This window comes from Rothia sp. HMSC071B01 (genome assembly GCF_001808945.1).
Lineage (GTDB): Bacteria > Actinomycetota > Actinomycetes > Actinomycetales > Micrococcaceae > Rothia.
Map to the genome: position 1 here is coordinate 1 of NZ_KV795073.1, position 45,081 is coordinate 45,081.

General features: G+C 58.9%; 43 protein-coding genes. 14 read left to right on the forward strand and 29 right to left on the reverse strand.

All coding sequences use genetic code 11. The features are described 5' to 3' along the window. A partial coding sequence (locus HMPREF2527_RS04910; RefSeq protein WP_141744449.1) for an LPXTG cell wall anchor domain-containing protein occupies positions 1-359 on the forward strand: 359 nt, incomplete at its 5' end. A gap of 137 nt (positions 360-496) precedes the next feature. Here HMPREF2527_RS04910 and HMPREF2527_RS04915 read toward each other — a convergent pair. Together HMPREF2527_RS04915 and HMPREF2527_RS04920 are read right to left on the reverse strand one after the other, a co-directional pair. Then, positions 497-1,990, reverse strand: a complete 1,494-nt coding sequence (locus tag HMPREF2527_RS04915; protein WP_070506841.1) for an amino acid permease — start codon at positions 1,988-1,990, stop codon at positions 497-499. A 308-nt stretch (positions 1,991-2,298) separates the two neighbouring features. Next, on the reverse strand, positions 2,299-2,811 hold the full coding sequence (locus HMPREF2527_RS04920) for an OsmC family protein (RefSeq protein WP_210390375.1): 513 nt from the start codon (positions 2,809-2,811) through the stop codon (positions 2,299-2,301). A 222-nt stretch (positions 2,812-3,033) separates the two neighbouring features. On the opposite strand from HMPREF2527_RS04920, the gene HMPREF2527_RS04925 reads away from it, so the two are divergent. The 3 genes from HMPREF2527_RS04925 to HMPREF2527_RS04935 all read left to right on the forward strand — a co-directional run bounded on the left by HMPREF2527_RS04925 (position 3,034) and on the right by HMPREF2527_RS04935 (position 5,633). Next, the gene (locus HMPREF2527_RS04925; protein WP_070506843.1) at positions 3,034-3,840 is read left to right on the forward strand and encodes an AzlC family ABC transporter permease; all 807 of its coding nucleotides are present in this window, start codon (positions 3,034-3,036) and stop codon (positions 3,838-3,840) included. Between the two features lie 493 nt (positions 3,841-4,333). Beyond that, the gene (locus HMPREF2527_RS04930; protein WP_070507515.1) at positions 4,334-4,669 is read left to right on the forward strand and encodes a branched-chain amino acid transporter permease; all 336 of its coding nucleotides are present in this window, start codon (positions 4,334-4,336) and stop codon (positions 4,667-4,669) included. 10 nt (positions 4,670-4,679) lie between these two features. Continuing rightward, positions 4,680-5,633 carry an AzlC family ABC transporter permease gene (locus tag HMPREF2527_RS04935; protein ID WP_070506845.1) on the forward strand — a complete coding sequence of 318 codons (954 nt, stop codon included), beginning with the start codon at positions 4,680-4,682 and terminating at the stop codon, positions 5,631-5,633. A gap of 195 nt (positions 5,634-5,828) precedes the next feature. Here HMPREF2527_RS04935 and tpx read toward each other — a convergent pair whose 3' ends face one another. Further along, positions 5,829-6,329, reverse strand: coding sequence for a thiol peroxidase (gene tpx, locus HMPREF2527_RS04940; protein ID WP_012903128.1), 501 nt, complete (start codon positions 6,327-6,329; stop codon positions 5,829-5,831). A 278-nt stretch (positions 6,330-6,607) separates the two neighbouring features. On the opposite strand from tpx, the gene HMPREF2527_RS04945 reads away from it, so the two are divergent. The 3 genes from HMPREF2527_RS04945 (at position 6,608) to HMPREF2527_RS04955 (ending at position 8,786) form a co-directional block, all read left to right on the forward strand. Further along, on the forward strand, positions 6,608-7,387 hold the full coding sequence (locus HMPREF2527_RS04945) for an LppP/LprE family lipoprotein (protein ID WP_049341836.1): 780 nt from the start codon (positions 6,608-6,610) through the stop codon (positions 7,385-7,387). A 549-nt stretch (positions 7,388-7,936) separates the two neighbouring features. Then, on the forward strand, positions 7,937-8,329 hold the full coding sequence (locus HMPREF2527_RS04950) for a DoxX family protein (RefSeq protein WP_070506847.1): 393 nt from the start codon (positions 7,937-7,939) through the stop codon (positions 8,327-8,329). Positions 8,330-8,528: 199 nt separating this feature from the next. Continuing rightward, positions 8,529-8,786 carry a GlsB/YeaQ/YmgE family stress response membrane protein gene (locus HMPREF2527_RS04955; RefSeq protein ID WP_044150247.1) on the forward strand — a complete coding sequence of 86 codons (258 nt, stop codon included), beginning with the start codon at positions 8,529-8,531 and terminating at the stop codon, positions 8,784-8,786. 150 nt (positions 8,787-8,936) lie between these two features. Here HMPREF2527_RS04955 and HMPREF2527_RS04960 read toward each other — a convergent pair whose 3' ends face one another. Next, on the reverse strand, positions 8,937-9,305 hold the full coding sequence (locus HMPREF2527_RS04960; protein WP_012903124.1) for a zinc ribbon domain-containing protein YjdM: 369 nt from the start codon (positions 9,303-9,305) through the stop codon (positions 8,937-8,939). Positions 9,306-9,659: 354 nt separating this feature from the next. On the opposite strand from HMPREF2527_RS04960, the gene HMPREF2527_RS04965 reads away from it, so the two are divergent. Then, entirely contained in the window at positions 9,660-9,872 is a 213-nt protein-coding gene (locus HMPREF2527_RS04965) for a TOBE domain-containing protein (protein ID WP_044150246.1), read from the forward strand. Between the two features lie 1,010 nt (positions 9,873-10,882). On the opposite strand, the gene HMPREF2527_RS04975 is transcribed toward HMPREF2527_RS04965, so the two are convergent. The 13 genes from HMPREF2527_RS04975 to HMPREF2527_RS05035 form a co-directional block, all read right to left on the reverse strand. After that, positions 10,883-11,566 (reverse strand): RNA polymerase sigma factor, encoded by a 684-nt coding sequence (locus HMPREF2527_RS04975; RefSeq protein ID WP_172855768.1) that lies wholly within the window; start codon positions 11,564-11,566, stop codon positions 10,883-10,885. Beyond that, positions 11,529-12,008 (reverse strand): hypothetical protein, encoded by a 480-nt coding sequence (locus HMPREF2527_RS04980; protein ID WP_239668321.1) that lies wholly within the window; start codon positions 12,006-12,008, stop codon positions 11,529-11,531. Before HMPREF2527_RS04980 ends, HMPREF2527_RS04975 begins: the two co-directional genes overlap by 38 nt. A 187-nt stretch (positions 12,009-12,195) precedes the next feature. Beyond that, positions 12,196-12,744 carry a DUF6286 domain-containing protein gene (locus HMPREF2527_RS04985; RefSeq protein WP_049358627.1) on the reverse strand — a complete coding sequence of 183 codons (549 nt, stop codon included), beginning with the start codon at positions 12,742-12,744 and terminating at the stop codon, positions 12,196-12,198. Continuing rightward, positions 12,741-13,157 (reverse strand): Asp23/Gls24 family envelope stress response protein, encoded by a 417-nt coding sequence (locus HMPREF2527_RS04990; RefSeq protein ID WP_005508463.1) that lies wholly within the window; start codon positions 13,155-13,157, stop codon positions 12,741-12,743. Before HMPREF2527_RS04990 ends, HMPREF2527_RS04985 begins: the two co-directional genes overlap by 4 nt. Positions 13,158-13,369: 212 nt before the next feature. Continuing rightward, positions 13,370-13,849: an Asp23/Gls24 family envelope stress response protein gene (locus HMPREF2527_RS04995; RefSeq protein WP_005508462.1), complete on the reverse strand. Its 480-nt coding sequence runs from the start codon at positions 13,847-13,849 to the stop codon at positions 13,370-13,372. A gap of 479 nt (positions 13,850-14,328) precedes the next feature. Next, complete coding sequence (ychF, locus tag HMPREF2527_RS05000; RefSeq protein ID WP_005505132.1) at positions 14,329-15,414, reverse strand: redox-regulated ATPase YchF; 1,086 nt, start codon at positions 15,412-15,414, stop codon at positions 14,329-14,331. 318 nt (positions 15,415-15,732) lie between these two features. Beyond that, positions 15,733-16,365: a response regulator transcription factor gene (locus tag HMPREF2527_RS05005; protein WP_005505116.1), complete on the reverse strand. Its 633-nt coding sequence runs from the start codon at positions 16,363-16,365 to the stop codon at positions 15,733-15,735. A 138-nt stretch (positions 16,366-16,503) separates the two neighbouring features. Next, positions 16,504-17,766, reverse strand: a complete 1,263-nt coding sequence (locus tag HMPREF2527_RS05010; protein ID WP_070506850.1) for a sensor histidine kinase — start codon at positions 17,764-17,766, stop codon at positions 16,504-16,506. 155 nt (positions 17,767-17,921) lie between these two features. After that, positions 17,922-18,683 carry an ABC transporter permease gene (locus tag HMPREF2527_RS05015; protein WP_070506852.1) on the reverse strand — a complete coding sequence of 254 codons (762 nt, stop codon included), beginning with the start codon at positions 18,681-18,683 and terminating at the stop codon, positions 17,922-17,924. A gap of 55 nt (positions 18,684-18,738) precedes the next feature. Next, positions 18,739-19,692: an ABC transporter ATP-binding protein gene (locus tag HMPREF2527_RS05020; protein ID WP_070506855.1), complete on the reverse strand. Its 954-nt coding sequence runs from the start codon at positions 19,690-19,692 to the stop codon at positions 18,739-18,741. Between the two features lie 810 nt (positions 19,693-20,502). Next, positions 20,503-21,648 carry a low temperature requirement protein A gene (locus tag HMPREF2527_RS05025; protein ID WP_070506857.1) on the reverse strand — a complete coding sequence of 382 codons (1,146 nt, stop codon included), beginning with the start codon at positions 21,646-21,648 and terminating at the stop codon, positions 20,503-20,505. A gap of 253 nt (positions 21,649-21,901) precedes the next feature. Continuing rightward, entirely contained in the window at positions 21,902-22,987 is a 1,086-nt protein-coding gene (locus HMPREF2527_RS05030) for a 4-hydroxy-3-methylbut-2-enyl diphosphate reductase (protein WP_012903115.1), read from the reverse strand. A gap of 27 nt (positions 22,988-23,014) precedes the next feature. After that, positions 23,015-24,238, reverse strand: a complete 1,224-nt coding sequence (locus HMPREF2527_RS05035; RefSeq protein WP_070506860.1) for a dehydrogenase — start codon at positions 24,236-24,238, stop codon at positions 23,015-23,017. Positions 24,239-24,393: 155 nt separating this feature from the next. Here HMPREF2527_RS05035 and xseA point away from each other — a divergent pair, with 155 nt between their 5' ends. Both xseA and HMPREF2527_RS05045 read left to right on the forward strand, forming a co-directional pair. Continuing rightward, positions 24,394-25,695 (forward strand): exodeoxyribonuclease VII large subunit, encoded by a 1,302-nt coding sequence (gene xseA, locus HMPREF2527_RS05040; RefSeq protein WP_070506862.1) that lies wholly within the window; start codon positions 24,394-24,396, stop codon positions 25,693-25,695. Positions 25,696-25,759: 64 nt separating this feature from the next. Further along, a complete protein-coding gene (locus tag HMPREF2527_RS05045) occupies positions 25,760-26,020 on the forward strand; it encodes an exodeoxyribonuclease VII small subunit (protein ID WP_049341827.1) in 261 nt (86 codons plus the stop codon). A 121-nt stretch (positions 26,021-26,141) separates the two neighbouring features. Here the strand turns inward: HMPREF2527_RS05045 and HMPREF2527_RS05050 are convergent, their stop codons facing one another. The 7 genes from HMPREF2527_RS05050 to galU form a co-directional block, all read right to left on the reverse strand. Continuing rightward, positions 26,142-27,365 carry a pyridoxal phosphate-dependent aminotransferase gene (locus HMPREF2527_RS05050; RefSeq protein WP_012903111.1) on the reverse strand — a complete coding sequence of 408 codons (1,224 nt, stop codon included), beginning with the start codon at positions 27,363-27,365 and terminating at the stop codon, positions 26,142-26,144. A gap of 6 nt (positions 27,366-27,371) precedes the next feature. Continuing rightward, positions 27,372-28,550: a glycine betaine ABC transporter substrate-binding protein gene (locus HMPREF2527_RS05055; RefSeq protein WP_070506865.1), complete on the reverse strand. Its 1,179-nt coding sequence runs from the start codon at positions 28,548-28,550 to the stop codon at positions 27,372-27,374. After that, positions 28,550-29,047 carry an NUDIX domain-containing protein gene (locus tag HMPREF2527_RS05060; RefSeq protein ID WP_005505097.1) on the reverse strand — a complete coding sequence of 166 codons (498 nt, stop codon included), beginning with the start codon at positions 29,045-29,047 and terminating at the stop codon, positions 28,550-28,552. Before HMPREF2527_RS05060 ends, HMPREF2527_RS05055 begins: the two co-directional genes overlap by 1 nt. Positions 29,048-29,085: 38 nt before the next feature. Beyond that, positions 29,086-30,258, reverse strand: coding sequence for a LysR substrate-binding domain-containing protein (locus tag HMPREF2527_RS05065; RefSeq protein ID WP_141744450.1), 1,173 nt, complete (start codon positions 30,256-30,258; stop codon positions 29,086-29,088). 96 nt (positions 30,259-30,354) lie between these two features. Then, positions 30,355-30,855, reverse strand: coding sequence for a DedA family protein (locus tag HMPREF2527_RS05070; RefSeq protein ID WP_070506867.1), 501 nt, complete (start codon positions 30,853-30,855; stop codon positions 30,355-30,357). 428 nt (positions 30,856-31,283) lie between these two features. Then, entirely contained in the window at positions 31,284-32,918 is a 1,635-nt protein-coding gene (locus HMPREF2527_RS05075) for a hypothetical protein (protein ID WP_070506870.1), read from the reverse strand. 319 nt (positions 32,919-33,237) lie between these two features. Then, complete coding sequence (galU, locus tag HMPREF2527_RS05080; protein WP_012903104.1) at positions 33,238-34,146, reverse strand: UTP--glucose-1-phosphate uridylyltransferase GalU; 909 nt, start codon at positions 34,144-34,146, stop codon at positions 33,238-33,240. A 351-nt stretch (positions 34,147-34,497) separates the two neighbouring features. Here galU and HMPREF2527_RS05085 point away from each other — a divergent pair, with 351 nt between their 5' ends. Both HMPREF2527_RS05085 and HMPREF2527_RS05090 read left to right on the forward strand, forming a co-directional pair. Next, positions 34,498-35,172 (forward strand): 5-formyltetrahydrofolate cyclo-ligase, encoded by a 675-nt coding sequence (locus HMPREF2527_RS05085; RefSeq protein WP_138187167.1) that lies wholly within the window; start codon positions 34,498-34,500, stop codon positions 35,170-35,172. Between the two features lie 227 nt (positions 35,173-35,399). Next, positions 35,400-35,585 carry an FmdB family zinc ribbon protein gene (locus HMPREF2527_RS05090; RefSeq protein WP_005505091.1) on the forward strand — a complete coding sequence of 62 codons (186 nt, stop codon included), beginning with the start codon at positions 35,400-35,402 and terminating at the stop codon, positions 35,583-35,585. Positions 35,586-35,674: 89 nt separating this feature from the next. On the opposite strand, the gene HMPREF2527_RS05095 is transcribed toward HMPREF2527_RS05090, so the two are convergent. From HMPREF2527_RS05095 to HMPREF2527_RS05115, 5 genes are all read right to left on the reverse strand, one after another. Beyond that, positions 35,675-35,977, reverse strand: a complete 303-nt coding sequence (locus tag HMPREF2527_RS05095; RefSeq protein WP_096741047.1) for a hypothetical protein — start codon at positions 35,975-35,977, stop codon at positions 35,675-35,677. Further along, positions 35,970-39,971: a DEAD/DEAH box helicase gene (locus HMPREF2527_RS05100; RefSeq protein WP_070506875.1), complete on the reverse strand. Its 4,002-nt coding sequence runs from the start codon at positions 39,969-39,971 to the stop codon at positions 35,970-35,972. The genes HMPREF2527_RS05095 and HMPREF2527_RS05100 overlap by 8 nt, the downstream gene beginning before the upstream one ends. A gap of 123 nt (positions 39,972-40,094) precedes the next feature. Next, a complete protein-coding gene (locus HMPREF2527_RS05105) occupies positions 40,095-40,553 on the reverse strand; it encodes a hypothetical protein (RefSeq protein WP_012903100.1) in 459 nt (152 codons plus the stop codon). An 87-nt stretch (positions 40,554-40,640) separates the two neighbouring features. Further along, positions 40,641-41,459, reverse strand: coding sequence for a MurR/RpiR family transcriptional regulator (locus HMPREF2527_RS05110; protein WP_005505083.1), 819 nt, complete (start codon positions 41,457-41,459; stop codon positions 40,641-40,643). A 235-nt stretch (positions 41,460-41,694) separates the two neighbouring features. After that, positions 41,695-43,332, reverse strand: coding sequence for an alpha-glucoside-specific PTS transporter subunit IIBC (locus tag HMPREF2527_RS05115; protein ID WP_070506878.1), 1,638 nt, complete (start codon positions 43,330-43,332; stop codon positions 41,695-41,697). A 417-nt stretch (positions 43,333-43,749) separates the two neighbouring features. On the opposite strand from HMPREF2527_RS05115, the gene HMPREF2527_RS05120 reads away from it, so the two are divergent. Together HMPREF2527_RS05120 and HMPREF2527_RS05125 are read left to right on the forward strand one after the other, a co-directional pair. Beyond that, on the forward strand, positions 43,750-44,628 hold the full coding sequence (locus HMPREF2527_RS05120; RefSeq protein WP_070506880.1) for an endonuclease/exonuclease/phosphatase family protein: 879 nt from the start codon (positions 43,750-43,752) through the stop codon (positions 44,626-44,628). A gap of 71 nt (positions 44,629-44,699) precedes the next feature. Continuing rightward, positions 44,700-45,081: alpha-amylase family glycosyl hydrolase (locus HMPREF2527_RS05125; RefSeq protein WP_246824778.1), on the forward strand; the 382-nt coding region annotated here is incomplete at its 3' end.

Genomic DNA, 45,081 nt, shown 5'->3' on the forward strand with positions numbered 1-45,081 from the left:
CAACCATTGGCGTAAACCCCACCGACGCACCAACGGTTCCCGCGCTGCCGGAAGCAACAGTCACTCCGGAGCCGGTTGCCGATAAGACCCCGAACGCTGACAAGCTGGAGGACGCAACCGTGGCGCATCCCAAGAATAAGCCTGCTCAGAGCAAGCCCGCCCAGGAGGCTCCGGTGACCGCCGCCCGCTCCGCAAAGGACAGCCTGGCACAGGACAGCCTCGCTAAGGAAAGCAGCCCCAAGAAGGCTACCCTGGCGAATACCGGTGCATCCAGCGTTGGTGTGATTGTTGGCATTGGTGTTGCTGCAATCTGTGCTGGTCTTGGTCTGAGCGTTCTGCGCTCGCGCCGCCACTCCTAAGAGCTGCAGGGCATACAGCCTAGCTCACCCGTCCGGAATTAACTGCGGATAGCAAAGAGCCGCCGGCTCCCCTGTTGAGGGGAACCGGCGGCTCTTCACGTATCAGCTCATTCAATCAGCAGACGCAAGTGTTCGTGTTACTTCGAAGCCGTAACCTCGATGCCGCTCACGTCAATCTGTTCCAGCGGAATCAGGCGGTCACGAGTGACCACGCGGTGCACCAGCCAGACCGCGATAATCACGGGCAGACCAATGTAGGAGCTGAGCACACCAGCCCAGTCACCGCTCAGGAACGCCTCGTAGTTCTGGCCACCAATAACGACCAGGCACATGAGGAAGGCGATAATCGGGCCTGCAGGGAAGAACGGCGCCACGTAGGGCAGGTCCTTCAGGCTGTTACCCTGCTTCAGGTATGCGCGGCGGAAACGGTAGTGCGCCACGGCGATACCCACCCAGGTGATGAAGCCAGCCAGACCGGAAACGTTCACCAGCCACAGGTACGCACCATCGGGCGAGAGCAGTGCGGCGATGAAGCCGACCGCGCCGATAGCTGCGGTTGCCAGCAGCGCATTCATGGGCACGCCGCCGGAGTTGATGCGGGTGAACATCTTCGGTGCCTTGCCCTCCTGGGCGAGCGCGAAGAGCATACGAGCCGAAACGTACAGGCCCGAGTTACCTGCAGAGAGCACTGCGGAGAGGATCACGGCGTTCATGATGGCTGCCGCGAAGGCGATGCCCGCACGCTCGAAGATGAGGGTGAACGGGGAGATGTTGATGTTACCGTCCGCTGCGGTGAGCAGGTTCGGGTCGGAGTAAGGAATCAGGAAGCCGATGACGACCATCGCACCGATGTAGAAGAGCATGATGCGCCAGAACACGCTGGTCAGCGCGCGGGGCACATCGCGGCGGGGATTCTCAGATTCGCCGGCAGCCACACCGATCATTTCGGTGCCCTGGAAGGAGAAGCCTGCCACCATGAAGATGGCGAGTACGGCGGGTGCGCCGCCGACAAAGGGTGCCTCACCGACAGTCCAGTTGGAGACGCCCGGGGAGCTACCGCCCAGGATGCCGAAAATCATGGCGATACCCGCGATGAGGAAGACGACCACCGTAACGACCTTGATGGTGGCGAGCCAGAATTCGCTTTCACCGTAGGAGCGTGCCGAGAGGGCGTTGATGCCGGTCAGCAGCACGAGGAATCCTGCCGCCCACACCCAGGATGGGACGTTCGGGAACCAGTACCTCATCACCTCGCCGACGGCGACGAGTTCGGCGGCGACGGTAATCGCCCAGTTGAACCAGTAGTTCCAGCCCATGGCGAAGCCGAAGGACGGGGACACGTAGCGTGCTGCGTAGGTCTGGAATGCGCCGGGGACGGGCAGGTGCGCTGCCATCTCGCCGAGGGACTGCATGAGGAAGAGCACCATGATGCCGATGAGGGCGTAGGCGAGGATTGCGCCGCCGGGGCCCGCGGTGGAGATGGTCTTACCGGAGGCGACGAAGAGGCCGGTGCCGATTGCGCCGCCGATTGCAATCATCTGCATGTGGCGGGCGGAGAGGCCTCGCTTCAGTTCACCCTCTGCGGGGGTGGCTTCCGATGCAGTGCCGGAAGTCTCTGTAGGCTGTGCCATGTCAGGTCTTCTTTCTGAGGCTATTGCTTCGTGCGTTTGCTAGCGGTCTAGTCTGGTGTCCAGTCTAGTCTTGCTGCGGGTGGTGCCGCCGAAGGTTTGTGCCTGGGTCAAGAAATTTTTCAATCATAAGGATTTCTTACGTACCGTAAGTTTTCCTAATCTGAGGGTCAATCCTACCCGCTTTTGAGGCTCTTTTCCACCCAAAACCACAAAAACACAGAAAAACCCTCCCGCACCGCTCATGTATATGCGGTACGGGAGGGTTCCCTATCAGGCCAATTCACCCGATTTATTCAGCTCACCCGGCTTTAGTCAGCCAGGTTGTGGAACGAAACGTTCGTGGGGTGCTCCACGGTACGAGAAACAGTGCAGTCCTTCTGCTCGCTGAGCTGAATCAGACGGTCCACCATCTTCTGCGCCTTAGCGCCCTGCTCATCCTCGGGGAATCGCACATCAAAGTCCACCTCAACGTCGTCGAGGCGCACCGCGCCGTCTTCGGTCTGCTTCAGCGCCGAGGCGAGCACCTCGAACACCTCCGGGGTGGAGCGGCGGGAGGTACCCGCGTCCACGTCCACGGAGGAGCAACCGGCAATAGCGGCAAGTAGCAACTCGACGGGGGTCAGCAGCCCCTCACCCACACCGAAGTCGAGGGTTGCGCCGTTGGCACCGCAGGCACGGTAGCGCAGGCGGTCGATGCGCTCGATTTTGGTCTGACGGTAGTTTTCGAGTTCGCGGCGTTCCTGCTGGCGCGAGTACACCTTCTTCTGCTCTTCTGCAGTCTGCACGGTGTTGTTCTGCTCAGCGTTGTTCTGTTCAGCCATTGAGGTTCCTTTCGGGTTGTCTGCACGGTCACTAGGTTATTCAGCGCCGCGTTGTTTAGCGTCATTCACTATAAGCGTGTTTCTCATATTTTATTCCCGGACTCTTTTTCTCGACGGCCATCTAAGCGCTCCTATACACTGGAAAACCGCGGCGGAGCTTCGAAGTCCCTCACGCACACAGTAGATTTTTTGAAGAGCACAACATACACAAGGAACTCTTTGATGGCACAGACCCCCGGCGCTGAGCGTCCCGACACTGGGCGTACGAGCACGCAGAGTGATTTCCGCTTGGCTGTTGCGGATTCTTCCGTGGTGATGCTCGGTATCGCGGTGCTGGGTTTGGGTTTGGGTGTTATTTTGAGTGCGCACCATATGCCTTTTTGGACGGCACCGCTGCTTTCTTCACTGGTGTTTGCCGGCTCGGTAGAGTTTTTGATGGTGGGCATGATTTCTGGTTGCGCCTCTATCGCGTCGATTGCGTTGACGGTGTTCCTCGTGAATGCTCGCCACCTGGTGTACGGTCTTTCCTACCCATTGCACAATGTGAAGGGTTTCTGGGCTAAGGCTCTGGCGATTCACACTCTTTGCGACGAAGCGTTTGCTCTCAACTCCGGCCCCGATCGTAATGAGCGTTCGGGGGCGCGCATTCTGTGGGTGAACGTGCTGATTTACGTCTCATGGATTCTAAGCGTAGTCCTCGGGTATGTGCTGGGCGCAAGCTTCCTCAGCAGCCTGAAGGGCGTGGACTTCGTGATGGTAGCCATCTTCACGGTTCTTGCGATGGACGGCTACCGCGCCAACCCGGATCGTGTGACGGCGCTCTTTGTGGCGGTTTCGGCAGCGGTTGCGCTGATTTTTGCGCTGTCCTCGTTCCTGGTGGTGGCTCTGGGTTCGTATGTGGTGCTGCTGCTGGCGCGTTTCCCGGTGGCGAAGCGCCGCGGTACTCTGCCGCATCGTGCTGTGCATGAGGTGGCGGCTGAGGCTGAAAGCGCCGCTACCGCTGATGCGCCCGCTTCCACACAGCGATAAGAACGTTATACATACGTGTTCAAAACCAGTTAGGATAGATGAGTAGAGCTTCGCTCTCCCCTCTTTCTATTTCTAGGATTCGTAAGACGCCTCCACGTGCGAACCTGCACGGAGGCACCCAGAGGTTGAGGTACCCATGACTCAGATGAAAGACACCGCTAAGGAAACTAGCGACGCAGAACGCTGTGCCGCCCCGGAGTAACACCGCACCGGGAGCGGCATCACTCGAGGTCACGCGAGAACTAGTTATGCGCGCAACTACCCGCGCCAAGCACTAGTCTCACGCAGGAGGAACGACCCTCCGCCTCCTTGTTTCGCGGCTTTCATCAACTCACGTACCTACCGCACTACTTAGCACCCAGTCCCTCTTCGGCTGGGCTCTCCCTACCCTTTTCGCGGATGCTTTCAGGTTTCGCGGATGCTTTTCAGGGCTTCACCCGCACGCCTTGTTCAGGGTTCTTTCGCTGAGTACGTGCAGAAAGAGAAAATCTTCATGAACAGTGAAGTGACCACCGGCTATATTCTTGCCGCGATTCTTGTGGCTGCAGGTATTACGTTCCTGCTTCGTTTGCTTCCCTTCGGTCTGAAGAAGGCTCTGGCTGGCTCCGAACTTTTGGATGCGCTCAGCCACTGGATTCCGCTCGGCGCGGTTGCGCTACTTGCCATCTATGCGGTGGCGAAGATTAATTACTCCTCGTTCGCTACGGCGGTACCGTACCTGGCGGGTCTGGTGGTGACCGTGGGTGCGCACCTGTGGCGCAAGAATATGGTGCTGAGCATGGTGGCGGGTACCGTCACCTGCGTTGTGCTGGCTAACTGGGTTTTCTAGGGGAGTCACGATGAGCATCTCTAAGAATTCTGCTTCTTCCCCCGCCGTTTCTTCTCAGCCCGAGCCTCAGCAGGCGAGCCAACCCGCGCCCCATCAGGCTTCTCCCGAGCAGGTGGAGCAGGTCATTGCTTCTGCGCTTCCGCTAACCGGCATGATTCCCGTGGTGGAGGCCCCCGCCTCCCCCGATGCGCAGGACTCTCAGCAGCCGCGCGAGAGCGGCTTCGCGGAGGCGATGCGCGTTGCCGGCGTGATTATGCTGGGTCTGTTCTTTGTCGGCATTGGTCTGGGCGTGCTGGTGCACAGTTACGGTCTGCCGTTCTGGGTGGCTCCCCTGCTGCCGCTCCTGGTTTTTGCCGGTTCGGTGGAGTTTGTGCTGATTGATATGGTGTCGAATCACGCCTCGCTGTTCTCTATCGCGGTGATGACTCTGCTCATTAATTCGCGCCACCTCATGTACGGCCTGTCCTACCCGATTGAGCGTGTGCGGGGTGGTTTGGCGAAGTTCTACACCGTGTACACCCTCATCGATGAGGCGTACGCGCTGAACACCGGACCGGACCGCCATAAGCTGCGTGGTTCCCGCATCCTGTGGATTCATGCGGGTCTGCATCTGAGTGTTTTGTCGAGCGCTACGCTCGGCTATGTACTGGGTGCAAGCTTCTTGAGTGAGCTCAAGGGCGTGGATTTTGTGATGACAGCGCTCTTTGCGGTGCTCGCCATCGATGCTTATCAGAGCTCAAAGGACCGTACCACCGCAGCTATTGCAGGTGTATCTGCAGTGGTTGGTTTGGTGTTGGCGCCGCAGTCGATGCTACTGATTTCGATGGTGGTGTATATGCTGCTACTTATCTCTCGTTTTGTGGTGGCTAAGCGCCGCGACACCCTGCCGGAGCATATGCTGGTCGCCGATGAGGAGCCTGCCGAAGCCGACGCTCCCGGTCATCCCGGCGCCTCCGAACACTAAGTCTGGATATAGTAAAGCGCCCCGCCCACCCGAAATACCGGGTGGGCGGGGCGTTATGCTGTCGCCAGCCGCATGTGTGGGTGAACCCATGCGCTGTAGACGTTCAGTATCTGCTGTGCTGTGTACCGCCAGGTAACCCTGACGGAAGTATGTGCGGGTGCCGGGATTGTATCCAGCTCCCGTACCAAGCTTAGCTTACTTGATAGCTGCCAGGGCTGCTTCGTAGTTGGGCTCGTTGGTGGTTTCGGGAACCAGCTCGGTGTAGACAACCTCACCGGCGGGGTTCACGACGACCACAGAGCGTGCCAGCAGACCCGCCAGGGGGCCGTCAATCAGCTTCACGCCGAAGTCCTCACCGAAGGAGGAGCGGAAAGCGGAGGAGGTGACGACGTTTTCAATGCCCTCGGCTGCGCAGAAGCGGCCGATTGCGAAGGGCAGGTCGTTGGAGACGCACAGCACGACGGTGTTCTCCAGGCCTGCAGCCTGCTTGTTGAAAGTGCGGACGCTGGTTGCGCAAACACTGGTGTCGACGGAGGGGAAGATGTTCAGCACCAGGTTCTTACCTGCGAAATCTGCGGAGGAAATCTCGGAGAGATCAGCCGCGAGAACCGAGAATTCGGGCAGCTTTGCGCCGACTGCGGGCAGGTCGCCGTTGGTGTGGATTACGAGTTCGTTCTGTAGAGTTACTTCAGCCATGCCTTCATTGTCCCCCGGATAGGGCGGGTGTGCAAGGGGACACAGGCACTAGCGGGCAGAGTTTCCGCATAGCTGATTTTCTGCTATGCCGATTCGCCTCCCCTGGCTCTGCTGTAGCCGCTGTCTAGCGCTAATCCCGGCCTGTGACTCTACGGTAATGAACAGCGCTGACCGCACGCGCCGCGCGTCCGCTTCTTTTTCCCTATACTGGACGAGTTCACACTATTCACTTCTTGACCAGCACCGATGCGCGTTGCAGCGCATCTTCAGGAGTATTCATGTCTTCTACTCACCGCCGTTTCACCGGCCGCACCGCTTTGGCTCTACCCGCACTGGGCGCCGCTCTAGCTCTTGTTGTCACGTCCTGCTCGGCAAGCACTGATTCTGCTGTTTCGGGTACCGTGGTGTCTTCTTCTGGTAGCGCTTCTGCCTCCGCGAGCGCTACTTCTACGCAGGAGCTGTTCCCCACCCCGTCGGCGAGCCCGAGCGCATCCGCGAGTGCTTCCCCGAGTGCTTCGTCGCCTGCTCCGGTGCCGTCGGTGGTGACGATTACGGTTCATGCTGAGCCGACCGCATCCGAGTCGAAGACCTCTGAGTCGAAGTCGGATTCCAAGTCTGAGTCGAAGAAGGACTCCACCTGCGCGTCTGATTCTGCGTCGACCGTGGTGTCTAAGGCTCTGCGCGAGTTGAAGAATAAGAAAAATTGGGACGAATGGACGAACGTTTCGGCAAGCTACGAGGGTTACGACCCCTGTGCTGAGCTGTCCTGGATTGACGCGGTTCCGGGTTCTTCCCCGTCTTCGTGCTGCACTGCAGCGATGGTGCACCACATTCTGCTGTTCCACCGCGGCAAGTTCATTGGTACCGCAACCTATGAGCCGTACTCGTTCTCCCCGGTGATTACCCGCACCTCGGACAGCTCGATTCGTGTGACCTACCGTTACATGAAGGATGACGAGAAGGTACACAACGCAAGCGGCCGCACGACCGCTGAGTTTACCTGGAGCTCTTCGCAGAACAAGGTTGTGATGACCGGTGAGGTTCCGCCGAGCTACTAGGCCGAGTTACTAGACCAAGCTACTAGGCAGCCCGCTTCATAGGCCGCGGCCCCGAATCTACGCGTTTGAAGCCAGAGTGTTTGGAGCCCAGAGAGTTTGGGGCCAGGGGGTTTGGGACCCAGACGTTGGGCATACGAGAAACCCGCCGTCTCGCATATGGTGCATATGTGAGAGGGCGGGTTTTCGTTGCTTAAGGATATGTAGAATGCCCGAGGGCTAACTGTTTAGGCAGCGAACTTCTTGTAGCCGAAGTATGCAGCGCCTGCCAGGATAGCGATGAACAGAATCTTCTTCATGGTGTACTCCTTTGATTGTTCCGATAGGCACCCGGTGTTTTACTCCGTCTGGCAACTCACCGAAAGGTGAGGGGCAGGCGGGGCGTCATCCGCGCGTGGTGCCGTTGTCCCCTATCTTACCTGCTTTTGAACAACGTTTTTCCGTTTGGCGCGCTGAGTCCGCATTCTAGACAGTCAAACACGCGCAAACACGCAGCGGTTCAGCGTGCCATTGAGCCAAGGAATACGCCTCTGACAGGCGCATAATGGGAGCATGAGTATTTTTAAGAAGAAAGAGTACAGCGCGCAGCGCTCGGCTACTCGCATGGCTCGCGCCCTCGCTGTGATGGGTGCGCTGCACTTCATCGTCCCGGATCCCTTCGACTCGATTGTGCCGAAGTACCTGCCGGGTCCTGCCCACGCGTACACTCACGGTTCGGGTGTAGCTGAGCTGGGCACCGCTGCCCTGCTGGCTAATGACAAGACCCGCCGTGCCGGTGGCCTGCTTGCGGCTCTGCTGTTTGTTGCGGTGTTCCCCGCGAACATTCAGATGGCTCTGGATGCACGTAACCAGTCCACTCAGCGTAAGGCTATTGCGTACGGTCGTCTGCCCCTGCAGTTGCCGATGATTTGTAGCGCTCTGAAGATTTGGCGTAAGTCGAAGTAGTCAATACATTCACCATTCGATACATTCGACACTCATCTCATTGACGAGAAAAGCACCTTAGCGTTTTAGAGATAAAACACTAAGGTGCTTTTAGCTTAATAAAAGCTCATATAAGCTCTTCTTATATCATATTTACGTATAATTGAAAACAACATACTATCTGCCACAGTGGCAGATATATAAACCCAAGGAGATTACAATGGGTACTTTTATTGGCACCATTATTACCGGCGCAATTATTGGTGCACTTGCACGCTTCTTTATGCGAGGCCGCCAGAACATTTCGATTCTTTGGACCATTATCTGCGGTGCTGTCGGCGCAGCTATCGGTACCTGGGCAGCGACCCAGCTGGGTGTTGCAGACACTAGCGGCATTGACTGGATCCGCTGGATTATCTCAATTATTGCTGCAATGCTGACCATTTCCCTGTACATGGGCTTGACCGGTAAAAAGTAAAGAGATATTTGCTAATTTCTTTTAAAACCTAAGCAATTTTTATAAAGCATAAGGCGGCACCTCCCCTAGCGTGAGCTAGTGCGGGAGGTGCCGCCTTTTCTGCGCCTCGCAGGAGGCGTTTTGTGTATTCTTGGCTTATATCGCCTTGGCTTATGCCTTCTTCACCACGGAGGACTTCAGGTACATCTGGCCTGCGCCGGGGACCTTCGCCTCAATGTCGTGGCCGTTGACGGGGGATTCGAGCAGGCGGATGCCGCGCACCTTGGTGCCTGCCTTGATGTCTGCGCCGCCCTTGACCTTCAGGCCCTTGACGATGGTGACGGAGTCGCCGTCGACGAGCTCGTTACCAACGGAGTCGAGAACCTTGGAGCCTGCCGCTTCTTCGGTTTCGCCTGCTGCGGTGCGTTCCCATTCGTGGCCGCACATGGGGCATGCCCAGAGTTCGCCCATTTCGTAGGTGTAGTTTTCGCTGCATTCGGGGCAGGCGGGTGCTTCGATGTCGTTGAGGTTTTCGCTCATGGTTCCTTCTTCGATCTGTGCGGATGCGCCGCTCCCCTGTTTCCGCGGTGTTACTGCGGTGGTGCTGCGGCGTGTGGGCGCGCGTCAGCCAGGCAAGGGGTGCGACGGTGGAGGGTGCGAGGGTTCTCGCGTTCGTGCTGACTATACCATTTGGCGGGTGTGAACCGCATGTGCGGGGCTGGTTTTTGCCGGTCTTTTGGGGTGGGTGCGGGGCGTGGGTGAAACCGAAAATAAAATTTGCCTGGTTTGTGCGTAATATTTACGAAAATTCGGGTTTTTGCTCATTATGCAGAAGATAAGGCGTGTAAAGTATCTAGAGCATTTGTACGTTTATTGAGTGAAAGGCACGGCTTCATGAAGCTTTCTGCACGTAACCAGTTCGCTGGCAAGGTTGTTGAGATCACCGAGGGTGCAACCAACGGCATCGTTAAGATTGAGATCGCTCCCGAGGTTATTATCTCCGCGTCCATCACCAACGAGTCCATTAAGGAACTGGGCCTGAAGGTTGGCGAGACCGCTTACGCAGTCATCAAGGCTTCCAACGTTATGGTTGGTGCTGACCACTAATCCCGGTCGATAAGACTTAACACCCTACGGCTGCCTGTTGTGGCGCGCGAGGGTTAATAGGGCGGAGCCCCGCACTGTGTGTACAGTGCGGGGCTCCGTTGCTTTCTGAGGTAGACCCCCTACAGGAGGGACTGGACCCTCACCCTAACCTGCGGGGTACTGTCGTCATCGCTACTGATTGACTCTAAGGTTTTAGAGTTTGAATGCTCTTCGTCGTGTTGCTGCGATTGAGACAGTGAATTAATGACAGTATCTTGGATATCTCGTACGATATCTTTGACCGGCCTGGATCCGTCAATGCCGACCTCAATAGTAGCTTGGCTCGAGCCTGATTCAACGATTACGCCAAATCGGGCCTGCGTCATGCGGCTACCGATTACTTTCAGGGTGCTACCCAGCCCAGGTTCGATTCCTCGTACTCCGGGAATGGCAGTGACCAGCCGAAGTAGCTCGGCGGCAGAGAAGTTAGTCGTCATGATGAATATCCTCGATATGTACATTGACTGTCGGGGAGACTCCCAGGTTCTTATCGCAGGCTTCGCGGACGGCTTCGCGGACTTGCTGGGCCAGTTGCGGTAGGCTTTCAACGGCACCGTGAGCCGAGATTCGGCAGGATACAACCTCCGGCACCCCCAGACCGCGATGCTCTTCGCTTGAAGGTGCATGCTCAAAAGAAGAACGCAAGGAACGTGCACCGGGTACTGAGTCCACAGTGCGGCGAATAAGAGCCCTCAACGAAAACTCAGACATGCTGTAGGGACCTAAATCTGTTGCTGGCATCTCCACTTGCTTACCGTGTCGGGTTTCAGCAAGAATAGCTTCCATTAGGGGGCGACGGGGCAGGACCGAGTCATTCCCTTCAGATTCCAGGCGGTCCCACTCTTCGTGCAGGGAAGCAATAAAACGTAGGTACTCGCGGGTGTCTGCATCATCCCGCTCATGGGATCGTACGATTGACCTCACCGACGCTGCTGAGTGTCGGACCTTATTTGAGAGGTTTTTGGCGTTACTCAAGCCCACTCCTTCATCAGGCGTATGACGAGAGAACGGGCTCGTGCCAGCCTCCCACGGACGGTCGAAACTGTCAGGTTCAGTGTCTTGGCAATCTCTTCGTATGACATCTCATCGATTTCTCGAAGAATCCATACTATACGCAGTCCAGGTTCCACGGACGCCAAAAGATCGGCAAGGGCCTGAATCTGCGCATTAACTTCACTGGACTCAGCCGGGTCAGCGGTACTGCTCGACGTCATCTCAGCCGCAGCGCTCACACCTTCGAGTCCTTCTGCATCATAAGGATCCGTGGCACGACGCTGGCGCTTACGCACCATACTAGTAGCTTTATTAGTGCAAATCTGCATAATCCAGCCACGAAAAGCTGCCGGTTCCCGAACTAGGTGAAGGCTACGCCAAGCCTGGACGAGGGTATCCTGAACAATATCCTCGCTGTCCTGACGGTTCCGAACAATCATATATGCAGAGCGGAAAAGACGCCCTTGATAACGCTCAACAAGCTTCTCAAAGGCGTCAATGTCTCCGTCCTGAGCACGCAGGACAAGGTATCGGTCCTCGTCCTGCGTTGCTTCAGACAAAGCGCTCAACTGCGCGGTGGGGTACTGATGGGATTGAGGTTTTGGCGCCACCTCGCTCTGAGGGTTATGCGCCAATGCTCTCTCCCGTGATTTCGGGTGCATGATGGCCAGTTACAGATTCGGAGACATTACGCGACTTCGAGGAACGATCCAGCCGTACTAGAACGTCAATCTGCTTGGGGCTTGCGCCGAAAGATACTGCCACATCATTATTAAGTCGGTTCTTGAGTTCAGCAATAGCCCACTCAACCTCACACCCCTGAGAGACAGTAGCCTCTGCCTGAACCCACAGGCTCTTCGGGGAGCCAGTAACCCAGACAGCGCACTTTTCCACACCAGGGACTTCCTGAGCACGCTCAGTCAAAGCCTGCGCCAGAACCTCAGGTGCCAAAGTAGCCATCAGCACACCCTCAGAACCACTAAACTTCAAAGGGGAGGCAGCAGCTTTACGGGGAACCTGTGCAACCAGCATGAACAAGCCGACAACGACAATAAGTACTGATACCAGTGCTACTACAGGCAGGAACCACGGCGTGTGTACCATGGGTCCGATAAAGCTAGCTACCGGGTCCTGTGCAGAGGCCAGGAAAGGTGCAATTTCCGGCCAAGCCTGACCAGCATTGAGACCCGAAGCTAAAAGCCAAAAGGACACTACTACAAGGAGAAGCCCAAAGGTGGCTAGGACAGTTCTGTTCAAAACACCAGAAACTGAACGCATATTCGTATCTCCTTTAGCTAATATGCTTAATCCGCACGCGACTACGTGCAATACCCACGGGTGCGAGCATCTTTAGAACTTCGTCGGTCTTCTTCCGTGCAGCTTCACGCACGGGGCCGAGGTCGTCCAAGACGCTATGGACAACAACGTCTACGCGGGAGCCGTTAGCGGTAACGATAGCGGAGTGGACGCCGTCAATCTGCTCAACCTGGGTCTGAATGAGGTTAGCCAAGTCTCGGCGCTTTGCGACAGTCTGACCGGGAATATCGTCGGGGAAAATTTCTATACGATCCGGGACTCCAGGCAACACAGCGCCAATGATCATAGCCAGACCGCACACCGCCAGGATGATGGCGAAGATAATAGCCGTGACGGAGCCAAGAGCGGTAGAACCAATAGCGGTGAGGGTACCCACCATAGACTCGGGCCAGGCACCGTTCACCATTCGGTGAACCGCAAGCCAAACCACCAGTCCCCCCAGTGCAAGCAAAACCAGAGCCAACAGGATGCTAGGGATGCTTCGCGAGGGACGACGAATTAGTTTCGGAACAGGTGTACTCATTTAAGGCTCTTCCTAACGTGGCTGCTCGGATTGAGCCAGGATATCTCGATGTTAATCTTGCCCACGCTAAGCCCCGTGAGGTACTCAACGCGGTTACGCACGTGTGCGCGCAGATTTTCGAGGATGGGGGACAAAGGTGCGGGGAAGACCAGTCCGATGTCCAGGTGCAGGACTGCTACCTGGCCGTAGAGTTCACACTGGGCTTCAGGGCGCGAGTCGAAGTTGTGGCGGGTACCAATTCCCAGTACGCCTCCAGCATTTGAGCCAACGTTGGCGCTTTCATTTGCAGCCTCAGCTGCAATCTTTGCAACGAGTCGCGCGGGGATGGTTGTGGTGCCGCGGTGCTCCCAGGAAGAACGTTCTTCCTGGGAAGCACTTAGCTGCATGTTTGCACGCTGGTTCGCGGTCACCATCGTCACTTCTTTCGCCCGTCCAGGAGGCTTCGGACATCGACCCGGCCCTCCAGGCAGAGGCCTACGGCCCATCCGGCAAAGCCACACAGGGCCACCAGAACGAACGTTCCGAAAGAACCGAAGGCAAGAACGGCTCCAAGGAACAGGCCCACCAGGAGGGCCAGGTGCGTTGTCTTCATAAGAACTCCTTAGATTAAGGCGTTGGATGCGGGTTACTTGAGGTCGGTGTCCTCGGACTTGTTAGAGTCGTCCTCGGGCAGGTGAACGTCGGTAACGTTGATGTTGACCTCAACAACCTCGAGACCGGTGGTGCCCTCAATCTGCTCGATAACGTTGCGACGAATTGCGTCGGCAACCTCGACGATGGAGACACCGTACTCGACGACTACGGTAACCTCGACAGCTGCCTGGGTCTCACCCTTCTGGACGCTAATGCCGCCAGCAACGTTGGTCTGAGCGTTGGGGATACGGTCGGTCACTGCGTTGAACGCACGGCGGACAGCGTTGCCCATGTCGTAGACGCCGGGGATTTCACGAGCTGCCATGCCAGCAATCTTTGCGACGACGCTCTCATCAATGGTGGTAACACCGTGCTCGGTCTGGAGGGGGCCGCGGGGTTCTTTGGTCTCTTCAGCCTTGTTCTCGTTGTGCTCGCGCTGCTTTGCGGTCTGGGGGATAGCGTTGTTGCTCATTTGGAGCCTCTTTCGTAAAAATCCGAGATGGTTAATAACGGTTATGCACGATGCAGTAAGCAATGTAGTCAAGGTGCCCTCGGTGGCATCCACGATCAGCTTTCTTCATTGACTGATCTGACTGGTTTTGCTGCCCGTCATGTTTGCCGTGCTAATAGTTAGACGCTACCAACTGCGGTTTCGTCATAGCTTTATTTTATGCAGTGCATCACATAACTCAAAAAATGGTCTTCTTGTGCGCGTAACAATCCATCACAAACATATAGATAGGTAGCGCACCATTGCCGTATATCCCGCCAGATAAGAGTTACCGCAACACCACAGACGACCACTTCGGAAGACAGCTTTCTATCTTGTCATCCTATAGATTCAAGCAAGAAGATAGCCCAATCAGACTCTTCAGAAGAAGCCAACAAAGATAAAGCGGAGCCCCGCACTGTACACACAGCGCGGGGCTCCACTTTTTATGTTTTTATCGCTTAGACGTTGAAGCGGAACTCGACCACGTCGCCGTCCTGCATGATGTAGTCCTTGCCCTCCATACGGACCTTACCGCGAGCCTTCGCCTCCGCCATGGAGCCAGCCTCGTCCAGGTCCTTGAAAGACACAACCTCAGCCTTAATGAAGCCGCGCTCAAAATCAGAGTGAATCACACCAGCAGCCTGCGGCGCAGTATCACCCTTATAAATAGTCCAGGCGCGAGCCTCCTTCGGACCAGCAGTCAGATAAGTCTGCAGGCCCAGGGTCGAGAAGCCCACGCGAGCCAGCTGGTCCAGGCCGGACTCATCCTGACCGTTCATCTCCAGCATCTCGCGAGCCTCCTCCTCAGACAGCTCCACCAGATCAGCCTCCAGCTTCGCATCCAAGAACACAGCCTCAGCCGGCGCCACCATGTCACGCAGCTCCTGCTGCTTCTCCTCAGACGCCAGAATGCCCTCATCCGCGTTGAACACGTAAATGAACGGCTTAGCAGTCAGCAGGTTCAGCTCCTTCAAATGAGCCAGCTCCAGCTTTGCGTCCTTCGCACGAGAAATGATGGTGTCACCATCCTCCAGGATCTTCTGCGCAGCCTTATAAGTCTCCAGCTGAGCGGCGTCACCCTTCTTAATCTTCACAGCCTTCTCCAGACGCGGAATAGCGTTCTCCAGAGTCTGCAGGTCAGCCAGAATCAGCTCAGTGTTGATGGTCTCCATATCGGACGCGGGGTCGACCTTGCCGTCCACGTGAATGACGTCCGGGTCATCAAACGCACGCACCACCTGGGCGATAGCGTGCGCCTCACGAATGTTCGCGAGGAACTTGTTACCCAGGCCCTCACCCTCAGAAGCGCCCTTCACAATACCCGCAATATCAACGAACGAAACAGTCGCAGGCAGAATGCGCTCCGAACCAAAAATCTCAGCCAGACGGTTCAGACGCGCATCCGGCAGGTTCACCACGCCCACGTTCGGGTCAATGGTCGCGAACGGGTAGTTAGCCGCCAGCACAGTGTTGCCGGTCAGAGCGTTGAACAGGGTGGACTTGCCCACGTTAGGCAGGCCAACAATGCCGATAGTTAGAGCCACAAGTTTTCCTTCGATTCATGTACCCCGCCAAACACTCAGGATGCGCCGCGTACGTGATGCGGCGGGTGCGGGCGGGCACAGGGCGAAAATGGTGCCCGCTTCCAAGCGCGACACCGCCAGTCTCAAGAAGAAACGGGTGCGGGGCGCCTGCGGGCATAGACACTACCATTCTACCGTGTTCGGGCAAGAGCCGCCCTGAGTGCATGACATGCACTAACCGGGGCGTAGAAAAGGAGAAAGTGGAGGCGAAAAATGAGGCGAGGAAGCGCCACCGCTCCCCCGCCGGGGGTCAATGAGAAAGAGATGAGAAGCAGCGGGTTAGAGCCAGCCGTTCTCCGTGGCGATACGCACCGCATCCTGACGAGTCGACGCACCCGTCTTCGCCATCGCCGCCGACAAATAATTACGCACCGTACCCGCCGACAAAAACAACGCCGACGCAATCTGCTGAGCCGTACCACCCGACGCCGCCTCACGCAGCACCTGCGCCTCACGCTCCGTCAACGGAGAAGCACCCGTCACCAAAGAATCCGCCGCCAACGACGGATCCACCACACGCAACCCCGCGTGCACACGACGAATCGCCTCTGCCAACTGGCGAGCGCCCGTATCCTTCACCACGAAACCGCTCGCACCAGCCTCCAGGGCGCGGCGCACATAGCCAGGGCGGCCAAAAGTCGTCACAATCAGCGTACGCACCGGCTCACCCGACTCACTCAAAGCACCCGCATCACGCAGCGCCGCAGCCGCCTCAATACCATCAGCCAGCAAAGTACCGGGCATCTGCACATCCAGCAACACCACGTCCGGCTTCAACAGGGCGACAGCACCCAACACCTCATCACCGCTACCGACCTGACCCACAATCTGCAGGTCAACCTCCAGACCCAGCAGGGCGGCAAGAGCCTCACGGATGAGCTGCTGATCGTCAGCGAGCAGAACACGAATCATGGGAGCCTCCCAGGGCTGAAGACGGAGTGATAACGGCGGGCGGAACAACCGTGTGAGGTTGTCTATCACCACCATACAGGGGCGGGTAGCTCCCCCGTCCAGGGCGCGGCGCCAAGTTCCACAATCTACAGCACCTATTTACAGCAGTGAGGTGTCGCCGTCCATGCTCACACGGATGCGCGTACCCACCCCACCGCCAGGGTTCTCCGCCAGCCACTGCTCGGGCGCCGCCTCAATCACCACGCTACCGCCGGACGCCGCCACACGCTGAGCCATACCCGTCAGACCGTTACCGCGCGCATCACCCACACCCACGCCGTTATCGAGGATGTCCAGACCGGTTGCGCTCAGACGAACCCGCGCCGCGTTCGCACCCGAGTGGCGCACCATGTTCGTGACCGCCTCACGCAGAACCCAGGAGAACAGTTTCGCGTTCACACCGGCCACCGCGAGCGCGTTCTGAGCCTCCGGCAGTTCGGCGCGAATACCGGCGGTCTGCAGGGCACGACCCGCCCCCTCAATCTCACCCGAGAAGTCGGGCACGCGCAGGCGCGTCACGGTTGAGCGAACCTCCGCCAGGGATGCGCGGGACAGCTGCGCGATCGCCTCCATCTCAGCACCGGCGCGGGCGGGGTCAATCTCCAGCAGGCGCTGCGCCAGCTCCGCCTTGAGGGTGATGACGGTCAGGGAGTGACCGAGCACGTCGTGCACGTCGCGGGCGATCTCTTCACGTTCCTCCGAGAGCGCCAGGGAGGCACGCGCTACATCCGCACGTTCGCCGAGCTCAATCAGGTAGGAGAAACCCAGAAGACCCAGCAGCGGCGCGCCGATAAAGAGAGCAATTCCGCCGTGAGAGGAGAAATCGAAACCGCTCACAGTAACGAATGTCAACCAGCAGATTGCGCCCATCGACGCCGCGACGGTCAGTCGCAGACGGTACGGGGCAATCGTCCCAAAAATCCAGAACGCCACAAAGTACATGCCGAAGCCCAGCAGAATTACGTGTATGTCACTCGGGGTCAACACCGCCATACCTACCAACGGCAGAATCATCAGTGCCGTCCAGATGACGCTTCGGCACACCGTGGAGGCGACCGGCACCAGCCACGGTACCGCGTACGCCGAGCAGTTCACCACCGCGAACAGCGCAATCAGCGCCACGCCGGTCCAACGCACCGGCGCCAGTTCCGGGGCGGTGAGGAAGCTATCCAGCGGCATGAGCAGAAACACCAGCCACGGGGCGCTAAAGCCCAGCGCCAGCCAGTTCACGCTGCCGCGGCGTTCACGGTAGAGGAAGCGGAAGCGATTCTTGCCCAGGGTGCGCTTCGCGGCGGTGGGTGCCGTCTTGTTCGCTACGCTGGTCTGGTCAGTGTTGTGCGGGTGGGTGTGGGTTTCGGTCATGGTTCTAGCCTAACGTGCGAATACCGCGGGTGCAGATATCACCGGTGCGGCGGCTTCAACGGGTACAGCGTGGGTTCGGTGCGAGTAAGTTCGGCGTGAGTGGATACGGCTTCCGCCGCAGCCTCGGGATTCAAGACTGCGGCGGGAAGAAGCATTTAGCGGCGGGTTGCGCGGCGCATCAGCAGGGCAGAAACACCCAGGAAGATAGCCGCCCACACGACCAGGCTCACCACGGCGTACCAGAGCGGCTCGGTGACGAACCAGTCCTCACCACCGCCCAGAATAATGGTCTGACCTGCGGTGAAGGGGTAGCGGGCGATCTCGGCGGCACCGTACAGCGGGGTGAAGCGGGCGTACTTCAGCAGGTCGGTGCTCAGCGGGGAGAACACGGTACCGAAGAAGCTCATAATCACCAGCAGACCGTTCGCAATGGACACGGCGTTCTCGTTACGAATCAGCAGACCCATCATGATGCCGTAGAAGGCGAACACCAGACCGCACAGCACCGTCAGCGCGCCAGCGGCAAGCTGCTGGTTCACAGGGATCTCAACACCGGTGAACATGCCCACAATGTTCACCGCAATCACCGGCAGCGCAGAAATCACCAGGGCGGTCAGCGCCTTCGCGCCCAGGTACTTGCCGGTGGTCAGCGGGGTCAGCGCCAGCTGGCGGTTCCAGCCGCTGGAGAGCTCGGCGACGGTGCTGCCGCTAATCGCCACGGTGTTCTGCACGGCACCGTACAGCGCCATGCCAATCATGACGTAGGCCGCTACGTTGCCGTCGCCCATCGGCTGGGAGGAGTAGTCCTGCATCGCGCCGAAGAGCAGGAAGAAGACGATGGGCAGTGCCACGCCGAAGAAGAATCGGTCGGTCGAGAGGATAGAAGCGCGGATGTCGTAGAGTGCGTAGCGGAGCATGATGTTTTCCTTGAGGTGTGTAGCGGCAGTGTGCGGTGTTGAGGCGGTCTAGTGTTTAGGCTTCAGTTGCCTTGGAGGCGGCGGCCTGCTCGGTCAGCAGGGTGAAGGACTCGTCCAGGGAGGGCTTGGTGACCTCCAGGTCGCTGATGCTGTAGTTGTTCAGCAGAGTGCGCAGTACCTGCTCAATCTCCAGTACGGAGATGCGGTGGCGGTACCCGCCGGACTCTTCGGTCACCTCGACCGGCACATCCAGGTCGGTGATGGGTGCGGGTGCGAGGAAGGAAAGGTGGCGGTGGCCGGTCAGGGCGCGGATCTCGTCGGAGGAGCCGTCAGCGATGATGGAGCCGGATTCCATGAGCACGATGCGCTGGGCGAAGTTCTGTGCTTCTTCCAGGTAGTGCGTCGCAAAAAGAATGGTCGTTCCACGCTCGGCGATGGCTTCCATGCGCTCCCAGAAGGTGCGGCGCGCATTCACGTCCATGCCGGCGGTCGGCTCGTCCAGGATCAGCAGTTCCGGCGAGTGCATGGTCGCCAGGGCGTAACGCAGACGCTGTTGCTGACCGCCCGAGCACTTGCCGACCTTACGCTTAGCAATCTCGGCCAGGTCGGCGCCGGCGAGTACCTCATCCACGTCAATAGGCTTGGGGTACAGCGCCGCAATCATCTCAACCGTGGCGCGAATCGTCAGGTCCTTGAGCAGGCCACCGGTCTGCTGAACCGCACCGAGTAGACCGGCGCGTGCCGCCTCGGAGGCGTTGCGACCGAAGACGCTCAACTCGCCGCCGCTGGGCTGGGTCAGACCAAGAATCATGTCGATGAGGGTGGTCTTGCCGGCGCCGTTGGGGCCGAGCAGTGCGATGATTTCGCCGCGCTTGACGGTCAGGTCAATCGAGTTGACGGCGACCACGGTGCCTGCCGCGCGGGTGGAGAAAACCTGGCGGAGGGAGCGGGCGGAAATAACGGTTTCTGCGGTGTTTTGCTTGCTATTCTGAAGTGCTGCGGTGTTCATGTTTCTATTACACCGCCGGTTTTCGCACCGGTGCGGTACAGAGTGTCATGAGCTGCCCATGACAAATGTCATGAGTTGAGGATATGCGAGCGTCGCGGCCCGTTACGCGAAGCGGGGGCTCCGTCCTCAAGGCGCCTGTGCCAATCGTTGTTGGGGCGCCGCAGAGGGGGCATTCCCCCGCGTAGCGTGAACGTGAAGCTGCGCTAGCGTCCCTATCCGTGCATCCCGCACATCAGATACAAAGACCCCGTGTCTTCTCCCCACACGGGGAACCCGTATCCTTCACCACGAACTCACTCGCACCAGTTTCCAGGACGCGGCGCGGCAGTGTTAGCAGATGCGGTGTGAGCGGGTACGGCTTCCGCCGCAGCCTCGGGAGCCCCTGATACTACGGAACTCTTGAGACTGCGGCGGGAAGAAGCATTTAGCGGCGGGTTGCGCGGCGCATCAGCAGGGCAGAAACGCCCAGGAAGATAGCCGCCCACACAACCAGACTCACCACTTGAAGCTCATTAGTAAGAGTTTATTGAGGACATAGAAAAGGGTTTCGGTAAGTATCAGTCCTTTGTAGATGCAGGTGAGCAGTATGAAGACGGCTACATCGACACTCTGGCCCTCTATTTATTGGAAGGGAAGATAGAAAACTTCCGTTCTCATCTAGAGTATCTCAATATGATTGGAGATGATGCGGATAGTGTCATCAGATTAGATATGTCTGGAAAGGAAGTTGATAAACAAATGATGGACAAATTTAGTTTATAAAAACAAAAAAGCCTTGGAAGCCAAGGCTTTTTTGTTTTTATAAATTAATTAGAAGAACCCCCAGTAAGACACGGAATATTGTTTAGTACGTGTAACCCAGAAAGAAATAAAATGACTAGCTATAGCTAGAGTAAAAATGGTTGCAATACTCAACACTGTTATAGCATTAGAAGCGAAAAGCAAAGAGAGAATCAAGGCAACCAGATAGAGTGTCGCTTGGACACAGTAGTAACTTCTCGGATAGCGAAGATAGTTTTTGTTATAGGGCCCATTTGCTAGGACAGCAGCTTGGAAGAGGCCAATTCCGATATAAAAGAAGCTGATTGCAACGAGAAGATTAGCCTCGGGATTCAGGAGATAACCCATCGAAACTGTCATCAACATAAGCCCAATGAAAATAGGATAGTGACTATAAATTATAAATACTCCCTTTTGATTGGATCCTTCGTCAATAGCATGGTCAAATTCACCAAAATAAAACAAGAACAGAGAAAGCATGATAACGAAATTAAGAACCGAATATATAGAGAAATTCTCAACTGTAAAGAAGTTAACTAGCCCAATAACCATCTCTCCAAACGTAATGATGACAAGAAGGGAGACGCGCTCGATTAAATGGGGAAGATTTACCTGGAAATGCTCATCTTTAGTCATCAAGAAAATTGGCACAATAAATGTTAGCAGAATACTAGCAATAAAGATATAGACTCCAACGTAAATAGGGAAAAGAGCTGCCAGATAGACTCCTAAACTTTGTAGACCTGTTAACCATAGAAAACCTTTGATGCTTTCCCGATCAGTATTATCGGTTGATTCTCTAAAAAACTGAACCAAATATTGAAAAAATAAGGTAAGGGTTAATGTACCAACAGCCCAACAGGTATAATAGAACCATTGTTGCCAATTGTATCCAATCATATTGGATATAAAGAGCATAAGTCCCATGTTGGTAAACATGATTACCATATTAAATAACGAGTTTGTTCCATAGCGATTGGTATAAATGGTTTGAATCATCCAGGCATTGATGATAACCATGACAGAGATGAAGAAATCAAGTAAAGAATCCCAAGCCACAACACCGTCATGAAGAGGGTGAATTAAAGCAGTTGCTTTTGAAATTGCAAAAACAAACACTAGGTCATAAAATAGTTCTGAAAATTCTACACGTTTATGTTCAATAAGAGTTGTCACCTTAAGACCTTTCTACTAGAAATACAATTTATTATAACACAACAATGGCATTGAAAGAGACGGAGATTCTTAAATAACTTCATGTGGCGCGAATCGTCAGGTCCTTAAGCAGGCCACCGGTCTGCTGCACCGCACCAAGTAGACCGGCGCGTACCGCCGTCCCAAACAGTGCTTCCCCACATATCAGATACAAAGACCCCGTGTCTTCTCCCCACACGGGGGAAGAGGACACGGGGTCATAAGCTAAAAAGTATTAGCGAGTGGGCTTAGCGCCGCGGCCACCGAGCTGGCGGCCCACGTTCTCATCGTTCTTCAGGGCGGAACGCAGTTCCTTCGGCAGGGAGAAGAGAATGTCTTCCTTCGCGGTCTCCACCTCTTCGATGGTGTTGTAGCCGTACTCGGCGAGCAGGGCCAGTACCTCCTGAACCAGAACCTCGGGCACGGACGCGCCGGAGGTCAGGCCCACGGTTGCCACGCCCTCGAACCAGGACTCGTCCACCTGGTGTGCGAAGTCCACACGCTCGGCACGCTTAGCGCCGTATTCGAGTGCTACTTCCTTCAGGCGCACGGAGTTCGAGGAGTTCGCCGAGCCAACCACAATGACCAGGTCAGCGCGCGGAGCAATCTCCTTGATGGCGCCCTGGCGGTTGGAGGTTGCGTAGCAGATGTCGTCCGAAGGCGGATCCTGCAGAGACGGGAAACGCTCACGCAGACGCGCCACGGTTTCCAGGGTCTCATCCACGGACAGGGTGGTCTGAGAAATCCAGACGACCTTCTCCGGGTTGCGAACGGTCACCTGATCCACCTCGTCGGGCGAGTTCACGATCTGGATGTGCTCGGGCGCCTCACCGGCGGTACCCTCGACCTCTTCGTGGCCGGTGTGACCGATGAGCAGGATGTCGTAGTCCTGCTTGGCGAAGCGCACAGCCTCGCGGTGCACCTTGTTCACCAGCGGGCAGGTCGCGTCAATAGTGTTCAGGGAGCGGTCGCCGGCTGCGGAAACCACCGCCGGGGACACGCCGTGCGCCGAGAACACGGTCACGGAACCTTCGGGAACTTCATCCACTTCATCAACGAAGATAGCGCCCTGCTTTTCCAAGGTCTCCACCACGTGGCGGTTGTGAACAATCTGCTTGCGCACGTAGACGGGCGCACCGTAGTGCTCCAGCGCCTTCTCAACAGCAATCACGGCACGGTCAACGCCTGCGCAGTAACCGCGCGGGGTGGCGAGCAGGACTTTCTTCTCACCGGTGACGGGTGCGGCGGCTTCAACGTCGGCGCGGCTGCGGCGCTCGCGGGGTACGGGCGGCAGGCCCAGGGCAATAGTTTCAGTGGACATGGTTACTATCCTACGTTGTTCGGACTTTTAGTGTGTGATGACTGTGGCACCGCTCGCAGGGCTACGTCCCAGGGCGATAAGGCGAATCAGAATACCGAGCAGTAGGGCGAGGATCGCCAGGACCAGCCCGTAGCTTGCCGCCGCCTGCAAGTGCCCGGTCAGTGACGGTGCAAGCTGGTTCCATGCCCCGGTAATCAGCGCCGTTCCGGCGGTGCTGTGGCTGGTAATTCCCAGGGTTTCAGGGCTCTGGCCGCCAAACCAGGCTGCGGCGCCCCAGCCCAGCAGGGCGTAGAGCAGAGCCGTGACCACCGGCACCAGGATGCGGTGCCTGGGGGCCAGCAACGTAGCCAGCAGCAGGCTCAGCGCCGCAATGATGGTCAGTGGCATGGTGGACTTGCCCAGCGCGGCGGCACGGTTAATGCCGGCGTGCAGGAACCACTCCTGCTGCTCCTGCTGGTTGTTGCCGTCCTTCAACCGGTCAATATTGAGGGTTTCAGGGCCGAGCTTCGTCAGGTCCGGGTCGAAGGAGCCGATAGAGCCGACCTTCGCATCCAACGCACGGTAAAAGGGGGTGAGCACAATGACGGCGGGACCGTCCTGGTGTTCGAGGTTGTAGCGGCGAGTTTCCTCGGCTACTTCCTTCCAGAGGCTTCGATATTCTTCAGTTTTTGACAGCTCAGCCGCGGAACGGTTGAGCAGGGAACGTATGCCGTCTTGTGTCGGCTTTACAAGAATGGAGTATAAGCCGCTTTGTTTGGTGCCGTCGAGGAAGGTTGTCATAGCTTCGGAGTTCATGAGGTCTTCGACCGCACCGTCCGCGATGCGCGAAGCAAGCTGCGAATCCTCCGCCAGGCTGGAGGAAATCTGCGAGAAACCACGCTCTGACATGAGCTTGGAGTTCACCCAGGCACCCGCGGTTGCACCCAGACCGGTCACCAGGGCAAGGGCGCACAGCACAACGGTCAGGAACCTCCGCAAGCCCGCCGCGAAGGGAGGCTCGGGGGCGGCCTGCAACTCAGCCTTGGTGGGGGTTGCTGTGTGACCGAGCATGCGGGTAGGCTGCAGCAGGGTCGTGTCTTCATCCGCCGTATAGTAGCCGCCCGTGTAATAGCCGTCTGTGCGGGTAATCCGGGTGTCGACGACTCGGGTCGCGTCCGCCGGGTAGTTGTGCGCGCCAGTACCCGCCGCTGACGAAGCCGCGGCGGTGTTGAGGGCGTTGTTCTGATGTGCTGACTGATCGGGTGAGCGCATGAGCCTAGGGTACCCGCTCACGGTGTTCAAAGCCGATTCGGACCCGCAGAATGCGCCAGAAGCTAAGTTCTGCCTGCACTGTGTGCAAGCTACCCGAGTCGCCAGGCTGACCTGTGCGCAGGCGCATAACCGACCAATCAGGGACAATAGAAGGCATGAACTTCTACAACCCCTCCGCAGTGCAGCCGGCACCCGCACTGGTGGTGCCGCCCGTGCACGAGCGGCAGCTTCCCGGGAAGTCTCAGGAAACCACCGCCACCAACCCCTGGCCCCTCGCCCTGCTCGCGCAGAACCTCAAAAACTACGTGGACAAGGTTCCCGAGCTCTGGGTGGAGGCGCAGGTCGCCTCCCTCAACGGCCGCGGCGGCAACGTCTTCATGGAGCTTAAAGACCTCAACGAAGACTTCTCCTTCACCCTCGCGCTCTTCGGGCGTGCCGGTAGCGGCCTGGCGGCTGATGTGACCGTAGGCGCTCGCATCGTCACCCGCGCCAAGCCGAGCCTGTGGAAGAACGGCAAGCTCTCCCTCATCGGCAAGGAAGTGTACGCGGTCGGCACCGGCAACCTGCACGAGCAGCTGCAGCGTCTGCGTGAAGCTCTCGCCGCCGAGGGGCTGTTCTCTGACGCCCGGAAGAAGCCGCTACCCATGCTGCCGAATCGTGTGGGTCTGATTACCGGTCGCGATTCTGACGCGGAGAAGGACGTCATCCGCAACGCCTCCCTGCGCTGGCCCGGCGTGGTCTTCGAGGTGCGCAATACCCGCGTTCAGGGTGAGGGCGCGGCAGCTGAGGTCATTGCAGCTCTCGCCGAACTGGACGCCCACCCGGAGGTGGACGTCATCGTCATCGCCCGAGGCGGCGGCTCCTTCGAAGACCTGCTGCCTTTCTCCGAGGAGGTGCTCATCCGTGCCGTCGCGGCGGCCACCACTCCGGTGGTCTCGGCAATCGGCCACGAAGCGGACTCCCCCATCCTCGATGCGGTCGCCGACCTGCGCGCTTCCACCCCCACCGATGCGGGTAAGCGCATTGTGCCCGATATTTCGGAGGAAACCGCCCGCATCACCGAGGCCCGCGCCCGCCTGGACCGTGCGGTACTTGGCTACGTGGGCATGCAGATGAACTACATTGCGCAGCTGCGGAGCCGCCCGGTGCTCACCCACCCGGAGTCTTCCCTGCTCATGCGTGTGGAGGAGCTGAGCCAGCTACGCGAGCGCGCTCACCGTTCGGTGCAGCACCGTCTGGAGCGTGAGTCGGCTACCCTGTCGCACACGTTGGCGCGGGTGCGTTCGCTCTCTCCCGCGCAGACGCTGAACCGCGGCTACTCCATTGTTCAGGATGCCGCGGGTGCTATTGTGCGTGACGCTTCGGCGCTGAGCGAGGGCGAGCAGATTACGGTGCGTGCGGCGACCGGTTCGGCGCAGGCGACCGTGACCTCCACGGACCCCTCAAACATCTCCTAAACCCCGATACCTACGTTTTACCCCTAGTTTTTACCCCTAAGTTTTACCCCTGAAAGGTTCCTCAATGAGCGAGAACATTAGCTTCAACAGCGCCGAGCTGGGCGCACCCGTCGAAACCCTCGGCTACGAGCAGGCGCGAGCCGAGCTGGAGCAGGTCGTGCGCCAGCTGGAGTCCGGCGCCAGCGACTTGGAGACTTCCATCGCACTGTGGGAGCGTGGCGAGGCGCTTGCCGCCCGCTGCGAGGCGTGGCTGCAGGGCGCGCAGGAGCGCCTGAACGCGGCACGCGGTGCACAGCAGGGCGGTCAGGAGAGCCCGGCAAACTAAAGCCACTTCCAGCACCCGTTCTGGCACATCCGCCAGCCGTCAAACAGAAATAGCCTGCCCCGCAGCTCATCAGAACTGCGGGGCAGGCTATTTCTGTCTATATGTAGCAGAGGTGGCAGGGCTAGTGCTTCTGCTTGTAGTCAGCCATGAAGTTACCCAGGCGCTCCAGGGCGCTGGTGAGGGTCTGCGTATCGGGCAGGAACACCAGGCGGAAGTGGTCCGGGTCCTTCCAGTTGAACGCGCGGCCGTGGCTGAAGAGAATCTTCTGGCTCTTGAGCAGGTCCAGGGCGAACTGCTCGTCGTCGGTAATGTCGAAGCGCTCAACATCAATCTTCGGGAACAGGTACAGTGCGCCGTCCGCACTGGTGCAGCTGATGCCGTCAATCTCGTTGAGCATCTTGTGCGCCAGGGTACGCTGCTCGTACAGGCGACCGCCGGGAACAATCAGCTCGTTAATGGACTGGTAGCCGCCGAGCGCGGTCTGGATTGCGTGCTGCGCCGGAACGTTGGAGCACAGGCGCATGGAGGCGAGCAGGTGAATACCCTCAAGGTAGCTTGAGGCGTCCTTCTTCGGGCCGGTGATAGCGACCCAGCCCGCACGGTAACCGCAGACGCGGTATGCCTTGGACAGACCGGAGAAGGTCAGGCAGAGCACGTCGTCGCCGGTTAGAGAAGCCATGTTGATGGCCTCAGCACCGTCGTAGGTGATCTTTTCGTAGATTTCGTCGGAGAACACAACCAGACCGTGTTCGCGTGCCACGTCCACGATCTGCTGCAGGATTGCACGCGGGTACACAGCGCCGGTGGGGTTATTCGGGTTAATAACCACGATGCCCTTGGTGCGCTCGGTAATCTTCGACTTGATGTCTTCAATATCCGGGTACCAGTTGTTTTCCTCATCGCAGAGGTAGTGCACGGGCTTGCCGCCAACCAGCGCGGTGGATGCGGTCCACAGCGGGTAGTCAGGCATGGGAACCAGGATTTCGTCGCCGGTCTCGCACAGTGCCTGCAGGGTCATCGGGATCAGCTCAGACACGCCGTTGCCGAGGTAGACGGCGTCGGTGTCGAGGTTCATGATGCCGCGGTTCTGGTAGTGCTGCACAATGGCGGTACGTGCCGAGTAGAGGCCGCGGGAGTCGGAGTAACCCTGGGTTTCGGGCAGGTGGCGAATGATGTCCATCATGATCGCGTCGGGCGCTTCAAAGCCGAAGGGCGCGGGGTTACCGATGTTCAGTTTGAGGATGCGGTGGCCCATCGCTTCCATGCGATTGGCCTCGTCCAGAATGGGGCCGCGGATGTCGTACAGGACGTTACTCAACTTTGAGGACTGACGGTACTTCGTCATGATGATTTACTTTCTAGGGTGATCCAAAATGAATTGTGCTGCGTCGTCATCTGCGATGGGGTTGGAACCGCTAGTCAGACGTAGCAGGAACGAGAGGTTACCCGTGTCTAATGTAGATGATACGCGGTTAATTGCCGTCCTGGCGCTATCTGGCAGGGTACGACGGATAATGGGCACCAGTTGCTGCTGCAAAAGTGCCGTTGACGGGTCTTCCAGGGTGACCAGGCGGTTCTCTTCAATCGCGGAGTCGCTGCTGTGCAGCAGGGTCACCTGTACGGTGTCGGAGGTCAGGGCTTTAACTCGCTCGGCGGGGTCGTCCTGGATCTTCGGGTCGTGCACACGGTAGCGGTAAAGGCTACGCAAAGAATCCACACCGTAGGTGCCGCTGGAGTACCCGGTCGGAATGGAGAACGCCAGGGAAGACTGCACCTCACGCAGGTTCGCGAGAGAGTTGAGCTTGTGGCGGGCACTCACGGCGCGGGTGGTAACCAGTACATCCTTGTTGGTGGCGTGGGCGCCGTTGAGGAGCATGAGCTCTTCGGGCAGGATGCGCGAAATGGCGTTGGTCATGTCGGTGGTGCTCATGGCGCGCAGGTTGATGGGGTCTGCGGAGCGGGTGGAGCTTGCGGTGGGGCTCGCGGTTGCGTCCGTAGCATGCGCGGAGGCGGCGCTCTCCTCCGCGGTGGGGGTAGCTGCCGGGGGCAGGGTCACGCCTGCGGCTTGAGCGGAGGCACTCACGGAGGCGGCAATACGTTCGTTCTGCGCGGCGGCGGGGCTGATTTTGCCGTCGTCGGTCAGGTAGAGCAGCAGGTCTCCGCTGTAGTCGATGACCAGGTCCAACGATTCAAGCGCGGCGGCGGTGCTGCTTTCCTCATCGTCGGGCAGAGTTGCGGTAGGGGTGGCTGAGTTAGCCGAAGGAACCATGAGCCCGCGCAGGGCGGTAGCGCGGCTGTTGTCGGTGTCAACAAGTTCAACGGAGTAGCCAACCTGTCGCAGGGCGCGCGCGTACACGTGCGCCACGGCGCGCATTTCACGCAGGGCACCGTAGCCGATACGCAGGGTACCGTAGCTGGATGCGGAAGGGTCCACCTGCGGGGTTGCGTCATTATTCCCGCAAGCGGCAAGCAGCGGCATGAGCGCCAGGGAGGTGAGCGCCGCACGGCGGGTGAGGGTTCGTCGGTTCATTAGGGAAGCTTCCGTGCGTTTTCATCGGCAAGAAATTCGCGGTATTCGCGTGCCCAGCTCGCGGCGTTGGAGTAGCCCATCATGGAGGCGACCTCGTCGATGAGGGTGCCGTAGCGGATGGTGTCCAGCTCAGCGATGGGTACCCAGCGTGCCGTGTCGGAGGATCCGTTGATTTCGTGGCGCAGTTCGCCGGTGACAATGTGGGCACGGAAAACCACCCGCAGGGCGCAGAAGGGTAGCGCTTGCGGGTCTTTCTGGGTGGAACGCACGGGGAAGTGTCCGGCGTGCACGCCCAGAATGTCTTCAATGGCGACGCTGTAACCGGTCTCTTCGAGGGTCTCTCGCAGCGCGGTTTCGTCGGCCTGTTCGCCGGGTTCCATGCCGCCGCCAGGCAGGGACCAGAGGGGGCTGAGCGCGCGGTCTTCGGGAACCCAGCGGGTCATGAGCAGCTTGCCCTGCTCAATGATCACTGCGTAGGCTGCGGGTCGGGTTTCCATTGCTAATGCCATGGTTTGATTTTACCGTCTATCGTTCGTTAGCGTTTCTTGCCGCGGCGTGCGCTGGCGGCTTTGGCGGACTGTCGAGCGTGCTGGCGCGCGTTACCGTTTTTCTTGGCGTTGGCGCGCTTTTTATCGCGTGCTTCGCGGCGGGCGTTGGCGGCTCGTGCCTTCGCTTTTTCCTTTGCCTTTTCAGCGGCGATGCGTTCGGCGCGTGCCTGCCGGGTTTCGCTACCACGCTCACTGGTTGCGGTGCGGCCACGCACAATGCCGATGAAGTCCTGCAGGAGCGCCTCGAGCTCTTCGCTGCGCGGCTCGCCCTTGGGGGCACGCGGCCAGACCAGGTGCACCGGGTAGGTGTCCAGACCCGCAACGGGGCGGTAGGTGAGGTCCTTGCGGTGGTAGAAACGCGCAATGGACATGGGCACAATGTACAGACCCACACCGGCGGCAACCAGCTCGATGGTTTCCTTATCGGTCAGACCCTCGGGCACGATGCGACCGGCACTCTCACGCCATGCGCGGGAGACTTCCTCATAAGCGGGAATATTGGAGGCGGGCTGTAGCAGGAACTCCTCGGCAAGCTCCTCCACGGGCACCTCATCAAGCACGGTGAGCACATGGTCCACCGGCAGAATGACCACGGGCAGCTCCTCGTAGAGGCGGATGCTGTGGTACTTCTCGCCGTCGGCGCTTGCCGGTTCACGGTCGGGGCGCACAATACTCATGTGCGCGAAGGGATTCTCGGGCACAGCCTTACGCGCGATGGGTGCGTGCTCGGTAGCCTCGACGCTATCCTCAGCGGGCGCCTCGGAGGCAGTTTCTTCCGCAGAGTTGAGGGCAGGGTCAATCAGGCACAGGTCCTGATGCAGGGAGTCCAGGCCGCGCGCCTCACGCACGGGTACCTCCGCCAGCTGCACACGGTCGCCGAAACGCTCGTGCCAGCGGTTGAACCACTTGCCGGGCATAATCGCGGGCACGTAGCTAATGCGCAGCACGGAGCGCTGCAGCACGGGGATGGGCAGAGCCTCCGGGGTCTGGATCATCGCCAGCTGCTCGGGATGCAGGTACACGCGGGTGGGAGCTTCGCTTTCTACCTGGTCGGTAGCGTTTTCGGGCGCGTTCTGCTCGGGGTCGATTGCGGTGAGGGCAGAGTCGTTGACGGGCTGCTCTTCGAGGGTGCCTGCGGTGGAGGATGCGGATGAACTCATCCCTCCACGCTAGCACATCTTGGGCGGGTGTATTGGGGTCGGGTGAGCGCCCTCAACCCGGTGAGATAGCACCCCTATCCCCTGTCGCCGGGAGGGCTAGTTCTCGGTGATGCTCTCCGGAGCGTTCTCAACGGTTTCGTGGTTAATGCGGCGTTCGCGCAACTGAGCCACAATGACCATCACCGTAATAACAATGGCAAGGGCGAGGGGGAACATCCACGGCTCCAGGCCGAGGGCCGCAAGAATTGCGAAGCCGATGGTGGTGTAAATACACGCCCACATGAAGGTTCCAACCAGCATCGCGGGAACCCAGCGGCGCAGAGGCATTTTCGTGAAGCCGGTCGTGATGATGACCGCGGTTTGCAGGCCCACGGTGAGAAAGCAGAGGGGCACGGCAATAACGCCCCACCGGTTAATCAAGCGGCGCGCTTTACGGTAGAGGGGGCTGTCCATGGCTTTGCGGATGCGGTCGAGGCGGGCGCCGCCTTCAGCAGCGAGCGCGCCAAGAGCGTACACGATGCTGGTGCGGACGATACCGACCACCCACATGAAAGCTAGGGCAACCTCAATCGGGAGTGCGTCAAACCAATCTTTCACCCGGCTATTCTCTCATGAGTGGGCGATATTGACCTGATTGAAGGTTTTTTGAGGCTTCTTATTCGACTTTTGGAGGGGCCAGAAAATTTTTTTAAACTTTTTTTGCCGGGGGCTGTTGCCCCTTGTCGCCTGCAATGGCGCGGATTTTACTTAGGTAAACCTTAGTTTATTGACAGGGTGTCGCTATTTTCGGCTTGTCACCCGCACGGGAATTAGGATATATTTTTATTACCGAATAAGGCAGGTCTTGTGGGAAGGCCTTCCTAATCGGTCTAGAAGACTTTCTTCCTGTGTGTGATGCTAGAAAAGGAACCCCGCTGATGGGGTTCCTTTTCTTTTTATTCGTTCCTTTCCAGAGGCACATTCCCAGCAAAACAAAACCCCGACAGTGTGAACTGTCGGGGTTTTATGCGTGTCTGGAGCAAAGTCTACTTCTTACCCTGATTCTTGTCCTGGCGGTGCAGAGCGCTCAGCGGCTTGGGCAGCTGAACCGGATTCCAGGTGTTGCTGACTGCTTCAAAGGAGGAGCCAGCACCGGGATGGCGGTTCGTCGAACGAACACCACCGCTCGCCGTAGCACCGGTCGAGAGCGCCGGGTCGTTCAGGGACGCAATATCCAGAGCATCGAACTCGGAATCATCCAGGACGTCCGGCAGAGGAATCTCCTCGGGAATCGGCTGAGCGGGAGCCTGAGTAGCAGGTGCCGCAGGCGCCTGGCGGACGGGCGAACCATCGCGCAGAGCCTGGCGAGCCACCGGCTGGGCCGGCTGAATAGCCGGCTGCTGTGCGGGAGCCTGCTGCTGAGCGGCAGGCGCCTGGGCAACCTGCGCAGGCTGAGGTGCTACCGGCTGAGCGGGAGCCACAGGTGCCTGAGCAGGATGTGTAGGCTGAGCAGACGGCACGGGCTGAGTGTGCTGGGGCTGAGCGGGCTGGCTCGGAACAACCGGAGCCTGAGCCACCTGAGGCTGTGCAGCAGTACGCGGTGCACTAGCAGAGGAAGCAACAGAACCGCTCTCCTGGTCAAAGAGCACGCTACCGCGGCGAATCGGCTGGAAGCGGCTCGGACGCTGCTGGCGGCGCTCCTGACGGTGACCTGCGGGCGCCTCCGCCGGGCGGGCAGAACGGGCAGGTACGGGACGAGAAGAATGAGCAGGTGCCGCAGCAGGCGCTTCCGCACGAGGAGCCGCCTCGGGAGCCTCATCGGAGGACTCCACCGCAATGTGCGCACGGCTCGGGCGTGCCGCCTCACGGCTCACGTTGCGGGCAGTAGTCTCACGGGTTGCGGGGCGAGCCTGATGTGCAGGCTCTTCGACAGCTTCAGCTTCCGGCGCTTCAGTATCCTCTACAGGCTCAGAAGCGTCATCGTAAGCTTTTTCGTCGTCAGACTCTTCATACGCCTCAGCGTCAGTACCCTCGGCATCTTCTGCTTCTGCCTTGGCGCGCCGCTCATCGCGGTTCGCCTTAATCTGGTTGCCAAGAGACTCCAGCAGACCAAAACGGCTTACAGCCCACGCGCCGCCAGCAAGAATCAGGAAGAGAACAGCCCAACCCCACGCCAGAACCCCAAAGAGCGCCAGAAGACCGGTCACCAGGGCAAGCACGCCCAGACCAGCCGCAACCAGCAGGGCGATACCGCTCAGGCTCGAGGTATCAAAGTAGGACAGCGGCGAGGGCTTCGACTCCTCCACCACCGGAATCTCATCGGTGTAGGGAGCAGTCGGGGAAGAATCACGAATCTGCGAAATAGAAGCCGTATCCGGGGCAGGCTGAACAGCATCCTCTACGGCGTGAGAGGAACGGGAAGAAGCCTGTGGAAGAGCAGAAGAGGGTAGGGAGGTACCCGGCGCCACCGCATGATCGGAAGACTGGTACGCCTCCGACTCATTCAGCAGCACGCCTGCAGAGGCGAGAATGTCCTCAGCGGTACGCTCGGCGCTAATCAGGGGACGCTCGGGCTCCACGGAGGGACCAGCGGGCGCGCGACGGAGGCTCCTGGGCACAAACCACAGCAGCAAAATCACGGTCAGAATTACCAACACACCGGAGGTGTTCAAAAGCGTCATATTCAGGTCGCCCTCTATCGTCCCTTTATCCCTAGACTTTAATCATACCCTTATATTCCCAATGCTTTCCATAAGCGGCAAGAATCGGGCTGGATATGCGCATATACCCCAGAAGGAATATGCGCACTACGACGTCGTTGCGTCCCTGCACAAGACACACTCTGGACCCTCACCCAGTAGCACGCCACGCACATAACGGACACGAACGACGCAAAGGAAGGCGCCCTCCCTCAGGGCTAACGCCCCACCAGAAAGAACGCCTTCCTCAGCGTGGTTGGTATTTATCGGTTGCCCTCATCAGAGAGCGAATGCAGAGTAATTAGCAGTTCTCTGCGACAAAGTCCTTCAGCCATGCGCGCAGGTCGTCACCGAACTCGGGACGCTCAGCAGCAAGAATAACGTTTGCCTTCAGGTAGGACAGCTTGTCACCGGTGTCGAAACGGCGGCCGGAGAAGACCACACCGTAGACGCCTTCGCCTTCGCCCTCACCCTGAGCCAGGGTCTGCAGAGCGTCAGTCAGCTGAATCTCGCCGCCGCGGCCCGGAGCGGTGTTCTCCAGAACCTCGAAGACCTTCGGGCTCAGAACGTAACGGCCGATCACAGCGTAGTTCGAGGGAGCCTCATCAGCAGCGGGCTTCTCAACCAGACCGGTGATCTTCACGAAACCGTCTTCGCCCTCAACAGCCTCAATAGCAGCTGCACCGTAAGCGGAAATAGCCTCGCGGGGGACCTCCATCAGAGCAACGACGGAACCGCCGGTGCGCTCCTGGACCTCCACCATGCGGGAGAGCAGGTCTTCCTTCTCATCAATCAGGTCATCACCGAGCAGAACAGCGAATGCCTCATCGCCAACGTGGCGCTTTGCGCGCAGAACAGCGTGGCCCAGGCCCTTGGGGTCGCCCTGACGCACGTAGTGCAGGTCGCCGCCCATCTCATTGGTAGCTACCACAGAAGCGAGCAGAGCGTCCTTACCCTGCTCAGCGAGCTGCTGCTCCAGAACGGGAACGCGGTCGAAGTGATCCTCGAGAGCGCGCTTGTTACGGCCGGTAATCATCAGAACGTCATTCAGACCGGCACGGATTGCTTCCTCCACCACGTACTGAATCGCGGGGCGATCAACGACGGGGAGCATTTCCTTGGGGGTTGCCTTCGTGGCGGGCAGGAATCGGGTGCCCAGACCAGCAGCAGGAATAACTGCCTTAGTAACAGACTTAATTTCAGTAGCCATGCCACAAGAATACCCTAAGTTGTAAAGTACTTAAGCTGATTTATCGACACTATGACGTGAAAAAATCTTCAACGTGACTAACTACATATCGGTGAAGGTACATTCTTCGGGTTGTAGAGAAAATACGTTCCTCGAAACCCAATGCTATTTTCTGCAATCCCTATACTAAAAAGTAGATTCTATAGCCCAGCAGAGTAGGTTGCTTTTTGCCGCCCATAAGGATGTTTTCACCCCACCTCGGAACGCCTCTCAACGCGGAGGCACCACGACTCAAACCAGCCAAACTAGGCCATAGAGCCACTCTCCTCCACCCCGCATAAGACCTCACCCGCAAAGACGATGGGACACACCATGCCTCTCAATACCGCAGCCGCCACCAGCAACTCCGATACCGGTGCCAGCGCAGAAGATATCTCCCTGGATAAAGACATTCTCCGCTCTCAGATTCGCCCCCGCCGCCTCACCGCACGCAGCCACCGCGGCGAACACGACCAGCAGCAGATAGCTGACCTTTTCACCCACCACATTCTTGAAGCGGTCGCGCAGCGCCTCCACTCCCCCGGCACCATTGCGGCATACCTGCCCACCAAGTCCGAACCGCCCATCATCGAAGCACTAACCCGCCTGCACAAGGACGGACACCGCATCCTCGTGCCCGTCGTGCGTCCCGGCCGCAAACTCGCCTGGGTGCACTGGGATCCCGCCGTCGAGCACCCGCTCAGCCCCATGGGAATCCCCGAACCCGAAGGCGAAGAACAGGACGAGCGAGCCTTCGTGAACGCCGATGTGCGCCTCGTCCCCGCTCTCGCCTTTGATGCTGACGGGCACCGCCTCGGTCAAGGAGGCGGCTACTATGACCGCATTATCCCCCTGCTCAGCGCACAGCAGCTGAAGGAGCAGAGCATCGGCGTGGTCTTTGCCGATGAAATTTATGAAGCTATTCCCTACGACCAGTGGGACGCTATTCTGCCAGTCATCCTCACCGAAGAAGGCGTTTTCCGCACCTCTCAGCAGTCACCGATGTAGCCGGTTGACCAGCACCGCCCACCTCCTGATTGACACCCCAAATCTTCATGCAAAAGCTCAAAGATATGCAGGAACACACGACCAAAATCGCTCAGGAAAAAGGCAAAAAGAAACCAGAAATAGCTTTTTGAGAAGAAACCGCAAATAGCCCAGAGCGTTTCAAAAGCGGTACACTCAAACCACTGTTATTAAACCCGCTCAACGAAAAATCGATACAGAAGGACAATATGCCGGTCTACGTTTACCAGTGCAAGAATTGCAATCACGTCTTTGAACAGCGCCAGTCCTTTAGCGACGATGCACTGCGCGTCTGCCCGCAGTGCGGCGAAGAAACCCTGCGCAAGCGCTACAACACCGTCGGCGTGACCTTCAAGGGTTCCGGCTTCTACAGCACCGACAAGGGCAACTCCTAAACGGGGTTCCACACCAGCCAAAAGAGGGGCGGGGCAACACAGGTTGCCCCGCCCCTCGGCGTTTAAGAAGCACTCCCGGTACGGATGCGCTACACGATATTGTTACCCCAGTGCGGAGGACGCTGCTGACGCATCCATTCCAGACGCTCACGCTCCTCCGGGGCCAGCGGCTGCGCGGAAGCGGTCGCCTTCTTGGTACCGGCCTTCTGGGGGTTCTGTTGCTGAGCACCGGTTTTCTTCGCGGAAGCACCCGCGGCAGACGAGGTACCCGAAGCCACCACCGGAGGCGTCGTCACACCCACCAGCAGAGGCTCAGCCCCGCTCACCGAGCCGCCGCCGCTCACGCGGCGGTGTCCACGGCGAGGCTTCGGCGTTGACGAATAACTAGCCACGAACCTCAGCATCCTCGTCCATATCCAGGTAGTGCAGCACGCGCGCCACCACGGCGTCCGGATCAGCAAATACTTCCAGGGTGCCCAGCGTAATGTAGTTCCAGCCCGTGCGGCTCAGACGCTCCGGCACCAGGCGGGTACGCTCACGCACCGAAGCACGCGCATAATTCGGCTCACCATCGGAGCACGCCACCAGCGGCATAGCCGCCGGAACACTCGGGTTCGAAGAGACCACGGGAGCCACACCCAGCGCGGGAACCGGCTCAGCCGCCAGCTTCTCCGGGGCGTGCGCAATCAGAGCGATATCGCCCTCACCGCGGGTCACACGCACACCGCGAGCCTGCAGACGCGCCACCAAATCGTTCAGCAGCCAGTCGCCCAAATCCGGGGTGTCCGCGTCGTCGACGGCCAAGAACGCGTTACGCGGCAGGGTCTCCGGCACGCGCTGTGCCTTCGCTTCCACCTCTTCACGCGCCTGACGTTCCGCGTGTTCACGCAGCAGGTGGTAGAAATCCACCGCGCCATGATGCAGCTTCTGCGGGTCCAGCTCGGAGGGGTCAATGCACGAGACAATGCGCAGGGCACGGCGTGCACGAGTCAACGCCACCACAAAGCCCTGGCGACCGTGCTCAGCAGACAGCTGACCCAAATCGTAGGACGCCTGACCCAGGCGGGCACGACCCACACCCAGGGAGAAAATCACGGTATCGCGTTCGAGGGTCTCGGCGCGGGTCAGGTCGACCACGCGGAAAGACTCTTCACCAGCGGCGAAGAACGGCCCCAGCTGCGGGTACAGGCTCAGGGCGTGACGCACCGACTCAGCCACACGCTGAGCGTGCTTCGGGCTAGCCGTCACAACCGCCAGCGAACGGTCCGGGGTACGGTAGGCGTGCTCCAGTACCAGGTTTGTCACGCGCTCCACCTCAACACCGGGCGAATCCAGGTTCGCGTTATCGCTCACTTTACCGCGAGTATCAATGTACTCAACGGTCAGCGAACCGGCAGGCTGGGCGGAGGCGCGGCTCACCGGAGTCGCATGCAGCTGCGAACCGTAGAACTCACGGTTCAGGTAGTCGAGAATCACCGGGTCCATGCTGCGGTGCAGCATCGCCAGGGTGCGGTTGGGCAGTACGGTAGCGAGCACGTCGAAGGTGCTGTCCAGTTGCTCGTCGGTCGGCTCGGGAGCGCCGAAAGTCGGCGCAGACACGATGAACGGCGAGGGGTAACCCGAGTGCGGGTCGCCCAGGGCAATCACCTGGTCGGCGCGGGTAATCGCCGGCAGGTTCGCCGCCAGCGGGGTCGACTCGGAGTCCAGCAGCAGCACCGTATCAAAACGCATGGAGGCGGGAACCTTACGCGCAAGGGCGAACGGGCTCGCCGTCCACAGCGGAAACAGGGTACGCGCCATGACCGGGGCGTGAGTCAGCAGCTCTTCGAGCACGAACTCGTAGCCGCGCAGCTGGCTCTTCAGGTACGCCGCCTGGTCGTGCTCAGACTCAATACGCTCGGTCCACACGCGCGCAACCTTCGCCAGCAGACGCGCCGGGGCGCTGGTCATGTGGGCGTAGTCGGCACGGCGGAAACGGGACTCCGTATCGCGCAGGCGGTCGCCATCCAGCAGCTTACCCTCGTGATGCTGCAGCAAGAACTCCAGGGCAGACTGCCACCAGGCAAGCTCCAGCTCATCGGAAACAACCTCAGTCGGAACCTGACGCGCGTACAGGTCATCGAGCAACTCCGACAGGCCGCGCTCACGCAGCTTCTGAGTCAGGGCGTCACGCTCCGGCAGGGTCATGAGCAGCACGCGGTCCGCCATGAGGGCATCCAGGCGCGCATCCAGAGCATCCAGGTCGGTGCGCACGAAGTCGGTGCCCTCAATGGTATCCGCAAGAACAATACCCAGACCCGCCAGCTCAGACACCAGAGAGTTCAGGGCTGCAGCCAGCTGGTCCAGGTTCTCCGGAATCTGCGGGGTGCGGGGCGCCTCAATGTGGCGAATCCACTCGGCACGCTCAGCCTGAACCACCTTCAGCTGCTCGTGCAGGTCACCGATATTCACGCCGGGCAGGATGTATTCCTTCGCCGCACGGCGCAGGCGGGAACGCTGCATACTGCTCATCTCGATGCCGTTCTCACGGCGCCACGAACCGGAGGCAGTCGCCGCAATCAGGTCGGTCACCGGGCGGTCGTAGACATCCGCACGGAAACGCTTGAGCGTCTCACGGATACGCATCAGAATCGCCAGCTGCGACTCCCACTCAGCGATGGTGCGGCCGCGGCGCAGACCCAGCATGGCGCTGGTCTGGTTCATCGCCTCACGCAGGTTCAGCAGGGAGGACTTGAGGGTAATGACCAGGGCGTACGCCTCGGCGGCTTCCTCGTCATTGACCAGGCGGGCACGGTACCACGGGGAGGTGCGCGAAGCCGCCGCAAAACCATCAATCTCACCCAGACGCACCAGCTCGGCACGCACCTGCTCACGCTCCAAGAGCGAATCGAGCATAGGGCGGTCAAAACGCACGCGGGTTGCCGGGCCGTCCTCGGAGGCGGTCAGCTCAGCCAGACGCTGCAGCGCCGAGTAGACAGAAATCTGCCAGTTGGCGTCCTTGTTCAGCAGGGCACGAGTGTGGTCGAGCAGCGCGGCACGGGTCGCCACAAGCTCTTCGTTCAGGTCCTCAGAGTTAGGCTCTTCGGCGCCCTCATTACGCACGATTGCGCGAATGAACTCGGCGCGCTGAGCCTCAGCATCGTGCTCGGCAAGCAGGTCGTAGCGCAGGCTCTCAATACCGGTGCGCTTGAGCAACGCCGAGAATTCAGCGAGGGTGGAGCGCTTCTCGCCCACCACGAGCACGGATTTACCGCGACCCATCAGGGCGGATGCAATATTCACGGCGGTACGCAGCGGCTCGGTGCCGGGCGCCGCAGTGATGGTGAAGGAGAATCCGCTGACCGCGGTGTCGACAATTTCCTGGGCGTTCGCATCCGCGTCCAGCAGGAGCATTTCCTCTGCCGGGTCACGCTGGTCCAGGGGCGGCTGCAGGTTGTGGGCGTTGAGCTCGCGCGGCTTCACGCCGGGCACCTTCAGCGCCGCCAGGTCACGAACCAGCGGGGTGATGGCGGTGTGCGGCAGCTCGCCCAGGCTTTCCTTCAGGTCAGCAAAAGTGGAGATAAAGTACTTCGACTCGATGGTCATGCCCGGAATACAGCCTGCTGAGGCGCGCATACGTTCAATGACCGGCTCGGGGTCCAGACGGGACATGGAGTTCGCCAACTGCGCCACATCCATGGTGCCCAGGTCGATGCCGTATTCCTGCTTGATCTGTCGGACCATCGCCGGGTTCAGGCGTGCAGAACCGGCGAGGCGCAGCTCGAAGTCGTCGTCCTTCGGGTGCGGGGTGATGCTCAGCGGCGCCATGAGAATCGGCGCGATGAAGCGCTTCTCGTAGGCGGCAGCATCCTCGCGGGTGTCGTGCGACAGCCAGGAGGCGGTACCCGCCACGAAGTAGCCGGAGTCCAGGCCGTGGTCGGTGGCGAGTTCGTAAATCTTGGTGCGCAGGGTGCGTGCGGAACGCATGCCCGCCTCCAGCTGCGACTTGTCGCGCAGAATCGTGGAGAGGCGGGTCTTACGTCCGGCGAGCAGCTGTGCCAGGCCGGAGGGGTTCGCCTCGGACAGGTCGATGTGCACGTAGTCGACCTGGTTGAAGTCGAGCATCGCGTCGGGACCGGTGTAGACGTCCATCTGTTCCGCCCAGCGCTCAAGCCCCGCCGAGGGGTCAAAGTCCTCGTGGGCGGGGTTCAGGTGTGCGGGCAGCTCGGCGATGTTGATTTCGTCGGCTACTTCGTGGGTTTCCTCTGCTGAGGTCGCGGCGGCTGCGGCGGGCTGAGCGGTATCAGCCGGGGCGCCGGGTGCGTGTTGCGCGTCGGTAGGCTCGGGAATCTGGTTCACGTCGTGAGTGTCCTTGTGGGTCAGTGCGGTGTACGTTTGCGCGTACACACCGAAGATGGTGGTTCTTCCGGGGTCCTCTGCCCGGTGTGCCTCATGCTGTGTTTCAAGCGGGGCGGGTGTCAGTGCGCGCCTGCGTGCTTAATGCGCCGATGTGCTTAATACGCCGGGTGCTTACTTCGACCACATTGCGATGTTGGCGACGAGCAGCACTACGGTCACCAGTACGTAGAAGACCAGGGCGGGCAGAAGCGCCCAGCGGTACTTGGGCGCCAGCTCGCCTTCCAGGTTGCCGAAGCGCAGGGAGCGGAAGAGGAAGAAGCTCAGAATCGCGCCGGGCAGGTTACCGATGATGACCAACAGAATGGTCAGGTACAGGGCGTAGGCTCGTTCGGTGCGTTCGTTCTCTGCACCCGCGAGCTTGAGGGTGCCGCCCAGCAACAGGCTGAGGCATGCGTTCAGGAATGCCACGGTGAAGAAGGGAATCTTCAGGGCTGCTTGGAAGTCCATCTGGGAGTTCGCTGCACCCAGCACAATCCACAGCAGTAGCAGCGCGGGGATGATCATGAGGTACCAGAACAGGTACTTACGCATCTTCTCGGTGTTTTCGATGAGCGCGAAAATTGCGGTCACTGGGTGTCTCTTTCAGATGGTCTCAGGCGGATTCGGTCGGATTCAGGAGGAGTGAGTGAAGGAGCAGGTGGGCACAGTAATGCCTTATCAGGCGTCGGTTTCATCCCCAGCGTTGAGGGCGTCATCCACCTGGTCCTGTAGGGATTCGCGGCGCTCATTCTCAACGTGTTCAATGTAACGGCGCACGATGTAGTCCAGCAGCACCGACAGCGCAACAAAAGAGTAGTAGGGCTTACGCTGGGTGCTGATCTGGGTGGGGGTCGTCTGGTAGTGCAGGGAGTACTCGGCGTGCGAGGACATGTAGTTCACGCCAATGGCGGTCACCGCAATCATGGGGATGCGGCGTAGCGCCAGCATCTTAATGTGTTCGCGCATGTTCTCGGTCTGACCGGAGAAGGACACAATGATGACCACGTCGTCCTGGGTCATATTGTTCATGGCGCTTTCGAACTCATTACGTGCCGGGATGACCTGGCAGAACTTACCGCAGACCTGCATGGACTTGGTAAATTCCTGCACAGCATTGCGCTGAGCGTAGCCGGTACCGAAGCAGTACACAGTGCGAGCCTCATGGATGCGCTTGAGCAGTCCGCTCAGCTCCATGTGCTCGAGGTAGTCATAGGTGCGCTGAATATCTTCGCGGCCGCTCTCAATGAACCGCGGGTTGAAGGGTTCGCTGCGGTTCAGAGAGGACTTAATGAAGTACTTCAACTCAGCAAATCCGGAGAAGTTCAGCTTCTTCGTCAGGCGGATAATTGAGCTGGTCGAAGTATACGTTTTATGTGCCAAAGAGTTGATCGTTGACTCCGCAACGAACTCTTCATTTTCTAGCATGAATGCCAAAATTTCCCGTTCAGTTTCACTGAATCGGTGCTGGTTCGCATTCACGACGTCTTGTAAATCCACTCAAAGCTCCTGAATCCGATGGTGAGCAATATATAAATAGTACACGCTCTAGAGTCATCGGCCAGGGTGGGTGTGGGCGGTCATCTCTCACTTTATGCGGGCATGCCAGCAGATTTGGGCACGGATGCGAGCCTGAATACAGCTTCGCCGGCGGCATCGGTGTTACCCGATACCGCCGGCGAAGTCTATACCTTATGAGGCGTCATGCCGTCAGGCGGTTGAAAGCTGAGGTCTCTTAGGAGAGGGTCTTAGCTTCGTTCACCATGGTCTCGAAACGCTCGCGAACCTGGGGAACATCCATGCCGACGATAACCTGGAATGCCTTGCCCTTACGGACCAGACCCAGAGCGCCTGCATTCTTGAAGTCTGCATCCGAGGGGCTGACGAGGGACTCATCAGCAACGGAGACACGCAGGCGGGTTGCGCAGTTGTTCACGGTGGTGATGTTCTCTGCGCCACCAAGCAGTTCGAGGAAGCCTGCTGCGCGGGGTGCGTAGAGGTCGCCGTCAGCTGCGGGAGCAGCTGCGCCGCCGGCCTTCTCAGCAGCCTTAGCAGCCTTGTACTCTGCCTTGCTGTAGAGCTTGGTCTCGCCGCCGTCTTCTTCACGACCGGGGGTCTTGAAGTCGAACTTCAGAATCATGAAGCGGAAGATTACGAAGTACAGGACGGTGAAGCACAGGCCCACACCAATCTGCATGAGGTAGGTGCCGGAGTGGTTTGCCCACAGCGGAATCCAGTTCTGGAACAGGAAGTCGATCAGACCGCCACCCATGTTACCAACCAGACCCAGCTGGTACATGATTGCTGCCATGGATGCTGCCAGGATTGCGTGAACCAGGAACAGCGGGGGTGCCAGGAACAGGAAGGTGAACTCGAGGGGCTCGGTGATACCGATCAGGATTGCGGTGAGGCTGACGGGAATCAGCAGAGCGAGAACTTCCTTGCGCTTCTCGGGACGAGCAGTGGTGTAGAACGCCGCTGCGATACCGATGGGTGCGAAGACCTTGGAGTTACCGTGCAGTGCGAAGCCGCCGCCGGGGAACAGTTCCTTCAGGGGCTTGTCGCTCTTTGCAAACTCGGTCAGGTGGGTCGGCCAGTCCTTAGTGATACCGTTCGGGGTAACAACGTTACCGAAGACGAACGGGGAGTAGATGAAGTGGTGCAGACCGGTCGGAATCAGGAAGCGCTCGAGGAAGGTGTAAACCCACACGCCGAGTGCGCCGGATGCGATGAAGAAGCCCTGCAGGGAGGAGATGCCGTGCTGAGCGTAGGGCCACAGCCAGGAGAACAGGAAGGCGATGGGCATCATCAGGAAGAAGCATGCGCCGTAGACGAACTGGGAACCCTGGAAGACGCCGAGGAAGTCGGGCAGCTTCTTGTCGAACCAGCGGTTGTGGGCCCACACCACGATTGCGGAGATGATGATTGCACCGAAGATACCGGTGTCCATGGTCTTGATACCGGCGATCATCTTCAGACCGGTACCTGCCGCGCTCTCAGAGATGTCGGTGGTGTAGTCCAGGTCGAAGAAACCGGTGCCGCCCTTGCCCCATACCTTGAGCATGGTGCCGACGAAGTAGTTGAAGGTCAGGTAGACCATTGCAGCTTCCAACACTGCACGTGCGTTAGCGGTCTTTGCCAGTGCAATGGGCAGACCGATCGCGAAGAGCAGTTCCATCTGGTTGAAGACGGTCCACGCACCGGACTCCCATACGGCCCAGAACTGGGACCAGAGGTTGTTCTTATCGGCGGCCAAGCCAATCAGCTGGTCGTTCTGCGCGATAATCGCGATACCGACCGCGAGGCCAGCGAATGCGAAGAGAAGAACGGGTGCCAGCATGGCAGAGCCGAACCTCTGTACTTTTTCCATCATGAGGCTATACGCCCTTTCGGGTTGTCGAGTGAGCGGACGCAGGGGTTGGCGATCATTGCCAGCCTGCGATGGTCACACCGCATCTTTATACCCTCAAACGAAAGTATATGAGACGGGTGCCACATATCCTGCGTGCGCTAAATGCCGAATGTGTTTTAGACAGAAACAATAATGCCAGGTCATACCTGCCCACAGGTACCAAAACTGTGAGTTTTGAAAGAGTTTTTCAGAACCTGAAACATATCCCGGCACTGGTTAAAAATACTTGCTGCAGATGAGACTTTTTCCCTATTACCTAGCGCACAGAATCGATAGCATAAACAGTGCACCCATAGGTCAGAGTGCATAAACACTCGCCACCTCAATGCGCGGTGCACATATCATTCTTCAACCTCACACATACCCCGGACTTAATACATGCGCTTCCTCACCCTCAATACGCACAGCTGGTGCGAAATCCACCAGATTGCCAAGATCCATACCCTCGCCAAGTTCATCATTGAACAGCAGGTGGACGTCATTGCGTTGCAGGAAGTCAACCAGCTCACTTCCACCCCCGTGGTGAAGGAGCCCCTCAACTACCGCGGCGGCGCGGGCATTCCGGTCCGCGAAGACAACTACGCCCTGCTGCTCGTGCAGGCGCTCAACGAAATGGGTGCCACTTACGAGTGGACCCTCACCGAAACCCACATCGGTTGGGACCGTTACGACGAATGCGTAGCTATCCTCTCGCGCCTGCCGATTCGCGGTATCAAGCCCATCAATATGTCCCCCGGCTACGGCTACCACCAGGTGCAGCGCCGCGCCGCCCAGGCAGCGCTCATCGAGACTGAGACGGGCACCTTCTGGTGCGCCACCACCCACATGTCCTGGTGGGACTTCGACGGCGAACCCCTCTTCGCGCAGGAATACGCACACCTCTCGCAGGAGCTTGCCGAGTGCGCCCGCACCGCCCCGGTACTACTCGGCGGCGATTTCAACTCCGCAGCACACCTGAGCGATGAAGGCTACGCGTTGGTCACCTCCAGCGGCATGATTGACACCCGCTCCCTGGCGGAGCACACCGACGGCGAGAACACCGTCCACCGCGAAATCGCCGGCTGGGAAGGCAGCACGGACGCCAAGCGCATCGACTTCGTCTTCGCCGACCGACTGCTCACGGTCAACTCCCACGCGGTTGTCTTCCGTGACAACTCCCCCGAAGCAATCTCCGACCACAGCGGTCTGCTACTAGAGATTGACCCCTCCAGCTGGGCACCGCAGAGCCTCCTGACGCCCCTCACCACCCAGCACTAAGGTCATCAGACTTTAGCCGCCTATAGGGCGGCCCCGCACAACACTCATCCATACCAAAGGAAGGAAGAACAATGACGACCCAGACCCAGTGGTGGCAGGAACCCGTTGTCTACCAGATTTACCCCCGCTCCTTCAACGACTCCAACGGCGACGGCATCGGTGACCTGCCCGGCATCACCGAGAAGATTCCGTACCTCGCCGACCTGGGTATTCAGGTGCTGTGGCTCTCCCCCATCTACGCGTCCCCGAACGACGATAACGGCTACGACATCTCCGACTACCGCGCCATCATGGCCGAGTTCGGCACCATGGAAGACTTCGATGAGCTGCTCGAAACCGCGCACAAGCACGGCATCAAGCTCATGATGGACCTGGTCGTCAACCACAGCTCCGACGAGCACGAATGGTTCAAGCAGGCACGCTCCTCCAAGGACAACCCCTACCGCGACTACT

Coding starts and splice junctions, on each gene's coding strand:
- HMPREF2527_RS04915 (WP_070506841.1), bottom strand. CDS start 1,990: ATGGCACAGCCTACAGAGACTTCCGGCACTGCATCGGAAGCCACCCCC.
- HMPREF2527_RS04920 (WP_210390375.1), bottom strand. CDS start 2,811: ATGGCTGAACAGAACAACGCTGAGCAGAACAACACCGTGCAGACTGCA.
- HMPREF2527_RS04925 (WP_070506843.1), top strand. CDS start 3,034: ATGGCACAGACCCCCGGCGCTGAGCGTCCCGACACTGGGCGTACGAGC.
- HMPREF2527_RS04930 (WP_070507515.1), top strand. CDS start 4,334: ATGAACAGTGAAGTGACCACCGGCTATATTCTTGCCGCGATTCTTGTG.
- HMPREF2527_RS04935 (WP_070506845.1), top strand. CDS start 4,680: ATGAGCATCTCTAAGAATTCTGCTTCTTCCCCCGCCGTTTCTTCTCAG.
- tpx (WP_012903128.1), bottom strand. CDS start 6,329: ATGGCTGAAGTAACTCTACAGAACGAACTCGTAATCCACACCAACGGC.
- HMPREF2527_RS04945 (WP_049341836.1), top strand. CDS start 6,608: ATGTCTTCTACTCACCGCCGTTTCACCGGCCGCACCGCTTTGGCTCTA.
- HMPREF2527_RS04950 (WP_070506847.1), top strand. CDS start 7,937: ATGAGTATTTTTAAGAAGAAAGAGTACAGCGCGCAGCGCTCGGCTACT.
- HMPREF2527_RS04955 (WP_044150247.1), top strand. CDS start 8,529: ATGGGTACTTTTATTGGCACCATTATTACCGGCGCAATTATTGGTGCA.
- HMPREF2527_RS04960 (WP_012903124.1), bottom strand. CDS start 9,305: ATGAGCGAAAACCTCAACGACATCGAAGCACCCGCCTGCCCCGAATGC.
- HMPREF2527_RS04965 (WP_044150246.1), top strand. CDS start 9,660: ATGAAGCTTTCTGCACGTAACCAGTTCGCTGGCAAGGTTGTTGAGATC.
- HMPREF2527_RS04975 (WP_172855768.1), bottom strand. CDS start 11,566: ATGCACCCGAAATCACGGGAGAGAGCATTGGCGCATAACCCTCAGAGC.
- HMPREF2527_RS04980 (WP_239668321.1), bottom strand. CDS start 12,008: ATGGTACACACGCCGTGGTTCCTGCCTGTAGTAGCACTGGTATCAGTA.
- HMPREF2527_RS04985 (WP_049358627.1), bottom strand. CDS start 12,744: ATGAGTACACCTGTTCCGAAACTAATTCGTCGTCCCTCGCGAAGCATC.
- HMPREF2527_RS04990 (WP_005508463.1), bottom strand. CDS start 13,157: ATGGTGACCGCGAACCAGCGTGCAAACATGCAGCTAAGTGCTTCCCAG.
- HMPREF2527_RS04995 (WP_005508462.1), bottom strand. CDS start 13,849: ATGAGCAACAACGCTATCCCCCAGACCGCAAAGCAGCGCGAGCACAAC.
- HMPREF2527_RS05005 (WP_005505116.1), bottom strand. CDS start 16,365: ATGATTCGTGTTCTGCTCGCTGACGATCAGCAGCTCATCCGTGAGGCT.
- HMPREF2527_RS05010 (WP_070506850.1), bottom strand. CDS start 17,766: ATGACCGAAACCCACACCCACCCGCACAACACTGACCAGACCAGCGTA.
- HMPREF2527_RS05015 (WP_070506852.1), bottom strand. CDS start 18,683: ATGCTCCGCTACGCACTCTACGACATCCGCGCTTCTATCCTCTCGACC.
- HMPREF2527_RS05020 (WP_070506855.1), bottom strand. CDS start 19,692: ATGAACACCGCAGCACTTCAGAATAGCAAGCAAAACACCGCAGAAACC.
- HMPREF2527_RS05030 (WP_012903115.1), bottom strand. CDS start 22,987: ATGTCCACTGAAACTATTGCCCTGGGCCTGCCGCCCGTACCCCGCGAG.
- HMPREF2527_RS05035 (WP_070506860.1), bottom strand. CDS start 24,238: ATGCGCTCACCCGATCAGTCAGCACATCAGAACAACGCCCTCAACACC.
- xseA (WP_070506862.1), top strand. CDS start 24,394: ATGAACTTCTACAACCCCTCCGCAGTGCAGCCGGCACCCGCACTGGTG.
- HMPREF2527_RS05045 (WP_049341827.1), top strand. CDS start 25,760: ATGAGCGAGAACATTAGCTTCAACAGCGCCGAGCTGGGCGCACCCGTC.
- HMPREF2527_RS05050 (WP_012903111.1), bottom strand. CDS start 27,365: ATGACGAAGTACCGTCAGTCCTCAAAGTTGAGTAACGTCCTGTACGAC.
- HMPREF2527_RS05055 (WP_070506865.1), bottom strand. CDS start 28,550: ATGAACCGACGAACCCTCACCCGCCGTGCGGCGCTCACCTCCCTGGCG.
- HMPREF2527_RS05060 (WP_005505097.1), bottom strand. CDS start 29,047: ATGGAAACCCGACCCGCAGCCTACGCAGTGATCATTGAGCAGGGCAAG.
- HMPREF2527_RS05065 (WP_141744450.1), bottom strand. CDS start 30,258: ATGAGTTCATCCGCATCCTCCACCGCAGGCACCCTCGAAGAGCAGCCC.
- HMPREF2527_RS05075 (WP_070506870.1), bottom strand. CDS start 32,918: ATGACGCTTTTGAACACCTCCGGTGTGTTGGTAATTCTGACCGTGATT.
- galU (WP_012903104.1), bottom strand. CDS start 34,146: ATGGCTACTGAAATTAAGTCTGTTACTAAGGCAGTTATTCCTGCTGCT.
- HMPREF2527_RS05085 (WP_138187167.1), top strand. CDS start 34,498: ATGCCTCTCAATACCGCAGCCGCCACCAGCAACTCCGATACCGGTGCC.
- HMPREF2527_RS05090 (WP_005505091.1), top strand. CDS start 35,400: ATGCCGGTCTACGTTTACCAGTGCAAGAATTGCAATCACGTCTTTGAA.
- HMPREF2527_RS05115 (WP_070506878.1), bottom strand. CDS start 43,332: ATGATGGAAAAAGTACAGAGGTTCGGCTCTGCCATGCTGGCACCCGTT.
- HMPREF2527_RS05120 (WP_070506880.1), top strand. CDS start 43,750: ATGCGCTTCCTCACCCTCAATACGCACAGCTGGTGCGAAATCCACCAG.